This is a genomic window from Nocardia abscessus (assembly GCF_015477775.1).
In the GTDB taxonomy this organism is placed as follows: Bacteria; Actinomycetota; Actinomycetes; order Mycobacteriales; family Mycobacteriaceae; genus Nocardia; species Nocardia abscessus_A.
The window spans coordinates 1-57,671 of sequence record NZ_JADLQO010000016.1 but is presented as its reverse complement, the minus strand read 5'-3'; the positions used below and the strand labels follow the sequence as shown (position 1 = coordinate 57,671).

Below are 57,671 nucleotides of genomic sequence, written 5' to 3'. Positions count from 1 at the left end.
CAGGTCGCGCCGTGCCCGCCGTGGACAGCGCAGAGGAAACGCGCGCGCTCATAGGTCAGACCGAGTGGTTCCTGAGTGCAGTCGCGGCTCTGGATCAGCCACAGCTCCCGGACATCCGAGGGCAACACGTCCATCTTTCACCTCCATTAGGGCAGTGCACCCGGCACCGAGAAGGCGCCGCCGGACCGCGCTCGACACGGATGGATCGGGCCGTGCCGGGACCGTGCGCCGGGTTCCGGACATCGGGCGCCCTCGACAGGGTTTGGGCGGACCCCCGATGCCGGGTGCGATTCAACAGTGCGCGTTGCGATTCGGTAGATAACAGACCCGAATGCGGTAATTGCGAGTACTTTCCGTTTGTAGCGGCCTGGAGGGAGGGAGAGAGACCTATGGTGGAGGTCGACTGGACGGGCGAAGCTGTACATGCGCTTCGCACGGCGATGAAGCGAAGCCGTTACGAATTCGCGCGTCTGGTGGGCGTCACACCGCGCACCGTGGTCCTGTGGGAGAACGGCCGGACGACCCGGATGCACGCCGCTAGCCAGCGTCTCCTCGACAGGGTCCTGTCGCAGGTGGATTCCGTCGTCTCCGAACGATTCGAGCGTGCGATCACCACGGGCCGGACGACGGCCCACGACTACGAAAGCGCCGATTCGGCGCCGGAAAGGCACACCAAGCTCGGTAGGGAAATCGGGCTCGACAAGGAAGTCGAGGATGACGACGTGAGAAGGCGAGAACTGCTGGCCTGCATCGGCGCAGGCCTGGCAGGCCAGGCGGCAGACCTGGTGGCGAGCGAACCGGAGCGGATGCTGGCAACCCTCGACGCGGGGTCGATCAGCGAACGGCGATTGGCGTTTCTGGAGCAGTCGGCCGAGGTCCTCGGCACGCGGGTGGTCCAGGTGCCGCCGCACGAACTGCTGCAGACGGGGCTCGAGCAATTCCGTATGGTGCGTGGCTGTCTCGGCGAACGGCAGCCCACCCATCATCAGGTCCGGCTGGTGCGCACCGCGGGCCGGCTGGCGAACGTGGTCGGCGAGATCCTGTTCAACGAGGGCCATTTCGGCCAGGCGCGCATGTGGTACGCCACCGCGATCCATGCCGCGCAGGACATCGGTGATCGTTATTCGGAGGACATCGCCCTGGCCGGACTCGCGTATTTGCCGACCTATAGCGATAAACCAAAGGAAGTCTTGCAGTTACTCGACGGTCGCTTGCAAGAAAATCCGTCCTACGGCCCGGCTGCCGCATGGTTGTGGGGAATGGCGGCGCGGGCGCACGCCAGCCTCGGGCACGCCGATGAATTCGCACGGTGTATCGCGCGATCGGCTTCGGCTCTGGAAGACGTCGGACCGGAAGACCTTTCGGTCGGTATTTTTTCTTTCCGCCCGGAGAAACTCGCTTTTTATCAGGCGATCGGATATTCCCGGCTCGGCCGCGCCGAGGAGACCGCCGTGGCGGCCGCGCGCGCGATGGCGCTGTACGACCCGTCGGAGACCATGGAACCCGCGCTGGTCCGCTTCGAGCACGCCACGGCGCTGCTGGCCTCCGGCGAGATCGACGAAGCCTGCGCGGTGGCGACGAGCGCGATCACGAACTCCCGCACCTATGTGGGGTTGACCGTGACCAAACGCGCCAAGCAGTTCGACTCGGCGCTGGGCGGACTGCGCACCAGAGCCGTCAGCGATTGGCGGCAGCACGCGCACGCGGTGATCGACTCCGCGCACGCCGAAGTCTGAGTCCCGCATCGCGAGACGGGGCGGGGCGCGCCGGTCGACAGGGGGGTGTGGACCGGCGCGCCCCGTGTAATTCAGGTGGTCAGTTCGCCTCGCTGGACATGGCCTCGATGAGCGAGTTGGGGCGCATGTCCACCCAGTGCGTTTCCACGTACTCCAGGCAGGCTTTGCGGTTGGCGGCGCCGTAGGCGATGGTCCAGCCACCGGGGACGGCGGCGAAGACCGGCCACAGGGAGTGTTCGCCGTCCTGGTTGATCAGGACGTAGAACTTGGCGTCGTCGTCGTCGAACGGATTCTTCATCTCGATTTCCTTCTTCCCGGTCAGGTCAGGGATAGGGGGTTCAGTGCGGGCCGGTGTCGGCCAGTACCGCGGTGAGGACGTGGCCGATCCTGGCCAGCGCGGATTCGGAGGTCATCCGCCAGTGCGAGGCGTGCACCGCGTGGTTGTGCACGGTGCCGTCCACGGCGTCCGCCCAGCTCGCGGCGCCCGTGGCGCCGGACGGATCGTCCAGCGCGGCGGTGAAGTACACGAGGTTGCCCTTGTACGGGCGCGGGCGGTATCGCCGGATCAGCTCCAGTGACCCGGCTCCCGCGCGCAGCACGCGATCGAGGCGGTCGGCGCCGAACGAGGCGAACGGTTCGGGCAGTTCCGCGATCCGGCGCGCGAGCCCGGGCAGGTCGAGTGCGGCGTCCTGCTCGTCGGCGGCTTCGCCGAGCAAACCGCCGAGCAGGTCGGCGACCGGCAGCGGTGCGTTCGCGTCGGCGCAGGCCCGCAGCGAGCTGTCCATCATGGCCAGTACCGCGACCCGCTGGCCCTGTTCCTGCAGTCGCACCGCGACGGCGTGCGCGAGTACGCCGCCGAGCGACCAGCCGAGCAGGTGATACGGGCCTTCGGGCTGAACCGCGCGGATCTCGCGCACGTACTCGCGCGCCCAGTCGTCGATGGATTCCGGCAGGTGCGTAGCGGACTCGAGCACCGGTGACTGGATGCCGTACACGTCCCGTTCCGGGTCCAGGTGCGCCGCCAGACCGGCGAACGACCACGCGACGCCGCTCGCCGGGTGGAAGCAGAACAGCGGTTCTCGAGCGCCTCCGGTGCGTAACGGAAGCACGACGTCGAACGCGGCGGCCGCGTCGACCCGGCCGCGCCCCGACCGGTGCTGCTCCAGCCTGCCGGCCAGGAGGGCGGGCGTCGGCGCGGCGAACAGCCAGAGCACCGGGATCTGTTCGCCGAGCGCCGTGCTCAGGCGCACGGCCAGCCGGGTGGCCAGCAGCGAGTTGCCGCCGCGTTCGAAGAAGTTGTCGTCCAGGCCGACCCGCTCGGCCGCGAGTACCTCGGCGAAGCCCGTGCACACGGCACGTTCCAAGTCGGTGCCGGGGGCGCGGAATTCCCGGCCGCGCAGCCGCGGGCGCGGCAGCGCGGCCCGGTCGACCTTGCCGTTCGCGGTGAGCGGCAACGCCTGCACCTGCCGCAGCACCGCGGGCACCATGTAGCTCGGCAAGACCTCCGCCAGCACCGCGCGCAGCGCGGCCGGGTCGAGCGGGCGCACGGCGGTGAAATAGGCGGCCAGCACGGCATTCGCGTCGTCGGTGTCGTAGGCGAGCACGATCGCCTCGCCGATCTCGGGCCGCGAACGCAGGGCGTGCTCGATCTCGGCGAGTTCGATGCGGTGGCCGCGCACCTTCACCTGGAAGTCGCGCCGCTCGACGTACTCCAGGTTGCCGTCCGCGCCCCAGCGCACCATGTCGCCGGTGCGATACAGGCGTGCGCCCGCGGGACCGAACGGGTCGGCCACGAAGCGCTCGGCGGTGAGGTCGGCCCTGCCGTGGTAGCCACGGGCCAGTTGCGCGCCGCCCACGTAGAGCTCGCCGGTCACCCCGGCGGGCACGGGATGCAGGCGATCATCCAGCACGTAGACCCGGGTACCGGACTCGGGTGTGCCGATGGGCACCACCGCGTGTCGTATGGACGCGCCGGTGCGGAACCGAGTCACCGAGACCGCGGTCTCGGTGGGTCCGTAGAGGTTGTCGATCCTGGCCGTGGTGAGCGCCGCGGCACGGCGCAGGGTCGCGGCGGGCAACGCCTCGCCGATGACGAGCAGCCTGCGCAGCGAGCGCGGCATGCGCCGTTCGCCGGACGATTCGGCCAGCATCGCCAGCAGCGACGGCACCAGGGTCAGCGTCGTCACCGAGGCGCGGCGCACCAGGTCGAGCAAGCCCAGCGGGTCGCGTTGCCCGTCCTGCGGCGCGAGCACCAGCCGGGCGCCGGTTCGCAACGCCCACCAGTACTCCCACACCGACAGGTCGAAGGCCGCCGAGGTCGTCACCATCGCCGCGTCGTCCGGGCCGAGCGCGTATTCCGACTGCATCCAGTCCAGCTGGTGGGTGACCGCCGCGTGCGGCACCGCGACGCCCTTCGGCGCGCCGGTGGAACCGGAGGTGAAGACGACGTACGCGGTGTTCGCGGGCGTCAAGGGGGCGATCCGCTCGTCGTCGCGCACCGGCCCGTCGGCCACGGTCTCGGCGACGGTCGATATATCCAGTACCACACTGTGTTCCGACGCCGCCGCGGGCAGCATCGGCGCCCGCGCCGAGGTGAGCACCAGGCGCGGCGCGGCAGCGGCGAGCACGCTCGCGGTGCGCTCCAGCGGATGCGCCGGGTCCAGCGGCACGTAGGCGCCACCGGCCGTCACCACCGCGTACATCGCGACGAGCAGGTCGAGGCTGCGTGGAACGGCAAGGGCCACGAGCGATTCCGGGCCGATCCCGCGTTCGATGAGCACCCTGGCCAGGCGGTTGACCTGCGCGCCGAACTCACGGTAGGTCACCGTTCGCGCGTCGTCGACGATCGCGATCGCCTCGGGCGTGCGGGCCACCTGCGCGTGGAAGGCGGTGAGCAGCGTGTCCGGGGCGAAGCGGCGGTCGGCCTGGTTCCAGGTGACCAGCATGCGCTCGGTCTCCGCCGGGTCCAGCAGCGCCAGATCGCCGACCGGCAGCCGCGGGTCGGCGCACACCGCGCCGAGCAGCCGTTGCAGGCGGGTGGCGAACCCGGCCACCGTGGACTCGTCGAACAGCGCGGTCGCGTAGGTGAGCGAGGCGGCCATGCCGGCGGGCGTCCCGTCGGAGGCGTAGCGGTCGGTGACGACCAAGTGCAGATCGAACTGGGCGACCTCGGTTTCGAAATCCGCGGCCGTCGCGGTCAATCCGTCCAGGGTGAAGTCGGCCTCGGCCTGGTTGTGGAAGGAGAACCCGACCTGGAACAGCGGATGGCGGGCGGTGGACCGCTCCGGGTTGAGCACCTCGACCAGACGCTCGAACGGCACGTCGGCGTGGGCGAAGGCCGCGACATCGGCGGCGCGGACGCGGGCGAGCAGATCGGCGAATCCGTCGGCCGCGTCGACCCGGGCGCGCAGCACCAGCGTATTGACGAACATGCCGACCACGTCGTCGAGTTCGGCCGCGCCGCGCCCGGCGACCGGGGTGCCCACCGCGATGTCCGGGGCGCCGGACAGGCGGGCGAGCAGCACCGCGAACGCGGCGTGCAGCACCATGAACAGCGTCGCGCCGGATTCGCGGCCGATGTCGGTCAGCCGAGCGTGCACGTCAGGGGCGATCGCGAAGTCGACGTGCCTGCCACGGGTAGCGACAACGGCGGGGCGCGGGCGATCGATGGGCAGGTTCAACTGCGGGGGCAGATCGGCCAGCGTCTCGGTCCAGAACCGGATCTGCCGGGCCAGTAGCGAGCCGGGATCGTCCTGCGCACCGAGCAATTCGCGCTGCCACACGCTGAAATCGGTGTACTGCACCGGAAGCGGCGGCCAGTCGGGCGCGACGCCGCGTCTGCGGGCGGCGTAGGCGCGCATCACGTCACGAGCCAGCGGCGCCAGCGACGAGCCGTCGGCGGCGATGTGGTGCACGACCACCACCAGCACGTGCTCGGTGACCGGAGCGGTCGCGTCGCCGTCGACCGGAGCGAACAGCCGGGCGCGGACCGGGACGGTCTCGGTGACGTCGAAGCCGCCGCCGACGAAATCGGCCACCGCGGCGCCGAGATCGTCGGCGGGGACGGCGACGGGCGAGAGCACGGGAGTGCTCGCCGCGGCGGGCAGCACCACCTGCACCGGTCCGGACGCGTGCTCCGGGTACACGGTGCGCAGCACATCGTGGCGGGCGACGACATCGCCGATCGCGGCAGCGAGCGCGGCCACGTCCAGGTCGCCGATCAGCCGCACCGCCAGCGGGATGTTGTAGGCGGTGGACTGCCGATCGAGGCGGTTGAGGAACCACATGCGCTGTTGGGCGAGCGAGAGCGGCACCGGCCCGGTCACCGCGCGCCGGGTGAGCGCGGGACGCCCGACCGCGCCGGAGGCGGTCGCCAGCATGCGGGCCAGGGCGGCGACCGACGGATGCTCGAACACCGCGCGGACGCCGACGGCGACCGCCAGCCGGTCACCGAGCCGGGCGGCCAGCTGGGTCGCGGTGAGCGAGTTGCCGCCCCTGGCGAAGAAGTCGTCGTCCAGGCCGACGCCGTCGTCCAGGCCGAGCACCTCCGCGACCGTCTGCGCCACCACCCGCTCGACCTCGGTGCGGGGCGCGCGGAACGGCGCGCCGCGAAGCCGGGGCTGCGGCAACGCTTTCCGATCCAGCTTGCCGACCGGTGTCAACGGCAGTTCGTCCAGCGTCAGCACAGCGCTGGGCACCATGTACGACGCGAGCGAGTGTGCGGCATGGGCCAGCAAGGCGGCGGTATCGATGGTGTGGCCGGCCGCCGCGACCACGTAGGCCACGAGGGACACCGCGCCCGAGGCGTCGGTGTGACCCACGGTGACGGCCGTCTCCACCGTCTCGTGCGCCGCCAGCACGGCATCGATCTCACCGAGTTCGATGCGCAGGCCGCGTACCTTCACCTGTTGGTCGGAACGTCCGACGTAGTGCAGCGCGCCGGATCGGTTCCACCGCACCAGATCACCGGTCCGGTACAGCCGTCCTCCGGCGGGGCCGTAGGGGTCGGCGACGAATCGGGACGCCGAGAGCCCCGGCCGCGCGTGATAGCCCCGGGCGAGGCCGGGACCGCGCAGGTACAGCTCGCCGGTGACACCGATCGGCACCGGCCGCAGCCGGCCGTCCAGCACCACCGCGGACATGCCGTGGATCGGCGAACCCAGATCGAGCGGATCGCCGGGGCGCAGGGCCGCGCTGATGGTGGCGATGACGGTGGTCTCGGTGGGGCCATAGGTGTTGTGGAACGAGCGGCCCTCCGCCCAGCGGCGCACCGTGTCCGGGCCGTAGGACTCGCCGCCGACGGTGAGCTGCCGCAAGCACCCCAGCTGGGCCGGGTCGAGGGTCGGCAGGACGGCGGGGGTGAGGAACGCGTGCGTCACCCGCTGGTCGCGAATGAGCGCGGTGAGCTCGGCGCCGCCGTAGACGCCGGGCGGCGCGATCACCAGCGCCGCCCCCGCCGACAGCGCCAGTAGCAGTTCGAGCATGGACGCGTCGAAGCTGGGCGAGGCCACGTGCAGCACCCGCGCGTCCGCGGTGACCCGGTACCGATCCCGCTGCGCGGCGGCCACTCCGGCGAGGCCGCCGTGGGTGGCGACCACGCCCTTGGGCGTTCCGGTCGAGCCGGAGGTGTAGATCATCCAGGCCGGGTTCTCCAGCCGCGCAGGACGGATCAGCTCGGCCGCGTCGACCGCTTGCCCGCTGTTGCGGCGCATCCTGGCAGCGGTGGACGGCGCGTCGAGCACCAGCCAGTCGACCTCGCCGGGCAGCGCCGCGCGGCAGGTGGCGATCGTCAAGCCCAGCGCCGCACCGGAATCGGTGAGCATGTGCGCGATCCGCTCGGCCGGATAGGTCGGGTCGACCGGGACGAACGCCGCGCCCGTCTTGGCCACCGCCCACACCGCGACCACGGAGCTGACCGAGCGCGGCACCGCGACGGCCACCACGTCCTCCGCGCCGAGACCGTGCCCGATGAGCATGCGCGCCAGCCGCGAGGACTGCTCGTCGAGCATCCGGTAGGTCAGCTGCCGCTCGCCCGCGATCAGCGCCACCGCGTCCGGGTCGACCGCGACCGCCGCGGCCGTCAGCTCGGCCAGCGTGCGGGGCGGCACCGGGGCGTCGCCACGACGGCCGAGCAGGTCGGCGCGTTCGGCGGGCGCCAGCAGGTCGGCTTCGGCGACGGGCCGGTCGGGCGCTGCGGTGAGCGCGCCGAGGAGTCTGCCGAAGCGGCGCACCAGCGCGCTCGCGGTGGCCGCGTCGAACAGGTCGGTGGCGTAGTCCAGCTCCACCGCGAGGTGACCGTCGGCGTCCGGCTCGGCGGACACGGTGAACTGGAGGTCGAAACGGGCCACGCGCTCGTCGAATTCGACCGCCGAGAGTTCGAGGCCGGGCACGGTGAAGGCATCGGGCTCGGTGTTCAGGTAGCTCAGGGCCACGGTGAACAGCGGATGCCGGGCCAGGGAGCGCTCGACGCCGAGTTCGTCGACCACCCGGTCGAACGGCACGCTCGCGTTCCCGAACGCCGCGAGGTCGACGGTCCTGGTCTGTTCGAGCAGATCGGCGAAGGGGCGGTCCTGATCCGGCCGGGTGCGCAGCACCACGGTGTTGACGAACATGCCGACCAGGTCGTCCAGTGCCGCCGCGCCGCGCCCGGCCACCGGAGTGCCGATCGGGATGTCGCCGGAGCCGGTCAACCGGGCCAGCAGGACGACGAGGGCGGCGTGCACCACCATGAACGGCGTGGCGGCGTGCCGTAGCGCGAGTTCGCGCACGCGCGCGGCGACACCGCCGCCGATCCTGGCCCGCACGCTCGCGCCGCGCTTGCTCGCGACGGCGGGACGTGGGCGGTCGGTGGGCAGCTCGAGCTCGCCGGGCAGGTCGCGCAGCGTCTCGGCCCAGAACGAAAGCTGCGCGGCGCCCGTGATTTCCAGTTCGGCGGACTGCCACAGGGCGTAGTCGGCGTACTGGGCCGCGAGCGCGGGCCAGGCGGGGTCCGCGCCGAGGACGCGGGAAAGATAGGCGGCGAGCAGGTCGCGCAGCAGCGGGCTCATCGAATGGCCGTCCGCCGCGATGTGGTGCACCGCCGCGACCAGCACATGCCGGGTGTCGTGCTCGCGCAGCAGCGCCGCGCGCACCGGGACCTCGGCGGTCACGTCGAAACCAGCGCCGAGGAATTCGGCGATCCGGTCGTCGACGGCGCGGCCGTTCAACGCTTCGACCGTCAGGCGCGCCCCGTCCTCCGGCGGCAGGATCAGCTGGTGACCGGCACCGGTCTTGTCGGCCGGATATACCGTGCGCAAGCTCTCGTGCCGCGCCACGACGTCGGCGAACGCGGCGACCAGGGCGTCGGTGTCCAGTTCGCCTTCGATGCGCAGCGCGACCGGGATGTTGTGCGCGGGCGAAGCCGGATCGAGCCGGTTGAGCAACCACATGCCGCGCTGGACCGGCGCCAGCGGAATCGTCTGCGGGCGCGGGCCCGCGACCAGCGGAACCACCTGCTCGGTCGCCGCGGCCTGCATGGCGAGCAGCTCGGCCAGAGCCCGCACGGTCGGGGCCTCGAACAGCAGCCGCACCGGAACCCGGCGGCCGAGCCGGTCGCCGAGCCGGGCCAGCACCCGGGTGGCGCTGAGCGAGTTGCCGCCCAGCGCGAAGAAATGGTCGTCGAGGCCGATCGGCCCCGCGCCCAGCACCGATTGGAAGGCGTCGGCCACCACCCGTTCGGCGGGTGCGACCGGGGCGCGGTAGGCGACGCGGTCGAAAACCGGTTCCGGCAACGCGTTCCGGTCCAGCTTCCCGGAGGCGTTGAGCGGGAGAGCATCCAGAGTGACCAGCGCCGACGGAAGCATGTACGACGGCAGCGTGGCCGCGGCAGCGCGCAGCACCTCGTCATCGGACGGCACCGCGCCCGGCTGGACCGTGACATAGCCGACCAGGTGGTCGTCGCCGGTGACGGTGGTGACCACCCGGGCGCACGCCTGCGCCACACCGGGGGCGGCCACGAGCGCGGCTTCGATCTCACCCAGTTCGACCCGCTGGCCGCGCAACTTCACCTGGAAGTCGCTGCGGCCCAGGTATACGAGTTCGGCAGCGTCGCCGCCGGTGTCCCAGCGCACCAGGTCGCCGGTGCGGTACATCCGCTCGCCGGGCGCGCCGAACGGGTTGGCCACGAAGCGGTCCGCGGTCAGGTCCGGCCTGCCGTGGTAGCCGCGCGCGAGCTGGACGCCCGCGAGGTACAGCTCGCCCGCGACGCCGGGAAGCGTCGGGCGCAGCCGCGAATCCAGCACGTAGACGCGGCTGTTCCAGGCCGGGTTGCCGATCGGCAGCACGATGCGGTCGCCCTCGCCCGTGACGTCGCGGTGAGTGATGCTCACCGCCGCCTCGGTGGGGCCGTACAGGTTGTGCAACCGTGCGGCGCTCACCGCGCCGAACGCCCGCACGGTGTCGGCGGGCAGGGCCTCGCCGATCACGAACACCGTACGCAGCGACTCGAGTGCGGCGCTCGCTCCGGCGGAGGCGACGTGCCCGGCGAAGACGCTCCACATCGACGGCACGAAATCGGTGACCGTCACCCGCCTTTCGGCGATCACCCGGGTGAGATAGCCGGGGTCGCGGTGGCCGTCCGGGGTGGCGAGCACGAGCGTGGCGCCGACGCGCAGCGGCAGGAAGTAGCCCCACAGCGACACGTCGAACGTGGAGGCCGTCTTCTGTAGGTACACGTCGTCGGCGGTGAGGCCGTACTGCGACTGCATCCAGGTCATCTGGTTGACGATCGCGGCGTGCGAGACGCTGACGCCCTTGGGTTTCCCGGTGGAGCCGCTGGTGAAGATCACGTAGGCGGGGCTGCCCGGGTGGATCGGCTCGGGACGCTCGTCGGCCGCGATCGGGTCGTCGGAGTAGCCGTCCAGCGCGACGGCGTCGACCAGGACGGTGGGCACGTCGTCGCCGAGGTCGATCCGATCCGCCGTCGTGGTGAGCACGGCCACGGGTGCGGCGGTGCCGAGAATGTGCGCGATGCGCCGCGCGGGGTGGTCCGGGTCGATCGGCACGTACGCGCCGCCCGCCTTGAGCACCGCGTACATCGCGATCACCAGCTCCGGTGAGCGCCGGATCGCCAGCGCCACCAGCGCTTCCGGGCCGACGCCCGCCGCGATGAGGTGGCGGGCCAGCCGGTTGGCACGCCGGTCCAGCTCGCCGTAGGGCACGGTGACCGGAGGCATCGCGCTCTCGGGGACGAACACCAGCGCCGGGTCGTCGGGCGTCGCGGCGGCCTGCGCCTCGAATTCGTCGAGCAGCAGTTCGTCGGCCAAGGCGGTGTGCGCGGAGTCGTTCCACTCCGTGACCACCCGGTGCAGCTCGCCCGCGCCGAACAGATCGATGTCGCCGACCACCTGTTCCGGGTCGGTGGTGACCCCGGCGAGCAGGCGGGCGAAGCGCGCGCCGAAGGTTTCGACGGTCGCGGCGTCGAACAGGTCGGTGGCGTAGGTGAAGCGCAGCTCGTCGCCGCTGACGGTCAGCTGGAGATCGAACGGGGTGGCCTCGTAGTCGAATTCGTGCTCGGTCACCGTCACGCCCGCCATATCCAAGGTGACCGGCGCGAGGTTCTGGAAGAACAGCGCGATCTGGAACAGCGGGTGCCTGGCCTGCGACCGCGGCGGGTCGAGCACCTCGACCAGGCGCTCGAACGGCACGTCGGCGTGGGCGAAGGCGTCGAGGTCGTGCTCGCGCACCCGGCGCAGCACGGCGGCGAAGGTGTCCGAGCCGGGCACCTGCGCGCGCAGCACCAGGGTGTTGACGAACATGCCGACCAGATGGTCGAGCGCCGCGTCGCCACGGCCTGCGACGGGCGCGCCGATCGCGATGTCGGCCGTAGCGGACAGCCTGGCCAGCAGGGTGACCAGCGCGGCGTGCACGACCATGAACGGGGTGGCCTCGTAGCGCGCGGCCACGGTGGCGATACCGACGCGGACCTCGTCCGGCAGGACCAGGTTGACGCTCGCCGCGGCGTGGGAGGCGACCGCCGGACGCGGCCGGTCGGCCGGTAGGTCGAGCTGAGCGGGCAGGGCGCGCAGCGTCTCGCGCCAGTACTCCAGTTGGCGCGCGGCCACCGAGTCGGGAACGTCCTCCGCGCCGAGCACCTCGCGCTGCCAGAGCGCGTAGTCGGCGTATTGCAGGTCTAGTGGGGTCCAGACCGGCGCGGTGCGCGTCGCGCGGGCCGCGTACGCGGCGGCGAGATCGCGGGCCAGCGGGCCCATGGAGAACCCGTCGGCGGCGATGTGGTGCACCACCAGGGCCAGCAGGTGATCGCGGTCGGATCGGGTGGCCAGGCCGACGCGCAGCGGCACTTCGGCGGTCAGGTCGAACGGGGCGGCGACGAACTCGCGCAAGGCGCCCGCCGCGTCCAAGCGCTGGATCGCGGGCACCTTGGTGGGGTCGAGGATGCGCTGGTAGCCGATGCCATCGATATCGGGGTAGACGGTGCGCAGCGTTTCGTGCCTGCCGACCACGTCACCGACGGCGGCGGCCAGGGTGTCCGGGTCCAGGTAGCCGGTGAGGCGGACCACCACCGCGATGTTGTGCACGGTCTCGGCGGGGTCGAAGCGGTTGAGGAACCACATGCGCTGCTGCGCGGGCGAGAGCGGAATGCGCTCGGGTCGCGGCCGGGGCGCGAGCGCGGGCCTGCCGCCGCGGCCCGCGAGGTGTTCGGCGCGCGCGGCCAGGGCGGACACGGTCGGCGCCTCGAACAGCAGTCGCACTGGGATCTCCGCGTCCAGCTCGGCCCCCAGCCGGGCGGCGACCTGGGTCGCGATCAGCGAATTGCCGCCGAGGGCGAAGAAGTCGTCGTCCGCCCCCACGCGCTCGACGCCGAGCAGGTTCGCCACGATCCGCGCGACGGTCGCCGCCACGCGCGTGGCCGGTGCCCGGTAGCCCACGGTCGTGAACTCCGGGGCGGGCAGCGCCGTGCGGTCCACCTTGCCCGAGGCGTTGACCGGGAGGCGTTCCAGCACGACGAACGAGGTGGGCACCATATACGCGGGCAGGGCGGCGCCCAGCGCGGCGCGCACGTCCTCGGTGTCGAGCACGGGGCGGCCCGAGGCAACCAGATAGGCGACCAGCTGATCGCCCCGCCGCTCGTCGGAACGGACCAGCACCACCGCCTGCGCGACCGCGTCCAGCGCCAGCAGCGCCGCCTCGATCTCGCCCGGCTCGATGCGCAGACCGCGCAGCTTCACCTGGAAGTCCGTGCGACCCAGATACTCCAGCTCGCCGTCACCGCGCCACGCCACGAGATCGCCGGTGCGGTACATCCGCGCCCCGGCCCGACCGAACGGATCGGCCACGAACCGGTCCGCGGTCAGCTCCGGGCGCTCCACGTAACCCCGAGCCAGCTGCGCGCCCGCCAGGTACAGTTCACCGGGCACGCCGACCGGCACCGGCCGCATGCGGGCGTCCAGCACCAGCAGGCGAGTGTTGGCCACCGGCCTGCCGATCGGTACGGACACCAGGTCCGTATCGGTCACCTCGTGATAGGTGACGTCGACAGCGGCCTCCGTTGGGCCGTACAGGTTGTGCACCCGCGCTCCGATCACCTCTCGCGCCCGCTGCGCGGCAACCGCGGGCAATGCCTCGCCCGACGCGAAGACGTTGCGCAGCGTAATGCACTCTCCTGAGCGTGGCTCTGCCAGGAAAACCCCCAGCATGGCCGGTACGAAGTGCACCGTTGTGACGCGCTGCTCGATGATCAACCGAGCCAGATGGGCCGGGTCGCGATGGCCATCTGGACGTGCGACCACTAGTCGCGCACCGAAAGCCAAGGGCCAGAAAAACTCCCAGACGGAAACATCGAAGGTGGCGGGCGTCTTCTGCAACACCACGTCGTCCGTGGCCAGCGGATAGGCCGCCTGCATCCAGGTGAGGCGATTCACGATCGCCGCGTGGGTGACCGCCACGCCTTTCGGGCGGCCGGTCGATCCCGAGGTGAAGATCACATACGCGGTGTGACCCGGCCCCGGCGTACCGAGCCGGTCCGCCGTGGTCAGCGGATCGCCGGAGTAGCCGGTGAGATCGAGCCGGTCGATCCGGACCTGCCGCGCCGCGCCCGCGTCCAGGTCGAGGCCCGAGGTGAGCACGCACACCGGCCGGGCGGTCGCCAGCATGTACTCCAGCCGCTCGGCGGGGTGGTCGGGGTCGAGCGGGACATACGCGCCGCCGGTCAGGGTGACCGCGTAGATGCCGACCATCAGGTCCAGCGAGCGGCGCATGCCGAGCGCGACCGGCACGTCCGGGCCGACGCCCTGATCGGTCAGCCAGCGCGCGAGGCGTCGGGCGCGTCCGGCGAACTCCGAATACGTAAGCGTCGCGTAGCGACTCGATGAGGGGTGGTGGTCGGGCGACGGGTGGGCCGGTGGGTGCCCTTCGACGGTGACCGCGGGCGCGTCCGGGGTCCTGGCCACCTGTGCCTCGAACAGCGAGATCAGCGTGGCGGCGGGGTCGACCGGGGCGGCGGTGTCGTTCCACCGGTCCAGCACGAGCGCCCGTTCCGCGTCGTCCAGCAGTTCGAGGTCGCCGACGCGCACCGACGGGTCGGCCGTCACGCCGCGCAGCACGCGCACGAACCGAGCCCCGAACGCGGCGACGGTGTCGCGGTCGAACAGGTCCGTGGCATAGCGCAGCACGCCGCGCAGCGCGGCTCCGGCGTCGGTGCGGTGCTCGGCCAGCTCCACGGCGAAGTCGACCTGCGCGACGCGATTGTCCAGCGGATAGGCCGACACCGTGAGGCCGGGCAGCCGCAGCACGGTGTCGTCGTGGTGCTCGAAGGTGAGCAGGGTCTGCACGATCGGCGCGTGCGCCTGCGAACGAACCGGGTTCAGCTCCTCCACCAGCCGCTCGAACGGCAGGTCGGCGCGTGCGAAGGCCCGCACGTCGACCTCGCGCACGCGGGCGAGCAGCTCGGCGAAGGACGCCTCCGCCGCGACCGGAGTGCGCAGCACGAGGGTGTTGACGAACATGCCGACCAAGTCGTCCAGCGCTTGCTCGCCACGTCCCGCGACAGGGGTGCCGACGGCGACGTCGTCCACTCCGGCGAGCCGGGCGAGCAGCGTGGCGTAGGCGGCGTGCAGCACCATGAACGTCGAGACCCCGTGCCGCCGCGCGAGACCGGCGATCGCCGCGGTGAGGTCGGCGGGGATCGCGAATTCGACGGTGGCGCCCCGGCCGGAGGCCACCGGCGGGCGCGGGCGATCGGCGGGCAGCTCCAGCACCGGGGCCAGTCCGGCGAGTTCGGCCCGCCAGTAAGCGATCTGGCCGGCCAGCACCGAATCCGGGTCGTCCGCCGAGCCGAGCGCCGCGCGCTGCCAGAGGGTGAAATCCGGGTACTGCACGGGCAGCGGACGCCACGCGGGCTCCTCCCCCACGACGCGCGCGGAGTAGACCGTCATCAGATCGCGGGCCAGCGGGGCGGTGGAGACGCCGTCGGCGGCGATGTGGTGGACCACCACCGCGAGCACATGATCATCCGGGCCGACGCGGAACAGGCTCGCCCGCACCGGGATACGGGTGCGCAGGTCGAAACTCTCGGCGGTCGCCGCAAGCACCGCGTCGCGCAGGTCCGGCTCGGCCACCTCGATCGGGTGCAGCGGCAGCTCGGGCAGGTCGGTCTCGGCGAGAACCACCTGGACGGGGCCCTCGGCATCCGCGGGGAAGACGGTGCGCAGCGACTCGTGCCGGCCGATCACGTCGCGCACCGCCGCCCGCAACGCCGCCACGTCCAACGCGCCGGTGAGCCGGATGGTGATCGGGATGTGATAGACCGCCGAGTCCGGGTCGAGCCGGTGCAGCAGCCATATCCGAGTCTGCGCCAGCGACAACGGGATCCGTGCGGGCCGCTCGCCCGGGACGAGAGCGGGCCGGGCAGCGTCCGGTCGCTCCGACCGGACGACCCGCAGTGCGAGCCCCGCCACGGTCGGCGCGTCGAACACCTCGCGCACGGTCAGCGCGCAGCCGAAGGCGGCGTTCGCCCTGGCGACCAGCCGCATGGCCAGCAGCGAATTGCCGCCGCGCGCGAAGAAGTCATCGTCCGCGCCGACGCGCGCCGTGCCGGTCAGGTCGGCGACCAGCGTGGCGAGCACCGCTTCGATCCCCTCCCGTGGCGGGCGGAACTGCCCTGCCGCGCCGGTGAATTCCACGGCGGGCAGCGCCGAGCGGTCGAGCTTGCCCACGGTGGTCAACGGCATCTCGTCGAGCACGACGACGTGGGCGGGCACCATGAAGGCGGGCAGCTGAGCGCGCACCTCGTCGAGCACCGTCGCGGGGACGACGGCCGCGCCGGTGACGTAACCGACCAGGCATTCCTGCCCCGCGCTGTCGCGAGCCACCAGCACCGCCGCGTTGCGCACTCCGGTGGCGGCGGCGAGCACGGCCTCGATCTCGCCCAGCTCGATCCGCTGCCCGCGCAGCTTGACCTGGAAATCGTTGCGGCCCAGATACACCAGATCGCCGTCGCGGTTCCAGCGCACCAGGTCGCCGGTCCGGTACATCATGCGGCCGGGCACGCCGAACGGGTCGGCGACGAACCGCTCGGCGGTCAGTCCCGGGCGGGCGTGGTAGCCGCGCGCCAGCTGGTCGCCCGCGAGGTACAACTCCCCCGTGACACCGATCGGCACCGGACGCAACCGCGCGTCCAGCACGTAGGCCCTGGTGTTCCAGCACGGGCGGCCGATCGCCACGTCCCGGCCGGTGTCGGCGTCGGTGAATTCGTGATAGATCGCCGAGATCGCCGCCTCGGTGGGACCGTAGGCGTTGTGCACCGCGCCGTCGAAACTGCCACGCAGCGCGGCCAGCAGATCCGGGGTGAGCGCCTCACCCCCGCAGTGCAGGTGCCGGAACGACCGCAGCGCGTCGCCCATGCCCTCACCGATCAGCGCGGCCAGCACCGACGGCACGTACTCGGCGATGGTGATCCGATGTTCGCGCAGCAGATCCGCGAAATAGGTGAGGTCGAGGTGCCCGCCGGGCCGGGCGATCACCAGCGGCGCGCCGACGGCGATCGGCAGGAAGCATTCCCACACCGACACGTCGAAGGTCAGCGGGGCCCGTTGCAGGATGCGGTCGGACGCGGTGACCTCGTAGCGGTATTCCAGCCAGCGCAGCTGGTTCATGATCGCGCGGTGGGTCACCGTCACGCCCTTCGGCGTGCCCGTGGAACCGGAGGTGAACAGCACATAGGCGGTGTTGTCCGTACGCAGGGCGGCGACCCGCTCGGCATCGGCGACCGGCCCGTCGGGGACGCCGTCGATGTCGAGATCGGCGAGGTCGAGCACGGGCACGCCGTCCAGGGCGGGGAGCGCCGCGCCGCCCACGGTGAGCACCAGCCGCGGCGCGGCGCTCGCGACGATCTGCGCCAGGCGCTCTGCTGGATGCGCCGGGTCGATCGGCAGATACGCGCCGCCCGCCCGCACGATCGCGTACATCGCCACGAGCATGTCGATCGAGCGCCACGCGGCCAGTCCGACGATGCCCTCCGGGCCTACGCCCGCCTCGATCAGCCTGCGGGCCAGCCGGTTCACCCGGGACGCGAACTCGGCGTAGGTCACCGCCGTGTCCTCGTAGCGCACGCCGATCGCGTCGGGCGTGGCGGCCACGCGTGCGGTGAGCAGGTCGTCCAAAGTCTCGGCGGGCAGGGCGTGCGCGGTGGCGTTGCGGTCCGACAGCAGCATGCCGCGCTCGGCCACCGACATCAGCTCGACCGCGCCGACCGGGGTGCGGGCGTCGCGCACCATGGCGCGCAGCACGCGTTCGAAGGCGGCGAGGAACCCGGCGGCGGTCGGTTCGTCGAACAGGTCGAGCGCGTAGTGCAGGTGCACGTCGATGCCGTCCGGCGCGCCGTCGGCGGTGTAGCGGTCGGTCAGCGTCCAGTCCAGGTCGAGCTGGATCGGCGCGGCGTCCACCTCGAGCGCGGCGATGGCCAGCCGGTGCAGCCGGAACTGCGGCGCGGCCTGGTTCTGCAAGGTCAGTGCGACCTGGTACAGCGGGGCGTGCGCCTGCGAGCGGACCGGGTTCACGACCTCGACCAACTGCTCGAACGGCACCTCGGCGTGGTCGAAGGCGGCCAGGTCGGCCGCGCGCACCGACGCGAGCAGTTCGGCGAGGGTCGCGTCCGGGCGGACCTCGGTGCGCAGCACCAGCGTGTTGACGAACATGCCGACGAGTTCGTCCAGCGCTTCGGCGCCCCGCCCGGCGACCGGCGCGCCGATCACGACGTCCGAACCGGCGCCGTAGCGGCTGAGCAACACCACGAGCGCGGTGTGCAGCACCATGAACGGGGTCGCCCGGTGCGCCGCGGCGAGGACCTGGATCTGCTCGTGCAAGCCGGCGTCGAGCCGTGCGGTCCACGCGCCGCCCCGGTTGGTGGCGACCGCGGGGCGCGGCCGATCGGACGGGAGCGTCAGCACCTCGGGCAGCCCCGCCAGCCGATCGATCCAGTACGCCAGCTGGCGGGACAGGACCGAGGCCGGGTCATCGGCGGAACCGAGTGCGGCACGCTGCCAGATGGCGAAGTCGGCGTACTGCACCGGCGGCGGCCCGGAGGCCGGTGCGATGCCCGCGCACCGCGCGACGTAAGCGTTGGCCAGGTCCCGGGTCAGCGGTGCGAAAGACCAACCGTCGGCGGCGATGTGGTGCACGACGAACAGCAGCACGTGGACCTGTTGCCCGCCCGGCCCCCACTCGTCCTCGACGCGCAGCAGACGAACGCGCAGCGGCACCTCGGCGGTCACGTCGAACCCGGCGCGCGCCGCGGCGGCGACGAGTTCGGGCACCTGCGCCGCCGGAACCGGCCGCGCGACCAACTCGACCAGTTTCGTCCCGGCGGGGAGCACCACCTGCGTCGCGCCGCCGTCGTGTTCGGGGTAGATCGTGCGCAGCGTTTCGTGCCGTGCGATCACGTCGGCTATCGCCGCGGCCAGGGCGGGCACGTTCAACGCCCCGGTGAGGCGCAGTGCGAACGGGATGTTGTACGCCCCGGTGGTGGTGTCGAACCGATTCAGGAACCACATGCGCTGCTGGGCGATCGACAGCGGGACCGGCCCGCTGCGCTCCTGCGGCGTGAGCGGCGGCAGTGCGACGGGGGCGTCATCGATCGGGCCGTCGACGGTGATCCGCCGCGCCAGCGCGCGCACCGTGGGCGCGTCGAAGATCGTGCGCACCGCCACCTCGGCGCCGGTGGCCCTGCCCAGTCGCGCGGCGAGCTGGGTGGCGCTGAGCGAGTTGCCGCCCAGTGTGAAGAAATCGTCATCGGCGCCCACGTCGGTCATCCCGAGCAGATTCGAGAATGTCTCGGCGACAAGTATTTCCGCTTCGCCGGTGGGCGCCTGGAACACGGAGGGCGCGAGCGCGGGTGCGGGCAGTGCCGCGCGGTCCAGCTTCCCCGACGCGTTCACCGGGAACCGTTCGAGCACCACGAACGCCTGCGGCACGAGGTAACCCGGCAGCCGCTCGGCCAGCGCGTCACGCACCGCCGCGATCTCGATCGGCCCGTCCGCCACGAGGTAGGCGACGAGTCGCTCTCCGGCGCCGCGATCGTCGCGTACCAGCACGGCGGCCTGCGTGACGCCGCGCGTCGCGAGCAGGGCCGACTCGATCTCACCGAGCTCGACGCGCAGGCCGCGGATCTTGACCTGGAAATCGGTGCGGCCGAGGAATTCCAGCTCGCCCGCGGCGCTCCACCGCACCAGGTCGCCGGTGCGGTACATCCGTTCGCCGGGCGGCCCGAACGGATCGGCGACGAACCGGTCTCCGGTCAGGTCGGGGCGGCCCAGGTAGCCGCGCGCCAGCTGCACGCCCGCGAGATACAGCTCACCGGGCACGCCGACGGGCGCCGGACGCAACCGCGCGTCGAGCACGTAGGTCCGGATGTTCCAGATCGGCTTGCCCATCGGCACGGTCTCGAAATCGGTGTCGCACACCTGGTGGAAGGTCACCTCCACCGCGGCCTCGGTCGGGCCGTAGCCGTTGTGCACCCGTGCGCCGGTGAGTTCGCGCATCCGCTGGGCGACACCCACGGGCAGCGCCTCACCGGAGCAGAACACCTCGCGCAGCGTCGGCACGTCGAGCGCCTCGTCGGCGAAGACGGCCAGCATGGACGGCACGAAGTGCGCTGCCGTGACGCCCTCGGTCCGGATGAGCCGGGCCAGGTAGGCCGGGTCCCGGTGCCCGTCCGGCCGCGCCAGCACCATGCGGGCGCCGACCTGTAGCGGCCAGAAGAACTCCGGCACCGAGACGTCGAAGGTGGCGGGCGTCTTCTGCAGCAGGACATCGCCGGGTCCGAGCGCGACGTACGCGGACTGCACCCAGCGCAGCCGGTTCACGATGCCGCGGTGACTCATCGCCACGCCCTTCGGCCTGCCCGTGGAACCCGAGGTGAACAGCACGTACGCGGTGTTCGACGGCCGCAGCGGCGCGCGCCGGTCGGCGTCGGTGAGCGGGAGGTCCGAGTAGGCGGACAGGTCGAGCCGATCGATTCGCGTCTCGGCGAGACCGCAGTGCAGGTCCGCGCCCGCCGTGAGCACACGTACGGGCGCGGCCGTGGCGAGGATGTGCGCGGTGCGCTCGGCGGGGTGGTCGGGGTCGAGCGGCAGGTAGCCGCCGCCCGCCACGGTGACGGCGTACATGCCGACCACCAGGTCGAGCGAGCGGCGCATGCCCAGGGCCACCAGTGATTCCGGTCCGACGCCCTGTTCGACGAGCCAGCGCGCCAGCCGGTTGACCCGCCCGGCGAACTCGGAATACGTCAGCGTCGCGGAGCGACCCGTCGAGGGGTGGTGGGCCGATGTCGTCCCCTCGAAGGTGACCGCGGGCGCGTCGGGGGTGCTCGCGACCTGGGTCGCGAACAGCGAGGCGAGCGTGTCCGATTGGGGCACCGGATGCTCGGTGGCATTCCATTCCCGCAGGACCAGGTGACGTTCGGCGTCCGACAGCAACTCGATGTCACCGATGCGCGCGCCGGGATCGACCGCGACGGCGACGAGCAGCCGCCGCAAACGGGCGACGTAGGACTCGGCGGTGGCGGCGTCGAACAGATCGGTCGCGTAGCGCAGGGTGCCGAACAGTTCCGCCGAACCGGCCCGCTCCTGCACGACCAGGTGCAGGTCGAATTTCGCTCCGGTATCGGGGATCTCGACCGGCCGCACCGACAGCCACGGCACCTGCACGGCCTTCCCGTCCAAGGCGGGCGTCGCGGCCTCGAAGCTGAACATCACCTGGAACAGCGGGTGCGCGCCGGAGGAACGGTCCACCGCCATGGCGTCCACCAGGCGCTCGAACGGCAGGTCGGCGTTGGCGAACGCGGCCAGGTCGCCCTCGCGCACGTCCGCCAGCAGCGCGGCGAACGCGACGTCGCCCGAGACCCGCGTGCGCAGCGCGAGAGTGTTGACGAACATGCCGACGAGCGCGTCCAGCGCCCGCTCCCCGCGCCCGCCGACCGGCGTGCCGATCACGATGTCGGCGCTGCCGCTCAACCGGGCCAGCGTGGCGGCGAACGCCGCGTGCAGCGTCATGAACAGCGTCGCGCCGCTGCGCCGGGCCAGCGCCCGCAGGCCCGCGGCCAACTCGGGCTGGATGACGAAATCGACGACGGCTCCCTCGTGAGAGGGCACGGCGGGCCGCGGCCGGTCGGCCGGTAGCGGCAGTTGCGCGGGCGCGCCGTCGAGGACGTCGCGCCAGAAACGCAACTGCTGGTAGGCCAGGTCGCCGGGGACGTCCTCGGCGCCGAGCAGTTCCCGGTGCCACAGGCTGTAGTCGGCATACTGCACGGGCAGCGCCGCCCAGTCCGGACGTCTGCTGGTCAGGCGCGCGAGGTAGGCCCGGACCAGATCGGTGACCAGCGGAACCATCGACAACGCGTCGGCGGCGATGTGATGCACGACGAAGACCAGCACGTATTCGTCACCGGTGACGCCGCGCGCCTCGTCCACCCGGTCGACCGAAAGCAGGGCGACCCGGCACGGCAATTCGGCGGTGACGTCGAACCCGGCGCGGACGATCCCGGCCACGGCCTCCCGGACTCCGCGACGGTCGATCGGCACCGGATGCAGGCTCAGGCCGATGTCGGCGGCATCGAGCACGGATTGGTAGGGGCCGCTGTCGGTTTCGGGGTAGGTGGTGCGGAGCGTCTCGTGCCGGGCCAGCACGTCGAGCACGGCGCGCTCCAGCGCGGTGACGTCGAGTCGGCCGGTCAGCCGCAGCACGATCGGCAGGTTGTAGACGCTGTCGGCGCCGTCCTGGCTCTCGATCCGGTTGAGGAACCACAGTCGCTGCTGCGCGGGTGACAGCGGCACCCACTCGGGCCGGGCCCGGCGGACCAGCGGAAGCCGGGTAGACCCGGCGGCGCGGAGCCGATCGACGGCGGCGGCGAAGCCCTCCACCGTCGGCGCGTCGAACAGCGCGCGCACCGGAACGCGCACGCCCGCGGCCTCGCCCGCGCGGGCGGTGACCTGGGTGGCGTCCAGCGAGCTGCCGCCGAGGGAGAAGAAATCGTCGTCCAGTCCGACCCGCTGAACCCGGAGCACCTCGGCGAACACCGCGGCGACCAGACGTTGCGCGGCGCGCACGGGCGGGCGGAAGCGCTCTGCCACGAGCACCGGGACCGGCAGTGCCGCGCGATCGAGCTTGCCGCTGGTGTTCAGCGGGAACTCGGCCAGCTGGACGAGCACAGTCGGCACCATGTAAGCGGGAAGACGCTGGGCGACGGTTATTTTCAGGTTGTCGAGATCGACTGCCGCGCCGGGCGCCGCGATCACGTAGCCCGCCAGGAACTCACCCGTCGGACCGGTGACCAGCCGCACCGCGGCCTGGCTCACCTCGGCCGCCGCCAGCAGAGCGGTTTCGATCTCGGCCGGTTCGATGCGCTGTCCACGGAATTTCACCTGGAAGTCGGTGCGGCCCAGATAGATCAGCTCGCCATCACGGCTCCAGCGCACCAGGTCACCGGTGCGGTACATGCGCGCGCCGGGCGGGCCGAACGGGTTCGCGACGAATCGCTCGGCGGTGAGGTCGACGCGGCCGTGGTAGCCGCGCGCCAGTTGCGCCCCCGCCAGGTACAGCTCGCCGGGCACGCCGATCGGCGCGGGCCGCAACCGTCCGTCCAGCACGTAGACCTGCGAATTCCACTCCGGCTCACCGATCGGCAGCTGCGGGATATCCGTCTCGGTGACCGCGCGGTTGGTGATGGACACCGCCGCCTCGGTCGGGCCGTAGAGGTTGTGCAGGCCCGCCGCGCACACCTGCCGGAACGCGGCGGCCGTCTCCGGCGGCAGCGCCTCACCGATGACGAACACCTCGCGCAGTGAGTCGAGTTCGCCGGTCTGCGCGTGCGCGGTGAAGGCCGCGAGCATCGACGGCACGAAGTCGGTGAGCGTGACGCGGTGGCGGGCGACGGTTTCGGCGAGGTAGCGCGGATCGCGGTGCCCGTCCGGCGCGGCCAGCAGCAGGGTGGCGCCGGCCCGCAGCGGCAGGAAATATCCCCACAGCGAGACGTCGAAGGTGCTCGCGGTCTTCTGCAAGTAGACATCGCCGGTGCGCGGACGATATTCGGCGTGCATCCAGGCCAGCTGGTTGGCGATGGCCTGGTGGCTGACCGCCACGCCCTTCGGCTTGCCGGTCGACCCGGAGGTGAAGATCACGTAGGCCGGATGCCGCGGGTGGAGCACACCGAGGCGTTCGCGGTCGCCGATCTTGCCGGAGGGGTACGCCGAGAGATCGACCTCGTCCAGGTGGAACACCGGGGCGGAAACGGTCGACGCGGCGACGAATCCGGCCGCCGTGGTGGTCAGGACCGCGTGCGGGCGCGCGGTGTCGAGAATGTGGCCGACCCGCTGGGCCGGATGCGCCGGGTCCACCGGAACGTACGCCCCGCCCGCCCGCGCCACCGCGTACATGGCCACCACCAGGTCGACCGAGCGCGGCAGGGCCAGCACGACCAGCGCTTCCGGGCCGACGCCGATCCCGATGAGCATCCTGGCCAGCCGGTCGGCCCGGTCGGACAGTTCGGCGTAGCTGTAGCGCTCGGTGTCGGTGACCAGCGCGACGGCATCCGGTGTGCGACGCACCTGCGCATCGAAACCCTCGTGCAGGAAGCGGTCGGGCACGCGATGCCCGCTGGCGTTCCAGCTCGCGGTGACGTAGTCCAGTTCGCCCGCGTCGAGCAGCGGGATGTCACCGACCGCCACGGCCGGGTCGCGCACCGCCGCGCGCAGCAGCCGCACGAACTTCGCCGCGAACTCCCGTACGGACGCGGCGTCGAACAGATCGGTGGCATAGGTGAACTCGGCGCGATAGCCCGCCGCCGCGTCCGACACCGTGAGTTGCAGATCGAACTTCGCGAAACCGGGATCGAAGTCGACCAGGCCGGTGTCGAGGCCGGGCATGGCCAGCGCGATCGGCCCGATGTTCTGCATGAACAACGCGACCTGAAACAGCGGATGCCGCGCGGCCGAACGCTCCGGGTTCAGCGCCTCCACCAGTTGCTCGAACGGGATGTCGGCGTGCGCGAACGCGCGCAGGTCGCGGTCGGCGACCTGCGCGAGGAACTCGGCGAAACGGCGGGCGCCGTCGACCTCGGTGCGCAGCACAAGGGTGTTGACGAACATGCCGACCAGATCGTCCAGCGCGGCCTCGCCCCGGCCCGCGACGGGCGTGCCGATCGCGATGTCGGCGGTGCCCGACAGCCGCGCGAGCAGCGCCGCCAGCGCCGCGTGCAACACCATGAACGGCGTCGCGCGAACGCGGGCCGCGAGCGCCTCGACGTCGGCGCGCAGGGCGGCGTCGATGGCGAACTCGTGGGTCTCGCCCTGATACGACGCCGTGGCCGGGCGTGGCCGATCGGCGGGCAGCTCGAGCTGCGCGGGCAATCCGGCCAATTCGGTTCGCCAGAAGGCGAGTTGGCGTGCGGCCACCGAATCAGCGTCGGTCTCCGCGCCGAGCACCCGCTGCTGCCAGAGCGCGTAGTCCGCGTACTGCACGGTCAGCGGAGCCCACTGCGGCGTCTTGCCCTCGTGCCGCGCGGCGTACGCGGTGGCCAGATCGCGCATCAGCGGACCGAGCGAGACGCCGTCGGCCGCGATGTGGTGCACGACGAGCACCAGCGTGTGGTCCTGCGGCCCGCAGCGCAGCAGGCGCACCCGCACGGGGATCTCCTCGGCGACGTCGAAGCCCTGGCCCGCCGCGCGGCGGATCGCCGCGACCAGCCGGTCCTCCGGCACCTCGGCGGGTGTCAGGTCGAACACGGCGTGCACCCGCCGCACCGACTGCACGGGCCCGTCGGCGGTCTGCGGATATACGGTGCGCAGCACTTCGTGCCGGGCCACCAGATCGGTGATCGCCGCCGACAGCGCCGACACTTCCAGCGGGCCGCGCAGGCGCAGCGCCACCGGGATGTTGTCCACGGCGGCGGCGCCCAGGTCGCGGGCCTGCTCGGTGTCGGCGCCGAACCGGTTGAGGAACCACATGCGCCGCTGCGCGGGCGAGAGCGCAACGCGCTGCGGGCGCGGACCCGCCGACAGCGGTGGACGCGCTGCGGCAGGCCGCGCCTGTGCGGCCGATTCGGCCACCGCGGCCACAGTGGAGCGGGCGAAGAAATCACGCACGTCCACGGTCGCGCCGAGGGCCGCCGTGATCCGCGCGATGGCGCGGGTGGCCAGCAGCGAATTGCCGCCGAGGGCGAAGAAATCGTCGTCCGCGCCCACGCGCGGTACACCGAGCAACTCCGCGAAGACAGCGGCGACCGCAGCCTGCGCCTCGGTCGCGGGCGCGCGATACACCGGTGCGCCGGAACCGAATTCCGGTTCCGGCAGCGCCCGGCGATCCAGCTTGCCGCTGGCGTTCAGCGGCATCGCGTCCAACTCGACCAGCAGCGTCGGCACCATGTACTCGGGCAGCTCGCGCCGCACCGAATCCAGCACCTCGGCGGTATCGATGGAATCACCCACGAGGTAACCGACCAGCTGTTCACCGCTCGCGTGCCGGTGCAGCACCACCGCTGCCCGGGATACCTGCCGGTGGCGCAACAGCGCCGCCTCGACTTCGCCGAGTTCGATCCGCAGCCCGCGCAACTTCACCTGGAAATCGGTGCGGCCCAGGTATTCCAGTTCGTCCGGCCCGCCATCGGCGCCGGGCGCCCAGCGCACCAGGTCACCGGTGCGGTACATCCGCTCCCCTGCCGGTCCCTCGGGGTTCGCCACGAATCGCTCGGCGGTCAGGCCGGGGCGAGCCAGGTAGCCGCGGGCCAGCTGCACGCCCGCCAGGTACAGCTCGCCGACGACGCCGCGCGCCACCGGACGCAGGCTGTCGTCGAGCACCAGCAGCTCGGTGTCGTCGGCGGCGACGCCGATCGGCACCCGGGTTACATCCGCTCCGGTCACCTCGTGCGCGGTCACGTCGACCGCGGCTTCGGTCGGCCCGTACAGGTTGTGCAGGGTCGCGCCGCAGATGTCACGGAAGGCCGCGGCGGTGGCGGCCGGGAGCGCCTCGCCGGAGGCGAAGACCAGCCGCAGCGAGTCTGCCGCGGCGGCCTGCGGCTCGGCGACGAACACCGCGAGCATGGACGGCACGAAATGCGCCACGGTGACACCGCGCTCGCGGATCACGCGGGCCAGGTACGCCGGATCGCGGTGGCCGCCCGGCGCCGCGACGACCAGCCGGGCCCCGACCTGCAACGGCCAGAAGAACTCCCACACCGACACGTCGAAGGTGCACGGCGTCTTCTGCAGCACCACGTCGTCGGCGCGCAGCCGGTACATGCGCTGCCGCCAGCGCAGATTCGCCACGATCGCGCGGTGCGACACGGCCACGCCCTTCGGCCGGCCGGTCGAGCCGGAGGTGAAGATCACGTAGGCGACGGCGTCGGCCGACCGGGTGACCATGGGCGCGTCCACGGTGGGCGAACCGGCGAACTCGTCGATCCGCAGCGTCCGGACCGCAGGCCCGAGTTCGGGCTCGTCGTGCGTGGTGGTCAGTACGAGCACCGGTTCGGCGACCGACAACACGTAGGCGATGCGATCCGCCGGATGGTCCGGGTCGATCGGCAGGTAGGCGCCGCCCGCCTTCAGGATCGCGTACATGCCGACCACCAGGTCGATCGAGCGCCGGACGGCCAAGCCAACCAGCGTGTCCGGGCGGACACCGAGTTCGATCAGGTGGCAGGCCAGCGCGTTGACCCGGCCGTCCAGCTCGGCGTAGGTCGAGGTGACGTCCGCGCATTCGAGCGCGGTCGCGTCGGGGCTGCGGCGCACCTGCTCTTCGAACTGGCTCACCAGCGTCTCGACCGGAGCGGCGGTGGCGGCCAGGACATCGTGCGCCGCGGTGAGCGCGTCGTCGAGCAGCGCCGCCAAGACCGCGCCGAGCGCGCCGTCGCCGGATTCCAGCAGTGCGGGCAGGCGGCCGGAGACCACCACCGGCACCAGCGCGTCCGCGCCCAGACCCGCGCCCATGACCTCGGCCAGCGCCGCGAGTTCCTCGGCCAGCGCGGCGTAGGTGACGGTGTCTTCCCCGTGGCGCAGCGCCACCCGCTGCGGCTCCCGTCCGGCGACGGTCGCGATGAGGCCGGGCAGATCGTCGATGCCGTAGGCGCGGCGCACAGCCTCTGCGTGGGTCATCAGCGGTTTCCTTCCGAATCGACAGCCGACCCCGGGTCGGCGAGCAGCGCCTCGGCGGTGATGGGCAGGGTCCGCAGCAAGGCCGCGAGTCCGCTGCCGCCGAGGGCGGCGAGCAGGCCGGGCACCAGCCCGGCGAGCGAGACGTGGATCAGGGCCTCGGGTTTGGCCGCCGCGCCCATCGCTTTGGCGACGCCGGCGAGCTTCGCGTCGAGCTCGCCGAAGGAGACCACGCGGTCGCCGTGCTCGAAGGCGGGGGCGGCGGGGGCGGCCTTCGCCGCACGGGCGACCAGAGCGGGCAGGTCCGCCGCGGTCGCGGTGGACCGGGGGCGCCGTTCGTCCGCGGAGCGGATGTCGATCGCGCGGACGGCCACCGCCGGGTTCTCGGCGATCGTGTCCAGCACCCGCAGCAACCGGTCACCGAACGCGTGCGCCGTCGGCTCCTCGAAGATGTCCGTCGCATAACCGAAGCGCAGCTCCAGGCCGACGCGGTCGCCGTCGGCGCCGAAGCGCTCCAGCACGGTGACCTGGAGGTCGCACTTCGCCTCGGTGAGGGTGAGATCGAGCGCCTCGACCGCCAACCCGGGCAGCTCCATTTCCGCCCTCGGCAGGTTCTGGAAGGCGAGCAGCACTTGGCACAGCGGCGCGTACGAGCCGGAACGGGTGACGCCCAGCGCGTCGACCACCCGGTCGAACGGGACGTCGGCGTGCGAGAGCGCCGCCAGATCGCGCCGGGTGGCCTGGCGCAGCAGCTCGGCGAAGCTCGCCCGCGGGTCGACCTCCACGCGCAATGCCACGGTATTGACGAACATCCCGACCAGCTCGTCCAGCTCGCGGACACCGCGCCCGGCGACCGGCGCGCCGACCGTGATGTCCCCGCCGCCGGACAGTTTCGCGAGCAGCACCGCGAGCGCGCTGTGCACCAGGGTGAACAGCGTGCCGCCGTGCGCGCGGGCCAGTCGCTCCAAGCGAACGGTCCGCTCGGCGTCGAGCTCGCGAATGACGCTTGCCCCCCGCATGGTTCGGTCGGCCGGTCGCGGGCGATCGGTGGGCAGGGCGAGCAGTTCCGGCGCACCGGCCAGTTCCGTTCGCCAGAAGGCGAGTTGCCGTGCGAGCAGACTGTCCGGATCGGCGGCGTCGCCGAGTAGTTCGTGCTGCCAGGCGCTGTAGTCGCGGTAGCGGATCGGCAGCGGGGCCCACCGCGGCGCGTGTCCGGCGGATCTGTCGAGGTAGGCCCGCACCAGGTCGGCGGTCAGCGGGGCGATGGAATACCCGTCCGCGCCGATGTGGTGCAGCACGACCACCAGGACGTGTTCGTCGGCGTCGGTCGCGAACAGGGCGGCGCGCACCGGCGGCGCGGCGGCGAGATCGAAGCCCTGGGACACGAACGCGGCGATCCGAGCGTCGAATTCTTCGCGCGGGAGCGGAATCGGCGTCAGGTGCACCGGGGCCGCGGGCACGACCTCCTGGACCGGCCCCTGTTCGGTGTCGGGGTATCTGGTGCGCAGCGTCTCGTGCCGGTCGATCACGTCGCCGACGGCCGCGGCGAGCGCCGTGACGTCCAGCGCGCCACGCAGCCGCAGCGCCGCGGGGATGTGGTAGGCCGACGATCCCGGCGCGAGCCGGTCGACCACCCACAGGCGCTGCTGCGCGGGCGCGAGCGGCGCAGGCCCGGCGAAGGCGCGGCGGGTCAGGGCAGGCAGGGACGCGGCGCGCTCGGTGTGCGCGAGGCGCCCGGCGAGCGCGGCAGGCGTCGGCGCTTCGAACACCGCGGCCACCGGGACGTGGCCGCCCAGCGCCGCGCCGAGCCGAGCCGCGAGGCGGGTGGCCATCAGGGAATTGCCGCCCCTGGCGAAGAAGTCGTCGTCCACGCTCACCGTGTCCAGGCCGATGACCTCCGCGAATGCGTCCGCGATCGAACGCTCCAGCTCATCCGCCGGTGCGCGGTGGCCCGCCTCGGCGTAGACGGGTTCGGGAAGAGCGGTGCGATCGATCTTGCCGTTGGCGGTGAGCGGCAGTGCCGCCAGCACGACGACGGCGGCGGGCGTCATGTACCCGGGCAACCGCGCGGCCACGGCCGTGCGCAGCGCTCCGGCCAGTGCGGCGTGGCTGTCCGAATCCGCCTCCGGTACCGCGGCATACGCGATGAGCCGGGTTCCGGCGCGCTCGTCGGCCTCTACCACCGCGACCGCCGCGGTGACACCCGGCTGCCGCAGCAACGCGGCCTCCACCTCACCGAGTTCGATCCGGAAACCGCCGATCTGCACCTGGAAGTCGGCGCGCTCCAGGTATTCCAGCGTGCCGTCGGGACGCCAGCGCACGATGTCGCCGGTGCGGTACATCCGCTCGCCCGCCGCCGCGCCCAGCTCCCCGGCGAACGGATCGGCCACGAACCGGTCCGAGGTCAGCCCCGGACGACGCTGATAGCCGCGCGCCAGCTGCGCACCCGCCAGGTACAGCTCACCGGGCACCCCGATCGGCGCCGGGCGCAGCCGCGCGTCCAGCACGTAGACCCGGCTGTTCCAGGCGGGCGAGCCGATCGGGACGACGTGCTCGGGCTGCGTGCGGACTTCGAATGCGGTGATCGACACCGCCGCCTCGGTGGGACCGTAGAGGTTGTGCAGCGCGGCCCCCGCGCGGTGACGGCGCAGGAAGTCCGCCGCCGTGGCCGGCGGCAGCGCCTCGCCGATGGCGAGCACGTGGCGCAGGGTTCGCGGCAGCGGCGCGCCGGGCTCGACCGCCAGCAGCATGCCGAGCAGGGCGGGCACCGCGTGCAGCACGGTCACGCCGTGCTCGCGCAGCAGCGCGCGCAGCAGGTCCGGGTCGCGTTCGGCGCCGGGCGGGGTGACGATCAGGCGTCCTCCGGTGACCAGCGAGGACCAGAACTCCCACACCGAGAGATCGAACGTCGCGGGCGTCTTCAGCAGCACGCGATCGTGTGCGCCGAGTCCGAATTCCGCAGCCAGCCAGCGGAGCTGGTTCACGATGGCGGCGTGCGGGACCGTCACGCCCTTGGGCAGGCCCGTGGAGCCGGAGGTGAAGACGACGTACGCGGGATGCTCGGGACGCAGCGGGCTGCGCCGCTCGGCGTCCGTGATCGGCGTAGCGGCGAACTCGGTGAGGTCGAGCCGGTCGACTTCCACGGTGGCGCAACTCGTCTCGATCGGCAGTCCGTCGCGTGCGGTGGTCAGGACGATCGCGGGCGCGGCGGTGGCCATGATGTGGGCGATCCGCTCGGCCGGATGGTCGGGATCGATGGGCACGTAGGCGCCGCCCGCACGCACCACGGCGTACATCGCCACGACCAGCTCCGGCGAGCGGCGCATCGCCAGCACGACGGTCGCCTCCGGTCCGACACCGGCCGCGATGAGCCTGCGCGCCAGTCGGTTCACCCGTTCGTCGAACTCGGCGTAGCGCAGCTCGGCTCCGGTCACCGCGTCCACCAGCGCGACCGCCGACGGGCCGCGCGCGCTCTGCGCGTCGATCAGATCCGCCAGCGTGGTCCGTGGGACCGGCTGCCTGGTCCGGTTCCATTCGGCGAGCACCTGCGACCGGTCGGTCCCGAGCAGATCGATGTCGCCGACCGGCAGTTCCGGCCGGGCCGCGACGGTCTCGAGCACCCGGCGCAGCTGGGCGGCGAACCGGAATGCGGTCGGCCGCTCGAACAGATCGGTGGCATAGCGGAGGGTCAGATCGATGCCGTCGGGTGCGCCGTCGGAGTTGTAGGCGTCCACGGCGAACAGGTGCATGTCGAATTGCGCCACGCCGTTGTCGACGTCGAGTTCGCGGACGTCGAGCTCGGGCAACCGCAGCCGGCCGCGCTCGTGGTTCTGGAACGAGTAACCGACCTGGAACAGCGGGTGCCGGGCGGTGGAGCGCACCGGATTGAGCACTTCCACCAGGCGTTCGAACGGCACGGTCGCGTGTTCCAGCGCCGCGAGGTCGGCGGCGCGCGCCCGCCCGAGCAGCCCGGCGAACGACTCGCCGCCCTCGACGCCGACGCGCAGCACGAGAGTGTTGACGAACATCCCGATCACGTCGTCGAGTTCGGCCGCGCCCCGGCCCGCCACCGGCGTGCCGACCGCGATGTCCCCGGTGCCCGACCAGCGCGCCAGCAGCACCGCGAAAGCGGCGTGCACCACCATGAACAGCGTGGCGCCGTGCCTGCGGCCGAGCCCCACGAGATCCGCGTGCAGCCGCGCGCCGATGGTCAGCGGCACCTCGGCTCCGCGCAGGCTCTGCTTCGCGGGGCGGGGACGGTCGGTCGGCAGCGCCAGCTGGTCGGGCAGCCCGGCGAGGGTCTCGGTCCAGTACGCGAGTTCGCGGGCCGCCACCGATTCGTCGTCGTCTTCGGCGCCGAGTAGGTCTCGTTGCCAGAGCGCGTAATCGGCGTACTGCACGGCAAGCGGGGTCCATCGCGGCGGCGCGCCGTCGCGGCGGGCGGTGTAGGCGACCATCAGGTCCCGCACGAACGGCGCGATGGACGACCCGTCGGCGGCGATGTGGTGCAACACCGCGGCGAGCACGAACTCGCCGCGTCCGTCCTCTGAGTGCGCCTGCGCGCGGGTGACGCGGAACAGCCGTATCCGCACCGGGATCTCGGCGGTGACGTCGAAGGTCGTCGCGGCCAGCTCCCGGAGCCGTTGCGGCAGACGGTCTTCCGGCAGGTCGATCGGCCGCAGTGCCGCGGCGGCTGTGGCAGCTGTGGCGAAGGGGGCGACGAGCTGCACCGGTTCACCGTCGACCTGCGGATACCGGGTGCGCAGCGCCTCGTGCCTGGCCACCACGTCGCCGACGGCGGCCCGCAACGCGGGCACGTCCAGCCGCCCCGACAAGCGCAGGGCCACCGGAATGTTGTAGGCGGTGGCGGACTGGTCGAACCGGTTGAGGAACCACATCCGCCGCTGCGCGGGTGAGAGCGGCACGCGCTCCGGACGCGGTCCCGCCACCAGCACGGGTCGTGTCCCGCCCATGGCCACCGTGCTCGCCAGGGCCGCGAGATCGGCGACCCGGGGAGCTTCGAACAGCGCCCGAACACCCACCGTCCGGCCCAGCGCCACGCCGATCCTGGCGACCGCCTTGGCGGCCAGCAGAGAGCTGCCGCCGAGTGCGAAGAAGTCGTCGTCCGCGCCCACGCGCGGTACACCGAGCACCTCGGCGAACACCTCGGCCACGGCGCGCTCACCCGGCGTGGACGGCGCCCGGTAGACGGTCGATACGAACCGGGGCGCGGGCAGCGCCGCACGGTCGAGTTTGCCGTTGACGGTCAACGGGATTCGTGGCACCGGCACGATCGCGGCGGGCACCATGTGCTCCGGCAGGCGGTAGGTCAGCGCTTGGCGCAGCGCGGCGGCGTCGATGGGCTCGTGGGCGGCCACCACGTACGCGACGATGCGCGGTTCGTCCACCAGATCGGTGCGCACCACCACGGCCACCTCCCGGACCGCCGCGGACGTGTCGAGCAGCGCGGCCTCGATCTCGCCGAGTTCGATGCGGAAGCCGCGCAGGTTCACCTGCTGGTCCGCGCGTCCGAGGTACTCCAGGCCGCCGTCGGGCGTCCAGCGGGCCAGGTCGCCGGAGCGGTAGGCGAGCGATCCGTCGCCCGCGTACGGGTCCGCGACGAAGCGTCCCGCGGTCAGCGCGGGACGGTGCAGGTAGCCGCGCGCCAACTGGCCGCCGGACACGTAGATCTCGCCGGGCACGCCCACCGGCACGGGCCGCAGCCGGTCATCGAGCAGGCGAACGGTCAGGCCGGGCAGCGCCGTGCCGATCACGCTCGCCGAGCCCGCGCGCCCGTCGATCTCGCGAAGGGACACGTGCACCGTGGTCTCCGTGATGCCGTACATGTTCACCAGGCGGGGTGCGTCGGGGTAGCGCGCGAACCATCCGGCCAGCCGTTGCGGCTCCAGCGCTTCGCCGCCGAAGACGACGGCGCGCAGCGCGAATGCGGCGGGTTCCGGCTCGGCCAGATCGGCGGCGACGAGCTGATAGAACGCCGACGGGGTCTGGTTGAGCACGGTGACCCGCTCGGCGATCAACACCTCGCGCAACTGCTGCGGCGAGCGCGAGGTGTAGTAGTCGACCACCACCACCGTCGCGCCGGTCAGCAGCGGGCCCCACAGTTCCCACACCGAGAAGTCGAAGGCGTAGGAGTGGAACAGCGTCCACACGTCGGCCGGGCCGAAATCGAAGTGCGACTGCGCGTTGTCCAGCAGTCGCAGCACGTTGCGGTGCGGCACCACAACGCCTTTGGGTTTGCCGGTGGAGCCGGAGGTGTAGATGACGTAGGCGACGTGCGCGCAACGCAGCGGCGCACGCCGGTCCGCGTCGGTGATCGGCCCGCCGCCGAACTCCGCGAGGTTGGGCGCGTCGACGTCGATCACCGGTCCGCCGAACCAGCCGCGCGGTAACTCGGTGGCCGCGCCCGCGATCGCGCAGATCGGGCGAGCGTCGTCGAGGACGTACTCGATCCGGTCGCCGGGGTAGGCCGGATCGATCGGCAGATACCCGCCGCCCGCTTTGAGCACCGCGAGCAGGGCGACCACCAGTTCCGCCGAGCGCGGCAGCGCGACCGCCACCAGCGTTTCCGGACCGACACCCGCGGCGATCAGCCGCCGCGCCAAGCGGTTGGACCAGTCGTCCAGTTCGGCGTAGGCCAGCGACCGCGCGCCGTCGCGGACCGCGACGGCGGCCGGGTCCAGCGCGGCGGCGCGCGCGAAGCGCTCGGCCAGACTGCCGTCCGCGTCCGCGACGTCGCCGCCGCCGAACGCCCATTCGTACAGCGCCCGATGCTGCTCCTCGGCGCTGAGCAGTTGGATGTCGCCGACGACCACCGTCGGATCGGCGGCGACGGCGGCGAGCACCTGGGTGAACCGCCTGCCCAGCACGGCGATCGTCGGCGCGTCGAAAAGGTCGGTGGCGTAGCGGATCTCGACCTGCATGCCGTCGGCGCGACCGTCCCGGTCGTTCGACTCCAGCACGGTGAACTGGAGGTCGAATTCGGCCACCGGCGTGTCGAACTCCTGCGGGCGCACCCGCAGACCCGGCAGCTCGAGTTCGGGCAGGGCGAAGTTCTGAAAGGTCAGCGCCACCTGGAACAGCGGATGACGGTTGCGCGAGCGGGTCGGCGCGAGCGACGCGACGAGACGTTCGAACGGCACGTCGGCGTGTGAGAGCGCGTCGAGGTCCTGGTCGCGCACCGCGTCCAGCACGGTCTCGAACCTGGCTCTGGAGTCGACGGCGGTCCGCAGCACCAGCGTGTTGACGAACATGCCGACGAGCCGGTCCAGCGCCGCGTCGCCGCGTCCGGCGACCGGGGTGCCGATCACGATGTCCGAGCCGCCGGACAGGCGGGCCAGCAGCACCGCCAGCGCCGCGTGCACCGTGCTGAACAGCGTGGTCTCCCGCTTGCGGGCCAGCTCGCCAAGCTCGCTGTGCAGATCGGAGTCCACGCGCAGGCGGTGGGTCGCGCCGCGATGGGACGAGACCGGTGGGCGTGGGCGGTCGGTGGGCAGTTCCAGCTGCTCCGGCAGACCCGCCAGAATGTGCCGCCAGTAGTCGAGTTGCCGGTCCAGGTCGGCGAACTCGGCTTGCCAGAGCGTGTAATCGGCGTACTGCACCGGCAGGGGGTCCCATGCGGGTGCCGCGGCGGCGCGGCGCGCCACGTAGGCGGTCATCAGGTCTTCGGCCAGCGGTCCGAGGGAGAACCCGTCCGCGGCGATGTGGTGCAGCACCAGGGCGAGCACGTACTGCGGCCGTGGTCCGTCGCCGATCACCAACAGCGCGGCGCGCAACGGTGTCTCGGTGGTCAGATCGAAAGCGGTGGCCGCCAGCTCGCGCAGCCGCTGCGCCGACGCGGTTTCGGTCACCTGCTCGACCGGCATGGGCGGCGCCGCCGTGGGCAGCACCACTTGTTCGGGCCCCTCCGGGCCGCCCGGGTAGACGGTGCGCAGGGTCTCGTGCCTGGCCACCACGTCGGCCACGGCCGCGGTCATCGCCGCCACGTCGAGGTCGCCGGAGAGCCGCAGTGCGACGGGGATGTTGTCGATCGCGTCCGACGGTCCGGCTTGCTCGCCGGCGTGGAAGCGGTTGACGAACCAGATGCGCTGCTGGGCCGGGGACAGCGGCATCCGGTCCGGACGCGGTAGCGGACGCAGTGGGGCGCGTCCGCCGCCACCGCGATGCGTTTCGGCGCGCGCGGCCAGCGCGGCCACCGTCGGCGCGTCGAACAGCGCCCGCACCGGCAACTGGGCGTCGAGCGCCGCGCCGAGCCGGGCCACCACGCGAGCGGCGGTGAGCGAGTTGCCGCCGAGTGCGAAGAAGTCGTCGCCCAGACCCACCCGGTCGAGGCCGAGCAATTCACCGAAAGCGGCGGCGACGAGTTTCTGTACCGGCGTCGCGGGCGCGCGGAACCGCGCGGACTCGACCGCGGGCGCCGGTAGCGCTTTGCGGTCCAGCTTCCCGGAAGCGTTGACCGGGAACGCCGCCAGCGTCACGTACGCCGAGGGCAGCATGTACGCGGGGAGCCGCCTGGCGAGTGTCGCTTCGACCGCGCCGAGATCCAGCGGCGCGCCGGACTCGGGGACCAGGTAGGCGACGAGCCGGGCACCGGCGTCGTCGCGCACGACCACGACGGCTCGCGCGACCTCGTCCAGATCCGTCAGCGCCGATTCGATCTCGCCGAGTTCGATGCGCAGACCACGCAACTTCACCTGGAAATCGGTCCGGCCGAGATAGGCCAACTCGCCACCAGCGGTCCAGGAAACAAGGTCCCCGGTGCGGTACATCCGCGCGCCGGGCTCCCCGTACGGATCGGCCACGAACCGATCGCTGGTCAGGTCGGGGCGGCCCGCGTAACCGCGTGCCAATTGCGCGCCTGCCAGGTACAGCTCACCCGCGACACCCACCGGCACCGGACGCAACCGCGCATCCAACACGAACACCTGCGTGTTGAACACCGGAGCACCGATCGGCACCGACTCGGTATCGGCATCCACCACCTCGTGGAAGGTGACGTCGACAGCCGCTTCGGTCGGGCCGTACAAGTTGTGCAACGCCGCACCGGTCAACTCACGCAAGCGATGCGCGGGCTTCGGCGGCAACGCCTCACCCGAGGCGAACACCAACCGCAGCGAACCACACCGCGCCGCAGCCGCATCCGTTACGAACACCGCCAGCATCGACGGCACGAAATGGGTGACCGTCACCTTCTCTGCACTGATGACCTCCGCGAGATACGCCGGATCGCGATGCCCTCCGGGCTTCGCCACCACCAGGCGCGCGCCGATCTGCAACGGCCAGAAGAACTCCCACACCGACACATCGAACGTCGCAGGCGTCTTCTGCAACACCACGTCAGCGAGGGTCAACTGGTAGGCGGTCTGCATCCAGACGAGGCGGTTGACGATCGCGGAATGCGCGACTGCCACACCTTTCGGGCGGCCCGTCGAACCCGACGTGAAGATCACATACGCCGTGTTCGACGGCATGAGCGTCCCGAGCCGGTCCGCGTCGGTCAGCGGTGTGTCCGCGTAGTCCTCGGTGTCGAACAGGTCGACGTCCAGCACCGCCCACAGTCCGGCGCCGGTGTCCTGGCCGGGCAGGTCGAGCCCGTCCTCGGAACGGGTCAGCACGCAGACCGGACGCACGATCCGCAGCACGTCGGCGATCCGCTCCGCCGGATGCTCCGGATCGATGGGCACGTAGGCGCCCCCGGCCGCGAGGACCGCGTACAGGGCGACCACCAGATCCGCCGACCGCCGCATGCCCACCGCCACCGGCTTGTCCGGCCGCGCGCCGATGGACACCAGCAGCCGGGCCAGCCGGTGCACTCGGCTCGCGAACTCGGCGTAGGTGAGCGCTGCGCCCTCGAAGCTCACCGCGATCGCGTCCGGCGTGCGCGCCGCCTGCGCCTCGAACAACGACACCAGCGTCGCGGCCGGGTCCACCGGGTGTCCGGTGGCATTCCAGGTGTCCAGGATCAGCGCGCGTTCGCCCGGGCTCAGCACGTCGATCGCGCCGAGGGACACCTGCGGATCGGCGACCACCGCGTCCAGGACCCGCCGCAAGCGCAGCGCGTACGACGCCACGGTGGCGGGGTCGAACAGATCGGTCGCGTACTCGAAGACCGCGGCGAGCCCGGAACCGTCCGCCGCCTCCGCCAGGGAAAGGTGCAGATCGAATTTCGCCGTCCCCGTGTCGATATCGAGCGCGGACGCGGTCAGGCCGTCGAGTTCCAGTTCGGTCCGCGCGGTGTTCTGGAAGTCGAGCATCACCTGGAACAGCGGGTGCCGGGCCGCCGACCGCTCCGGCGCGAGGACCTCGACGAGCCGCTCGAACGGCGCGTCGGCCTGGGCGAAGGCGGCCAGGTCGCGATCGCGCACCGCCGCGACCAGCTCGGTGAACGACAGCTCGGCCCGCACGTCCGAGCGCAGCACGACGATGTTGACGAACATGCCGACCAACTCGTCCAGCGCACGGTCGCCCCGCCCGGCCACCGGGGTGCCGACCGCGATGTCGCGCTGCCCCGACAGCGTGGCCAGCAACGTCGCGAACGCGGCGTGCAGCACCATGAACAGCGAGGCGTTCGCCCCGTCCGCGATCTCGCGCAACCGGCGCCGCGTCCCGGCATCGATCGTGAAGGCATGACGCGCACCGCGGCCGGACGCGGCAGCGGGGCGCGGGCGATCAGCCGGTAACGGCAGCACGTCCGGCAGACCGGCCAGCTCGCGCTCCCAGAACCGGATCTGTTCGGCGAGCACCGAATCCGGGTCGTCCTCGGAGCCGAGTGCTTCCCGCTGCCACAGCGCGTAGTCGGCGTACTGCACGGCGAGCGGCGTCCAGTCGGGCGCGGCGCCGTCGCGGCGAGCGCGGTAGGCGCGCATGAGATCGAGCGTCAGCGGCGCCAGCGACCAGCCGTCGGCGCTGATGTGGTGCATGGCCACGACGAGCACGTGATGGTCCTCGGTGAGGCGCAGCAGGGTGAGCCGCACCGGTGGCTCGCGGTCGACGCGGAAGGGCGTCGCCACCAGTTCGCGGATTCGCCGCGTCAGCCGCTGTGCCTCGACCACTTCCGCGACCAGCGCGATCCGCGCCTCGTCCACGGGCAACACCAATTGATACGGAATACCCTCCGCCGCAGGGTAGGCGGTGCGCAGTGACTCGTGCCTGGTCACCACGTCGGTGACGGCGTCGCCGAGCACGGCCGCGTCGAGCGCGCCGCGCAATCGGATGGCGGCGACCAGATTGTTCGCCACCGACGCCGCGTCGAACTGGTTCAGGAACCACATGCGCTGCTGCGCGTAGGACAGCGGCACCAGCGTGGGGCGCGGCCCGGCGACCAGTGGCGTGTGGTTGCGCGGGCGCCCGCCGCCGGACAGGTGCGCGGCGAGCGCCGCCACCGTCGGGTACTCGAAAAGCGCGCGTACCGGCACCTCGGTGTCCAGCGCGTCGGCGAGGCGGGCGGCGATCTGCGTGGCGACCAGCGAGTTGCCGCCGAGGGCGAAGAAGTCGTCGTCCAGGCCGACCGGATCCACACCCAGGCTCTGCGCGAACACGGCGGCGACGGCACGCTCCCCCGGCGTGCCCGGCGCGCGGAACGCCTTCGTGACCGGCGCCGGATCGGGCAGCGCCTTGCGGTCCAGCTTGCCCGACGGGGTCAGCGGCATCGAGGTCAGCGCGCTGTAGGCGGTGGGCACCATGTACGAAGGCAGCGTCAGGCGCAGCCGCTGCTCGAGCTCCGCGGCGAGCCGATCGGGCGCGATGGCGCCGACCACGTAGGCGGCCAGCACGTCACCGGACGGCTGCGCGACGACCCGCACCGCCGCCGCGCGCACCTCGTCCATGGCGAGCAGCGCGGCCTCGATCTCGCCGAGTTCGATCCGCTGCCCGCGCAGCTTCACCTGGAAGTCGCCGCGGCCCAGGTATTCCAGGGCGCCGTCGCGGCGGCGCACCAGATCGCCCGTCCGGTACATCCGGGCGCCCGCCGGTCCGCAAGGGTCGGCGACGAAACGCTCCGCGCTGAGGTCGGCTCGACCGTGGTAGCCGCGCGCCACTTGCACGCCGGCCAGGTACAGTTCGCCGACCACGCCGTCCGGAACGGGCCGCAGCCGGGCATCGAGAACCATTGCCCGGCTGCCGGGGACCGGACGCCCGATCGGCGCCGGTCCGCTCGCGGCCGGGTCCACGGCAGCACGCGTGGCGTGCACGGTGAATTCGGTGGGGCCGTAAAGGTTGTGCAGCCGCGCGGAGCTCACCGCGGCGAACGCCGCGGCAGCCTCACCGGTCATCGCCTCGCCCGCGACCAGCACGGTGCGCAGCGACGCGATCGCCTCCCGCGCGACGGCGTCGGCGAACACCGTGAGCATGGAAGGAACGAACGAGGTCATGGTGACCCGGTGCGCGGCGATGGTCGCCGCCAGATACCGGGGGTCGCGGTGTCCGTCGTGCTCGGCGACGACGATCCGTGCGCCACGGGCCAGGGGCGCGAACAGCTCCCACACCGAGACATCGAAGGCGGCCGGGGTCTTGAACAACACGACGTCGTCGGCGTCGACGCGGTATTCGTCCGCGATCCATTCGATCTGGTTGACCGCCGAGTCGTGCTGCACCGCGACGCCTTTGGGCTGTCCGGTGGAGCCGGAGGTGAAGATCACGTAAGCGGTGTGCAGTGGGGACGCGCCGTGCGCATCGGTCACCGCCGCGTCGGAGTACTCCGCGACATCGGGGGCGTCCACCGTAATGATCGGCGTCGCCGGACGCTCGGCGAGCGCGCACCGATCGGCCAGTTCGGAGGCCAGGTCGTCACCGGACCGGGCCAGCACGCAGACCGGGCGCGCCGCCGCGATCACCTGCGCGATCCGGGCAGCGGGCTGGTCCGGGTCCACCGGCACGTACGCACCGCCCGCCGTCAGCACCGCGTACGCGGCCACCACGAGGTCGGCCGAGCGCCGCATACCGAGCACGACCAGCCGCTCCGGGCCGACGCCCGCGCCGATCAGCCGGCGCGCCAGCCGGTTGACCGCGCCCGCGAACTGCGCGTAGGTCAGCCGCCGCTCGCCGTCGAGCACCGCGACCGCGTCCGGAGTGCGCCGCACCTGCGCATCGAAGGCGGTGAGCAGCGTCCGCGCCGGGTCGTGCGCGCCGACCGGAGCCCGTCCGGCCGCGATGACGCGCGCCTGCTCGTCGCGGTCGAGGAGGGGCAGATCGAGCACCGCGATCTCGGGATCGGCGGTGACGGCCCACAGGAAGCCGATCAGCTTGCGGGCGTAGCCCGCGACGGTCGCTTCGTCGAAGAGATCGGTGGCATAGGTGAATTCCGCTGGAACGCCCGCCGATGCCGAACCTTCCCCGAGTCCGGCACCGGCGGAGTTCTCGGTGACCGTGAGCTGCAGATCGAGCTTGGTCACTCCGGTGTCCAGGGTACTGGTGGCAACCGACAGTTCGGGCAGTTCGAAGGCGATTGCCTCGGCATTGTCGAAGGCGAGCAGCACTTGGAACAGGGGATGGCGCGCTTGCGAGCGCGGCGGGTCGAGCGCCGCCACCACTTGCTCGAACGGCAGTTCGGCGTGGCCGAACGCGGCGAGGTCGCGCTCCCGGACCTGCGCCAGCAGCGCCGTGAACGGCGCGGCGAGCTCGATTCGGGTGCGCAGCGCCAGGGTGTTGACGAACATGCCGATCAGGTCGTCGAGCGCGCGGTGGCCCCGGCCCGCGACCGGGGTGCCGACCACGATGTCGTCGCTGCCGGACAGTCGTGCCAGCAGCGCGGCCAGCGCGGCGTGCGTCAGCATGAAGGTCGAGACGCCCTGGGCTCGCGCGAGTTCGGCCATCCGGGTGACCAATTCGCCGGGCAGCTCGAAGCCGAACACCGCGCCACGGCCGGAGGCGACCGCCGGGCGGGGCCGGTCGGCGGGCAGGTCCAGCTGGTCGGGCGCGCCGGCCAGCGCGCCGGTCCAGAACGACAGCTGAGCGGCCGCGAACGGATCCCGCGCGGAGCCGAGCATTTCCTGCTGCCAGAGGCTGTAGTCGGCGTACTGCACCGGCAGCGGGGCCCAGGTGGGTGCGACGCCGCCGCGACGCGCCCGGTACGCGGTCATCACGTCGCGGGCGAGCACCCGCAGCGACAGCCCGTCGGCTGCGATGTGGTGCAGAACGAGCGCGAGCGCGCAGCTGCCGTCGTCCACCGCGAAGACGCGGGCCCGGATAGGGATCTCACGTTCCAGATCGAAGCCGCGCGCGGCGAACGCGGCCAGGTGACCGTCGAGGTCGGCGGCGCCGATCGCCTCCGGCGCGCCCGCCACCTCCGCCACCGACAGCACGACCTGCCGTGCGGCGGGCCCCGCGCCGTCACCGGGCAGCAGTGCGGGGAAGATCGTGCGCAGCACCTCGTGCCGGATGACCAGGTCATCGAGCGCCTGCCGCAGGGCGGCGATGTCCACCGCGCCGCGCAGGCGCACCACGAACGGCATGTTGTAGCTCGCGCTGGAGCGCTCGAACCGGTTGAGGAACCAGATGCGCTGCTGCGCAGGAGAAAGCGGAACCAGCGGCGGCCGTGGCCGTGCCCGCAGCTGCGCGACCAAGGACGCGCCGCTGGATCCACCGGCCCGCTCGACAAGTGCGGCGAGTTCGGCCACCGTGCAGGCGGCGAACACGTCGCGAACTCCGAGCGGGCAGTTCAGGTCGGCGGACAGCCGGGCGGCGACCTGTGTGGCCACCAGACTGTTTCCGCCGAGTGCGAAGAAGTCGTCGTTGCGACCGACCAGCTTGTTACCGAGCACTTCGGAGAACACGCGCGCGACCGCCTGCTCGGCGGCGGACGCGGGTGCGGTGTAGTCGGCGGAAGCCCTGCTGGGAACGGGTAGCGCGGCGCGATCCAGCTTGCCGGAGGCGTTGACCGGAAATGTGTCGAGCACCACATACGCGGCGGGCACCATGTACCCGGGCAGCGCTTCGGCCGCCGCGGCCCGCAGCCGCTCGGGCCGCACCGCGCCGGGCTCCGCTTCGACCACGTAGGCGACGATTCGCGCGCCGACACCCGCGTCGTCGCGCGGCACCACCACGGCGCGGACCACCGAGTCCACCGCGGCGAGCACGGTCTCGATCTCGCCGAGCTCGATGCGCAGGCCGCGCAGCTTAACCTGGAAGTCGGTGCGTCCGAGGTACTCCAGCTCCCCGTGCGTGGTCCATCGCACCAGGTCACCGGTGCGGTACATCCGGTCCCCCGTAGGCGACGGCCCGTCCGGGCCGCCGAACGGATCGGCCACGAACCGTGCCGCGGTCAGCTCCGGTCGCGCGACATAGCCCCGGGCGAGCTGTACCCCCGACAGATACAGCTCACCCGGCGCCCCGACCGGTACCGGCCGAAGCCGCGAATCGAGGACGTAGAGCCTGGTGTTGAACACCGGCGCGCCGATCGGCACCGAGAGGGTATCGGTGTCGGCGACTTCGTGAAAGGTGACGTCGACCGCCGCCTCCGTCGGACCATACAGGTTGTGCAGGCGAGCGCCGGTCAGCGCGCGCAGCCGCTGGGCGAGCGCGGCGGGCAGCGCCTCCCCCGAGGCGAACACCGAACGCAGCGACGTCCGATAGGCGACCTGCGGGGCCGCGAGGAACGCCTCGAGCATAGACGGCACGAAATGCGCTGTGGTGACGCCGTATTCGTCGATGACCCGATGCAGATAAGCGGGATCGCGGTGCCCTTCCGGCTGGGCGAGCACCAGCGTCGCACCGATCTGCAACGGCCAGAGGAATTCCCACACCGACACGTCGAACGTGGCCGGAGTCTTCTGCAGTACAACGTCTTTCGCGGATAGTCGATAGGTGTGCTGCATCCACACCAGCCGGTTGACGATGGCCCGATGGGTGATCGCGACGCCCTTGGGCTGACCGGTCGATCCGGAGGTGAAGATCACATACGCCGGATGCTCCGGCCGAAGGGCCGCGACACGTTCCCGGTCCCACACCGGCCCGGCCCCGACGGTCTCGTCGGCCTGGTCCACCCGCACCACCGGCAGGCCGGACAGCTCGGGCGCCGCGTCCGGTCCGGCGGTCAGCACACACGCCGGACGCGCCGTGGCCAGGATGTGCGCGGTGCGCTCCGGTGGATGGTCCGGGTCCAGCGGCAGGTACGCGCCGCCCGCCGCCAGAACCGCGTACATCGCGATCACCAGTTCGGGCGAGCGCGGCAGGTGCAGCGCCACCAGCGTCTCCGGTCCGACCCCGAGGGCGATCAGGCGGCGGGCGAGCCGATTGCTGCGCGCCGCGAGCTCGCGGTAGGTCAGGTCCGGCGCACCGGCGGCCCGCAGCGCCACCGCGCTCGGCGTGCGGGCCGCCTGCGCCTCGAACATCGACACCAACGTCGCGACGGGAGCGAAGCCCGCGCAGCGGCCCGGCAGCTGCGCTTCCACGTCGAAACCCGTCTCGTTCCAGATCCGGGTGCTGACCTCGAGTTCCAGCTCGGTCGCCACGCCGACCGCGGCGAGCGCGACGTCCGGGTCGGTGGCGACCAGGCGCTGCAGGTAGCGGAGGAACCGGGCGTGGTGGCGTGCGACGTCGTCGGCGGTGTACAGGTTCGGATTGGCCTCGAAATCGACGTGCACCCGGTCCCGGTCGCCGTAGTAGACGTTCATGCCGAGGTCCTCGACCGGCCCGGTGGACAGCACGTGGTAGCGCCCCACCGTCGTGCCGAGGGTCAGATCGCTGCGGAACAGCATGATGTTGGCCAGCGGCCCGAACAGCCCGCGCTGGGCGGGGGCGCCCGCGCTCTCGGCGTCACGGCGGATGTCCTCGTGCCGGTAGCGCTGGTGGCGCAGCGCGCCCGCGACCTCGACCCGGGTGGCACGCAGCAGCCCGCCCCAGTTCCCGCCGACCGGCAGCCGCAGCGGCACGATGTTCGACAGCATGCCCGCCGACCGCCGCGGCGCCGCGGTGGTGCGCGCGGTCACCGGCAGGCTCAGCACCGCCTCGTCGCGGTCGGTCAGCCGTCCCAGGTAGGCGGCGAACGCCGCGAGCAGCACCACAGCGAGGGTCGAATCCTGGCGCGCGGCAAGGGCGTTCATCCGCTCGACCAGCTCCGGCGCGAGTGCGCGCCCGGCGATCAGGTTGCTCGCGCAGCGGGGCGCGCGCCGCCCGTCCAGGCTGGTCGCGCCGTCCAGCCCGATCACCCGCTCGGCCCAGTGCGCGCGATCGGATGCGAACCGGGCGGAGTCCCGATAGGCGAGTTCGGCCTGCGTGAGCGAGGCGAGCGTCCCGGGCCGCACGGCTTCGGGTTCGGTGCCGAGCACGCGGGCGGTGTAGCGCTCGGCGACCCGCGTGGTGTTGGTGAGCGCGCCGTAGCCGTCCAGCACGATGTGATGGGCGCGCAGATACCAGAAGTGCCGGCGCTCGGCGATGCGCAGCACCGCGCCCGCGAACAGCCGGTCGGTCAGCAGGTCCACCGGCGCGCTCGCGTCGGCGCGCATCCAGGCGTGCGCCGCGGCCACCGGGTCGGGGTGTTCGCGCAGGTCGATCAGCGGAATGTCGACCGTGAGGCCGAGGTCGACCGCCTGGTGCGGGACGCCGCCCGCTTCGCCGATCCGCACCAGCACCGACTCGTACTCGCGGGCCGCCTCGACCGTCACCTCCTGCAGCAGCGCGGCGTCCAGTTCGCCGTGCACGTCCACGTACTGTGCGACGTTGATCGGCACGTCCGGGTCGAGCAGCTGCGCGTACCAGACGCCGAGCTGGGCGGGCGCCAGCGCGAACGGCTCGGATGCGGCCGGCGACGGCTTCGGCTCGACGGAACGCTGCGGCAACGCGCTGAACCCACCCAACTCCGTATCCTGCACCAGAGCCTCCTACTCGGCGAAACAACCGCTGGCCGAACGCTTTTTGGGCAGCACGAACAAGCCGCTGCACTCGGCTGCCCAGGCCGGGCGCATGGCGTCGACCACCACGTGCGATTCGATGAGAGCGCGAGCGGTACGAGGCGCACTCGCGCGGAATCCGGCATTCCTCCAACGTCATCGCCGCGGACCGGGCGCCACGGCTATGTCAGCTACGTCACACGGTCGTAATCCGTGCAGTGCGAACATTAGGCGCTTCGTTAATAAAAAGGAACTAATTCCCCTAAAAACTTCTGGACGGATGTCCAGTGCGGCTACCAGGGCCGGAACTCGAGGCGAAACAGTCCGCGCGATCCCCATTTCGACCGCGGCGGCGCGCTCTCGCGCCGATGGCTGTGCAGACTATGAGCCGAAACGTTGCATCCGCGTTGCATCGGCGCCGAGGCGGCGGTCCAGCACCCGGATCTTGGCTTCGATCTGCGCATACAACGGCGAATCACGATCGACAGTGGCGCGGTAGGCCGCCCACGCCGCGGCGTCCTCGCGCCCCTCCGGGCAGGCGGTCCACCGGCGCAGCACCGTGGCATCGCAGGAAGCCAGCACCGCGGTGCGCAATCGCACCCGCAGTTCGTCGCGAATGTCGATGATTCCCGGCGCGGTCGACCGAGGCAGCACCGGCCCGACATAAAGTCGCAACGCCGAATCGACATCACCGGAGTCGAGCGCTGCGCGCAATGCCTCGACATCGGTTGCCACCGGAACGCGCAAACGGTAGGGCCGCGAACCGAACACCGCCGGGCCGACCACCGCCCGCAATCGGGACACGGCCGCGCGGATGGTGCCGTTGTCCAGATCGGTGTCGTCGAGCAGCAGCGCGAGATGGTCGGCGCCGAGCCCCTCCGGATGTTCGGCCAGCAGCAGCAGGATCTCGGCATGCCGCTGCGACAAGGGAACCCGATCGTCGGCGACGCTCAACTGCGGCTGTCCGAGGCCGAGCACGTCGAGCCCGAGCCTGCCCGCGGGGTGCGGCTGCGCCGGGTCACGGCGGCCCCGGCCGTCCGCACCGCGCTCTCCCGCTCGCATCACGGTGAGCAGCAAGTCCATCTCCGCCGCGGTTGCGGTGGCTTTGACCAGCGCGAGGATCTCCGGCTTTGCCACACGGACGCCGCCCGCGATCATCAGCACACCCACCAGCCTGCCGTCCGGATCGTGCACCGGCGCCGCGGCGCCGGTGATCTGGTGCATCCGGTGCAGGAAGTGTTCCGGGCCGTGGATCCATGCGGCGCGACCGGTGCGCACCACCAAGCCGACCGCATTCGTTCCGATGCGGCGCTCGCTCAGATCGTCACCGGCGCGCAGGCCGATCTCGGCGGCCGCCGCGACCTGCTCGGCGTTTCCGTGCACCGAGAGCACCCGGCCGAACTGATCGGCGACCACGACGATCAAACCCGTTCTGGCCGTGTCCTGTACGAGCAATTTGTCGATCAGCGGCATCAGCGCGGCAATCGGATGGGCCTGGAGATAGCGCTGGAGATCGGCGCCGCGCAGACCGCGGCCGTCGAGGGCATCCATCGGGTCGACCCCGCCGCGCACACTGCGCAGCCAGGACTCCAGTACGGCAGGACGCAGCAAACCGGCGAGCCGGGCAAGTTGATCGCCGCCCGCACTGAGATATCCGTGCGCCTGCGCGGCGTAGACTTCGAGCGCACCGAGTTGGGCGCCCGGCTCGACGCCCTGCCGTGGGGGTCGCCCACCTGCGATGTTGCTGACCATTTGCCTTTCTTTCCGCCCCAAACTGTACCGGCGCATACAGGGCGGTACCGACCGATGATGGGGTTTGTCCGCCAGGTCACACCCGAATCACATCCCAGCAAATTGTGACCCAACCGTCTTTCACTTTACGAGGTAAGGTGCGCGGCCGCCTTTTCCGCGATCATCATGGTCGTGGCCTGTGGTCCACGACCGAGTGGCACCGGCACTACGGACAGATCCACAACGGACAATCCGGTGACGCCGTGCACTCGGCACATCTCGTCCACTACCGCCGCCGCGTCGTTTTCCCGCCCCATTCGGCAGGTCCCGGACAAATGCTGCGAAGTGGCGAGATTCGCCCGTAGCCAGGCGCCGACATCCGCGGGCTCCGGAATCGGATCGACCGGCCGGGCGTTCATTCGTCGCAGCAGCCCGCCCGCGGTCGCCACCGCGTCGCGCAACCGGGCACGATCCTGCTCCGCAGTGAGATAGCGATAGTCGATCAGCGGCGCGGCATCCGGTTCGGCAGATCGCAGGCGCAGCACCCCGGAGGAGAGCGGGCGCATCAGCGTGACGCCCAGCCGGTGCACCCCGGGCGTGAAGGAGACCGCGTAAGGCCGGATTTCGACGTCGTCGACTTCCAGCACCGTCTCCAGCGGGACGGTCGGCGGTTCGGCCACATCGAGCAGGTAGGAGATGCCCACCTCGGGATGGTCGCTGAACCACGCGCCGACCGGGGCCGGGTGCACGACCGGGATGTCCAGTGCGCGAAGCTGTCGCGGGTCGCCGACGCCGGAGCGCAGCAGCAGCGCGGCCGACTCGATCGCACCGGCGCAGAGCACGACGCGGTCGGCCCACTCGATGTCGGTCTCGCCGTCGCGCACGCACTCCACGCCGACCGTCCGCGTCCCGTCGAAGCGGATGCGCGTGACCACCGTTTCCGCGGCGACGGTCAAGTTCGGGCGTGTCAGCGCGGGCAGCAGATAGCCGACCCCGGGGCCGATCCGCCTGCCCTGGTCGCAATTGCACGGCACCGCCCCGACGCCCTCGCCGCTGCCGGGCGCGTTGAGATCCGGTACTTCGGCGAATCCGGCGGCCAGGCACGCCCGCGCGAATTCCGCACTGATCGGAGCGGGGTCCGTCGCGCGCCGCACCGGAATGGGGCCGTGGCCGCCGTGCCAGGGCTGATCGCCGAAGTCCAGGTCCCGCTCGATCCGGCAGTAGATCGGCAGCACGGAGGCGAACGACCAGGCGTCCGAACCGCCGAGCACGCGGGTCCAGGCGTCGAAGTCCGCCACCGTGGCCCGGACGAAGTAACCGCCGTTGACCGCCCCCGAGCCGCCGATCAGCCTGCCGCGCACGATGGTTCCCGGCACCGGCGGGTCGTCGGCGAGGACGACCTCGTAGCGCCACAGCCACTGCGCCTCCGGACCGATGGGAAGCGCGGCCGCGTCCATCAACTCGGCTGGCATCGCGTCCAGACCGACCCACAGGGCGCCTGCCTCGAGCAGCCGCACCGTGTGCGCCGGATCGGCGCTCAACCGCTCCGCCAGTACGCACCCGGCGGTACCGCCCCCGACGATGAGCGTGTCGGCCATTCGGACTCCCGTTCGGTATCTCGGCGCGGCGCCGGTGCGGGCCGGATCAGGTCTCGCGGGTGGTTCGGGTGGCTCAGCGCGACGGTGTGGTGGGTTTCAGCGCCTCCAGGCTGCGAGCGCGGAAGGCGCCCAGCCACAGGCCGGTGCCGTAGGCGATGTCGTCGAGCCGCTTGTAGGCCACGTAGCGCACCGGATCCAGGCCGCCCGCGTCGCGGTGGGTGAACCAGTCGGCCAGTCCGTCCGCGATGGCCATGGTGACCGCGATCCGCCGGATGCGCCGCGATACGACCATCGCCAGCAGCGTGATCGGCCAGTAGTGCCTGCACATCGCCGAGGCCAGACGCCACAGCCCGGCGAAGAAGCCACGCGCCAAGTAGATCGCGGCGATCCGGGTGGGGTTGTCCAGCCCGGCGAAGACGCGGCGCAGCCGGGCCAGCGCGGTGATCAGGGTGACGACGCCGCCGAGCAGTCCCCACTTGGTCAGGGTCGCGAACAGGAACGCGGCCAGCAGCGTCCAGGACGGCACCGACAGCGGTGCGACCGTTCCCGCGTGCCGCTCGCCCAGCGGCGCGGCGCCGGTGCCGTAGAACAGCTTTCGGCCGAACCAGGCCCGGAAGCACACCCGGTGGTCGTGCGCCACGTGCGCGGCGGGTTCGTAGCGCAGCCGCCAGCCCGCCTGCTCCAGCCGCCAGCACAGGTCGACGTCCTCGGCGACGTGCATCGACTCGTCGAAGCCGCCTTGGCCCAGCAGCGCCCTGCGCCGGGCCAGCAGCGCCGCGCTCGGCACGTAGGACACCAGTCCGCGCGAGTGCACGGCCGCCTCGCGCCGGCCCAGGTCCAGCGATGAGCGGGTGTGCTCGTAGCGCGCCAGCGCGTTGGACTCCGGGTCCAGCGCGACGATCCGCGGGGCGACCAGCGCCACTCCCGGGTCGCTGAAGTGGCCGAGCATCACCTCCAGCCATCCGCTGCGCGGCACCACGTCCGAATCCAGGAACGCGACGAAGTCGGTTGTCGCCGCCCGTAAACCGGCGTTGCGGGCGGCGGCAGGCCCCTGTTTACGGTCGTGGCGCAGCACGGTCACCCGGCAGCGGGTGCCGCGGTTGCGCGGGATCCGGACCGGCTGATCGGACCCGTCGTCGACCACGATGACGTTGTGGCCGCGCAGCGCGGCCAGCAGCCGCGCCAGCCCCTCGGCGTTGTTGTGCAGCGGCACGATGACGGTGACGTCCTCCGGCGAAGGCAGCAGCCGGGGGCGGGGATTGGCCACTCCGGAGTCGAGCAGCCGTCTGGCAACGACAGCGGATTTCGGGCCGGTCACCTCGAGGTACCCGTCGCCGATCATCTCGGCGGCCTCCGGGGCAAGTCGCAGCAACCGGGCGGGCGAACCGCCGATCAGGACCCGCCCACCGGAGTATGCGCGTACCCGAGGATCGATCCGCACCCCGAATCCATCGGGCAGGCGATCATGGCGCATTCCTGGCATGCTAGGCGGAGTTTCGGGTGCGGACATCAACAGTCCGGAAAAATCGGCAGAATTCCGGGCGAAACCGGCCCGCCACCGGAAGCGACCCGCCCCTCCTCCGATGCCGGGAGTTCGCCAACGGACTTGTCCCAGCATCCGGCAACGCGGCGGCTATCACCCGGTAGCAAACCGGGCGATAGTCGAATCCGGTCATTTAGCATACTTTCAGCAAACTGCACGGCGTCATGCCAGCGGACTCTCGTCGCAGGCCCGCGACGGACGCCGGTCCGGCGAGAATCCGGCCGGGCGCGTCGCGCTCAACGTCAACGGGACCGGCCCGCCCTTGCGCCCGCCCGGTCGCGGCGCGACCCGGCGCGAGTGGTCGACCGACGAACGCGGGATCATCCGCGCGGTGTCGGCCAGCGCCGCCTCGCCGTAGCCCTGGACGCACTCCGGGTCCGGTCCGTCGGCGGGCAGCCCGGTGAAGAACTTCGCCGCCATGCAACCGCCCCGGCAGGCGTCGTAGTGGCTGCACGACGCGCACGCGCCGCCGCCACTGGGCTCGCGCAGCTCCCCGAACAGTTGCGAGGACCGCCATACGGCGCCGAAACCGCCGTCGGTCACCACGTTTCCCGCATGGAACCGGTCGTGGATGGCGAACGGGCAGGCATACACGTCGCCGACCGGGTCGACCAGGCAGACCACCCGCCCGGCGCCGCACATGTTCAGGCCCGGCAGCGCCTGGCCGAACGCGGACAGGTGGAAGAACGAGTCGCCGGTGAGCACGCCCTCCCCGTTGCGCAGCAACCAGTCGTAGAGCACGCGCTGCTGGTCGGGAGTCGGATGCAGCTCGTCCCACACGTCCGCGCCGCGCCCCGACGGCCGCAGCCTGGTCAGACGCAAGGTGGCGCCGTACCTTTCGGCGATCGCCCGGAACTGGTCGAGCTGTTCGATGTTGTGCCTGGTGGCCACCACCGACAGCTTCGCGTCCCGGAACCCTGCCGCGGCGAGGTTCTCCAGTGCGCGAATGGCCATGTCATAGGAGCCGGGACCGCGCACGGCGTCGTTGACCGCCGCGTCGGCGCCGTCCAGCGACACCTGCACGTCGACGTAGTCACTGGCCGCCAGCCGGGCCGCGACCTCGGGCGTGATCCGAACCCCGTTGGTGGAGAACTTCACTCCCACGTGGTGGGCGGTCGCGTAGTCGACCAACTCCCAGAAGTCCGGGCGCACCGTTGGCTCGCCGCCGCCGATGTTCACGTAGAACACCTGCATGCGCTCGAACTCGTCGATCAACGCCTTGCACTGCTCGGTGCTCAGCTCGCGCGGGTCGCGCCGGCCCGAGGAGGACAGGCAGTGCACGCAGGACAGATTGCAGGCGTAGGTGAGTTCCCAGGTCAGGCAGATCGGCGCGGCGAGGCCGGATTCGAAGCGGTCCACCAGGCGCACCGCCGCGTCCGACGGCGGGACCACCCCCGCCGTGGACGGCGCCGGAGCCGCGCTCGCAGCGGCCGCTACCGCCGGTGCGCCGGCCGGTGCGCCGACGATCATCTCCGAATCGGCGAGCTGTGTCAGCGCTTCGACGTAGGCCGCGGTACCGGACTCCGGCACGCCCGCGGCGCGCAGGGCGGTGCGGGCCGAGACGTGCTCCGGCAACGAGCGGACGACCTCGACGATCCGCGGACTCTTCAGGAAGGAGAGTTTGCGCGTGCCGAAGTGGTAGAGCAGCGCGCCGAAGGGCTCCGGCCGCAGCGCCACTCGCGGGTGCAGCTGCCAGCGGGTATCGAGATCGAGCATGGTTGTCGACCGCCTGTCAGTAGACGCCGCACATGCCGTCGATGGACACCTCTTCGATGAGGCTCTCCTCGACCAGCGGCGCCTCTTCGGCCGACCGCGCCGCGGCGGTCTCCATCCGTCCGGTGTTGTCGGTGTCGGCGTGTCCGATGGACCCGTATTCCGGCATGGCTACCTCCGCGAGGACGATCCGTGTGCCGGACTGCCCGGTGCAGTCCGTGCTCACACAATAACGTCATAAACTGACAAAAGAACAGGTTTCACTCATCGAACCGGCGATCGGCGCATTCCGGCCGCCGCGCACCCGGGACGACCGGCCGATTCGGCCGCACGCCGAGGGGAACAGGCGGCGACGGCGTCCATACCCGGCGCTCTAGACTGCGGGTGGCAAGCAGCTGAACGGAATGTGACGGGCGGCACACGCCCGCAGTGGTAGAGGTGGCATGGGAGTCGGACGAATGCAGGCGAACGGGGGCAGCAGCACACGGTGGTGTGCGCATCAGGCCCGGAGGCGGAAGCTTGCGTAACCACGGAGGGTCTGCGAGCGCCACGAATCGAACACTGTCGGAGTCCGAGATCGTCGAGGCCGCTCTGCGGGTGGTTCGCGAGGACGGCGTGGAGAAATTGTCGATGCGGCGACTCTCCCGCGAACTCGGCGTCTCCCCCATGGCGCCCTACTACTACGTCGCGGACAAGCGCGAGCTGCTCGACCTCGTCGCGAGCGCGGCGCTGACCGGAGTGCGCACGCCACCGCCCGAATCCGGGTCGTGGCAGCACCGGCTGCGCGACCTCGTCGACCAGATCGACGAGAAGCTGCGCAAGCATCCCGGTCTCGGCGACATCCTCATCGAGCAGATGCTCGGCAAACAGCTGGACCTGATCGCAGCGATCATGGACATCCTCGACGAAGCGGGCTTCGGCGACCGCAACATACTGGCCGCCTACGCGACGATCCACACCTATCTGTTCGGCCGCAGCCGGGTGAACCCGCGCGACCGCTCCGCACCGGCCGACGTGACCCTGCCCCCCGTCGTCGAGCGGGCTACCCGCTACATCGGCGACCTGCGCGGACGCTACTCCTACGACTTCGGCATGGACGTGCTGATCGCCGGTCTCGAAGCCCAGCTTGTCCGTCAGGCGACCACCGACGTACGATGAAACTGAAACACGTTCTAGTTTTGGCGTAGCGCAATGCCCATGCCATGTTCGAGAGGACGACATGACCACTGTCGAGGTTCCACACGGCTCGCGCTCGGTCGTGCTGCGGGTGTCCGCGGTCATCGCCGAGACGGCCGACACCCGCTCGCTGGTCTTCGACGTTCCCGACGAGCTGGCCGAGAAGTTCCGCTACCAGCCGGGACAGTTCCTCACCCTGCGCATCCCCAGCGACCGGACCGGCTCGGTGGCGCGGTGCTACTCGCTGGCCAGCTCGCCCTACACCGATGACCGCCCGAAGGTGACCGTCAAGCGGACCGACGGCGGCTACGGGTCGAATTGGGTGTGCGACAACGTGCAAGCGGGCGACCGGATCGAGGTGCTGCCGCCCTCGGGCGTCTTCACCCCGAAGAACCTGGACGACGATCTGCTGCTGTTCGGCGCGGGCAGCGGCATCACCCCGGTCATGTCCATCCTGAAGTCGGCGCTGGCCCGCGGCACCGGCCGCATCGTGCTGGTCTACGCCAACCGCGACCACGAGTCGGTGATCTTCGCGGGCGAACTGCGCGACCTGGCGGACAAGCACCCGCAGCGCCTCACCGTGATCCACTGGCTGGAGTACCTGCAGGGCTTGCCGACCGCCGACGCGCTGGCCACCCTCGTCGCGCCGTATCGCGGCTACGACGCGTTCATGTGCGGGCCGAAACCGTTCATGGACCGGGTGCACGACGCGCTCGCGCAGCTGGGCGTGCCCCGCTCGCGCACGCACGCCGAGGTGTTCAACTCGCTGGCCGGCGACCCGTTCGCCGATCAGGCGCCGGTCGAGGTCTCCGACGAGGAGGCGGCCGACGCGGCGACCGTCGAGGTCGAACTCGACGGCGAAGTGCACGAGCTGAAATGGCCGCGCAAGCAGACGCTGGTGGACATCATGCTGGCCAAGGGATTGGACGTGCCCTATTCCTGCCAGGAAGGCGAATGCGGTTCGTGCGCTTGCACGGTGCTGGAGGGCAAGGTCGAAATGGACAACGCCGAAATTCTCGACCCGGAGGATATCGAGAACGGTTATATCCTCGGCTGCCAAGCGCATCCGGTGACCGACCACCTGAAGATCCAGTTCTGAGCCGACCGGCATTTCGAACGCAATTGTGCGTTCGCCTAAACAGTCGCGGTAACCGATCGATTACCGGCCTGCCGGGCGGTGACTGCGTCAGCAGCGCGGCCGGAGTCCGTCGAGGATGAGGGCGGTGACTCGTTCGGCGACGTCGGGCGTGTGGCTCTGCACGGCTTGGCAGCCGACGATGATCGCTTTGGTTTCCCGCACGGTCAGCTCCGCGCGCACGGTCCCGGCCTGCTGCGCGGTGGTGAGCAGTTCGCCGAGCAGCTGTAGGAATTGAGCTTCCGCGCCGGGGGCGAGGTCCTCGATGTCGATGCCGTCGCCCGCGATGGCCTGGGCCAGTCCTTGGTCGGCCGCGCCCCAGTCCAGGGCCATGGCACGGATGAACTCGAACAGCGCTCGACCGGGTTCCCCGGAATCCAGCAGGGCGCGCCCCGCTGTCACGACCTGGTGCAGGCGGTGTTCGATGACGGCCCCGAACAGGGCCTTCTTGGTCGGGAAATGCCGGTAGAGGGTGCCCGGTCCCACACCTGCGCGGCGAGCGATCTCGTCGGTCGGCACCGACAGGCCCCCGGCGGCGAAGATTTCGTAGGCGGTCTCTAGGACCAATTCCCGGTTGCGAGCGGCGTCGGCCCGCAGCGGCTTGGCGCTGTCAGCCACTCCGAATCACCTCCTGCGCACTACCCACCAGCAAACGGATGATGCGCTCCGTATAGTTGAACTAGAAGCGGAGCTCTCGCTCCGATTGCTGATCATAGTGAGGACAACCCCATGCCGAAATGGACCACCACCGACATCCCCGACCAGACCGGGCGCACCGCGATCATCACCGGCGCGAACTCCGGGCTGGGATTCGAAACCGCCACCGCGCTCGCCGCCAAAGGCGCGCGGGTGGTGCTGGCCGTGCGCAACCTCGACAAGGGAAAGGACGCGGCCAACCGGATCACCGCGACCACCCCCGGCGCCGAGGTCCGACTGCAACAACTCGACCTGGCCTCGCTGGCCGGAATCCGCTCCGCCGCGGAAGAACTCAAAGCCGACCACCCGCGCATCGATCTGCTGATCAACAACGCCGGAGTGATGTACCCACCCAAACAGACCACCCAGGACGGTTTCGAGCTGCAATTCGGCACCAACCACCTCGGGCACTTCGCCCTGACCGGCCTGCTGCTGGAGCGGCTGCTGCCCGTCGAAGGCTCGCGGGTGGTCACCGTCAGCAGCGTCGGGCACCGCATCCGCGCCGCGATCCACTTCGATGACCTGAACTGGGCGAACAACTACAGCCGCGTCGGCGCCTACGGTCAATCCAAGCTGGCCAACCTGCTGTTCACTTACGAACTGCAGCGCCGCTTGGCCTCCACCGATCGAACCCCGATCGCCGTCGCAGCCCATCCCGGCGGCTCGAACACCGACCTGGGCCGTCACATGCCCGCACTGCTGGGAGGGCCTGCTATGCAGCTGCTCACCCAATCCGCGGCCATGGGCGCGCTGCCGACCCTGCGTGCGGCCACCGACCCGGCCGTGCACGGCGGCCAGTACTACGGGCCGGGCGGGTTCGGCGGCCTGCGCGGCTACCCCGTGCTCGCCTCGTCGAGCAAGCAGTCCCACGACCCCGACCTGCAACGTCGGCTGTGGCAGGTCTCCGAAGAACTGACCGGCGTCACCTATCCCATCGACTGATCCGACGTGCGCGCACTCGGGGCGGCTGATCGGACGGCCTCAGCAGGACCGACTGTCGCACTGGGCTTCCGCTTTTGCCGCGCAACCGGCTCAGGTCACGGCAGGCTCTCATTCTCATGTTCGAAACCGGACAATCCGCCGACCAGGAGCGGTGGGTTCATCGAGAACGCGAGGATGGAACCGCCCTCACCTTGTCGTATCGCCTGCGGAACGCGCGCGGTATCCGGCGCGGGCCTCGGGCGGCAAATGCTCGGTCGCGTAGCTCAGTGCGGTGCGTCCCATGGCCGTGGCGTGCCGGTCCAGGAAGCCGGTCAGCAGGCTGCGGTCGACGCGCTTGCCCACTTCGCGCAGCATCCAGCCCAGCGCCTTCTGGATCAGGTCACGCCGGTCGCCGAGCAGCAGTTCGCTCAGCGCGAAGGTGGTGGAGGCGTCGCCCGCTTTGATGAACGCGAAGGTGGACAGCAGCGCCACCCGCCGCTCCCACAGCGAGTCGGCTCGGGCCAGCTGGAACAGCAGTTCACGCGGCTTGTCCAGCAGCCACGGGCCGAGGATGTTCTCCGCCGACACGTCCACGAGATCCCAGTTGTTCACTCGGCCCCGGCGCACGGCCGCCAGGTACAGCTCCACGATGGCGGCGCGGGCGGCATCATCGAACGAGCGCGGCTTGGACGCCGCGGCGAATCGGGCGTTCAAGATGACCAGCGCGGCGAACCGGTCCTCGTGCACGTCGCTGTCGAGCAGCTTGTCGATCTCATCGAGCGGAAGCGCCGCGAACCGTTTCGCGACAACGCGGCTCGCCGGGACCCGGACGCCGAGGAACACGTCACCCTCGCCGTATTCGCCGGGGCCGGTCTTGAAGAACCGCTGCAGGTGCGTCGCGTCGGCCGGATTCGCCAGTTCCCGCAGGGCCGCCCGCACGTCGGCCGCGGTCAGCGCGTCGGTCATCGAACCACGCTCCTGTTCCGAATTGCTCGGCGGCTCACCCCGGTGCGCCCAGCACCCGTCCGGACTCGAACGCGGCCGCGCTGGCGGGCAATGCGCCGGGCTCGCCGCTGTTGAGCACCCGGACCTCGCCGGTGCCGGTGCTGGGGCGGCCGAGCGCGTCGATGCGCCGAATGGTCTGCGCGGCAACAGCTTGCGCGCTGTCGAACAGGCGCACTCCGTCCGGCAGCGCGGCCACGATCGCGTCGGTCACCAGTGGGTAGTGAGTACAGCCGAGCACCACGCCTTCGACGCCCGGCGGCGTCCGCGCGGCGGCGTCGGCGATCGCGTCGTGGGCGGCGGCCAGATCACCGCGGTCGATGGCGTCGGCCAATCCATGGCACGCCACGCCGACCACGTCGGCGTCGCCGCCGAATTTCGCGATCAGATCGGCCTGATACCGGCTCGCGGTGGTCGCCGCCGTGGCCCAGACCGCCACCGACCGGCATACGGCCGCGGCGGGTTTGATCGCGGGCACGGTGCCGATCACCGGCACGTCGGGCCCGACGTCCGCGCGCACGTGCTCCAGCGCCGTGACGCTGGCCGTATTGCACGGTAGGACGATCACCTCGGCCCCCATCCGGAGCGATGTCCGCGCGGCGTTCACCACCCGCTCGACCACCCAGTCCTCCGGCTTCGGCCCCCACGGCGCGCCCTCCGGGTCCAGTTGCAGCAGCAGATCCACATCCGGCCGCAACTTGCGCAACCAAGCGGAGGTGGGCAGCAACCCCAGACCAGAGTCGATGAGCGCGACGATCACCGCACCACCGTATTACAGCCCCACCGACAGCCACGCACACCGCTCATGCCCCGGCGCACCCCCGTTACCTTTTTCGTGGGTACCGCGATCGGGCCCACGGTCGCCAGGCTCGGTATGACTTCTTGCCCCTGTCTTTCTCATGATCCGGGGGGTGGTGTCGCTGGGCTCTGGTGGCGTTGACGGACC

Annotated in this window: 15 protein-coding genes; 4 read left to right on the top strand and 11 right to left on the bottom strand. The window is 71.5% G+C overall.

What is annotated here, in order from left to right; translation table 11 throughout:
- Nucleotides 1–11 precede the first annotated feature (11 nt).
- Nucleotides 12–1,736 (top strand): helix-turn-helix domain-containing protein, encoded by a 1,725-nt coding sequence (locus IU450_RS31070; protein ID WP_195153295.1) that lies wholly within the window; start codon nucleotides 12–14, stop codon nucleotides 1,734–1,736.
- A gap of 79 nt (nucleotides 1,737–1,815) precedes the next feature.
- Here the strand turns inward: IU450_RS31070 and IU450_RS31065 are convergent, their stop codons facing one another.
- The 8 genes from IU450_RS31065 to mftA form a co-directional block, all read right to left on the bottom strand.
- Nucleotides 1,816–2,034, bottom strand: a complete 219-nt coding sequence (locus IU450_RS31065) for an MbtH family protein (protein WP_195153294.1) — start codon at nucleotides 2,032–2,034, stop codon at nucleotides 1,816–1,818.
- Between the two features lie 40 nt (nucleotides 2,035–2,074).
- On the bottom strand, nucleotides 2,075–27,373 hold the full coding sequence (locus IU450_RS31060; RefSeq protein WP_195153293.1) for a non-ribosomal peptide synthetase: 25,299 nt from the start codon (nucleotides 27,371–27,373) through the stop codon (nucleotides 2,075–2,077).
- A complete protein-coding gene (locus IU450_RS31055) occupies nucleotides 27,373–45,192 on the bottom strand; it encodes a non-ribosomal peptide synthase/polyketide synthase (protein WP_195153292.1) in 17,820 nt (5,939 codons plus the stop codon). The genes IU450_RS31060 and IU450_RS31055 overlap by 1 nt, the downstream gene beginning before the upstream one ends.
- Nucleotides 45,193–45,591: 399 nt before the next feature.
- Nucleotides 45,592–46,962, bottom strand: coding sequence for a GAF domain-containing protein (locus IU450_RS31050; protein ID WP_195153291.1), 1,371 nt, complete (start codon nucleotides 46,960–46,962; stop codon nucleotides 45,592–45,594).
- A 125-nt stretch (nucleotides 46,963–47,087) separates the two neighbouring features.
- Nucleotides 47,088–48,539 (bottom strand): mycofactocin system GMC family oxidoreductase MftG, encoded by a 1,452-nt coding sequence (mftG, locus tag IU450_RS31045; RefSeq protein ID WP_195153290.1) that lies wholly within the window; start codon nucleotides 48,537–48,539, stop codon nucleotides 47,088–47,090.
- A gap of 73 nt (nucleotides 48,540–48,612) precedes the next feature.
- A complete protein-coding gene (gene mftF / locus IU450_RS31040) occupies nucleotides 48,613–50,013 on the bottom strand; it encodes a mycofactocin biosynthesis glycosyltransferase MftF (RefSeq protein ID WP_195153289.1) in 1,401 nt (466 codons plus the stop codon).
- A 231-nt stretch (nucleotides 50,014–50,244) separates the two neighbouring features.
- The gene (gene mftC / locus IU450_RS31035) at nucleotides 50,245–51,798 is read right to left on the bottom strand and encodes a mycofactocin radical SAM maturase (RefSeq protein WP_195153288.1); all 1,554 of its coding nucleotides are present in this window, start codon (nucleotides 51,796–51,798) and stop codon (nucleotides 50,245–50,247) included.
- Between the two features lie 16 nt (nucleotides 51,799–51,814).
- Nucleotides 51,815–51,913 carry a mycofactocin precursor MftA gene (gene mftA, locus IU450_RS31030; RefSeq protein WP_157107015.1) on the bottom strand — a complete coding sequence of 33 codons (99 nt, stop codon included), beginning with the start codon at nucleotides 51,911–51,913 and terminating at the stop codon, nucleotides 51,815–51,817.
- A gap of 401 nt (nucleotides 51,914–52,314) precedes the next feature.
- Between mftA and mftR2 the strand changes: the two genes are divergently transcribed.
- Together mftR2 and IU450_RS31020 are read left to right on the top strand one after the other, a co-directional pair.
- Nucleotides 52,315–52,953 (top strand): mycofactocin system transcriptional regulator MftR2, encoded by a 639-nt coding sequence (gene mftR2 / locus IU450_RS31025; RefSeq protein ID WP_195153287.1) that lies wholly within the window; start codon nucleotides 52,315–52,317, stop codon nucleotides 52,951–52,953.
- Between the two features lie 61 nt (nucleotides 52,954–53,014).
- Nucleotides 53,015–54,070, top strand: coding sequence for a ferredoxin--NADP reductase (locus IU450_RS31020; protein ID WP_195153286.1), 1,056 nt, complete (start codon nucleotides 53,015–53,017; stop codon nucleotides 54,068–54,070).
- Between the two features lie 87 nt (nucleotides 54,071–54,157).
- Here IU450_RS31020 and IU450_RS31015 read toward each other — a convergent pair whose 3' ends face one another.
- A complete protein-coding gene (locus IU450_RS31015) occupies nucleotides 54,158–54,724 on the bottom strand; it encodes a TetR/AcrR family transcriptional regulator (RefSeq protein ID WP_195153285.1) in 567 nt (188 codons plus the stop codon).
- Between the two features lie 111 nt (nucleotides 54,725–54,835).
- Here IU450_RS31015 and IU450_RS31010 point away from each other — a divergent pair, with 111 nt between their 5' ends.
- Nucleotides 54,836–55,744 carry an SDR family NAD(P)-dependent oxidoreductase gene (locus tag IU450_RS31010; RefSeq protein WP_195153284.1) on the top strand — a complete coding sequence of 303 codons (909 nt, stop codon included), beginning with the start codon at nucleotides 54,836–54,838 and terminating at the stop codon, nucleotides 55,742–55,744.
- 186 nt (nucleotides 55,745–55,930) lie between these two features.
- Here IU450_RS31010 and IU450_RS31005 read toward each other — a convergent pair whose 3' ends face one another.
- A complete protein-coding gene (locus IU450_RS31005; RefSeq protein ID WP_195153283.1) occupies nucleotides 55,931–56,689 on the bottom strand; it encodes a DNA alkylation repair protein in 759 nt (252 codons plus the stop codon).
- A gap of 34 nt (nucleotides 56,690–56,723) precedes the next feature.
- Complete coding sequence (locus tag IU450_RS31000) at nucleotides 56,724–57,485, bottom strand: aspartate/glutamate racemase family protein (protein WP_195153282.1); 762 nt, start codon at nucleotides 57,483–57,485, stop codon at nucleotides 56,724–56,726.
- Nucleotides 57,486–57,671 lie beyond the last annotated feature (186 nt).

Coding starts and splice junctions, on each gene's coding strand:
- IU450_RS31065 (WP_195153294.1), bottom strand. CDS start 2,034: ATGAAGAATCCGTTCGACGACGACGACGCCAAGTTCTACGTCCTGATC.
- IU450_RS31060 (WP_195153293.1), bottom strand. CDS start 27,373: ATGACCCACGCAGAGGCTGTGCGCCGCGCCTACGGCATCGACGATCTG.
- IU450_RS31050 (WP_195153291.1), bottom strand. CDS start 46,962: ATGGTCAGCAACATCGCAGGTGGGCGACCCCCACGGCAGGGCGTCGAG.
- mftG (WP_195153290.1), bottom strand. CDS start 48,539: ATGGCCGACACGCTCATCGTCGGGGGCGGTACCGCCGGGTGCGTACTG.
- mftF (WP_195153289.1), bottom strand. CDS start 50,013: ATGCGCCATGATCGCCTGCCCGATGGATTCGGGGTGCGGATCGATCCT.
- mftC (WP_195153288.1), bottom strand. CDS start 51,798: ATGCTCGATCTCGATACCCGCTGGCAGCTGCACCCGCGAGTGGCGCTG.
- mftA (WP_157107015.1), bottom strand. CDS start 51,913: ATGGAGACCGCCGCGGCGCGGTCGGCCGAAGAGGCGCCGCTGGTCGAG.
- IU450_RS31020 (WP_195153286.1), top strand. CDS start 53,015: ATGACCACTGTCGAGGTTCCACACGGCTCGCGCTCGGTCGTGCTGCGG.
- IU450_RS31010 (WP_195153284.1), top strand. CDS start 54,836: ATGCCGAAATGGACCACCACCGACATCCCCGACCAGACCGGGCGCACC.
- IU450_RS31005 (WP_195153283.1), bottom strand. CDS start 56,689: ATGACCGACGCGCTGACCGCGGCCGACGTGCGGGCGGCCCTGCGGGAA.